Here is a 54821-nt window from a genome sequence, read left to right on the forward strand (position 1 = left end):
CGCTTCAACGCCTTCTACCAGGGCGACGCGGTGCAGACCGCGCCGCACTTCGCGGCCGGCGCCTGAGCATCCACGGAATACCTCGAGATGAGCATCGACTTCACACGCATCAACACCGAACTCGGCCGCAACGCGCAGGGCCTGGTGGACTGGGCGCTCGGCCTGGGCCAGAACGCCATCGTCACCACCAACTTCCGTCCCTTCGAGGCGGTGATCCTGCACATGGTGACGCAGGTGAAGCGCGATGTTCCCGTGGTGTGGATGGACAACGGCTACAACACCGAGGCCACCTACCGCTACGCCGACGAGGTGACGAAGCAGCTGGGCCTGGACCTGCACATCTACCTGCCGCGCCGCTCGCGCGCGCACCGCGAGGCGGTGGAAGGCCCGACGCCGGCGCTGGACGATCCGCGCCACGCCGCCTTCACCGAGGAAGTGAAACTGGAGCCCTTTGCCCGCGCGCTGCGCGAGACGGCGCCCAAGGTGTGGTTCACCGCGCTGCGCGCCACCGACACGGCGGTGCGCGCCCAGATGGACCCGGTCAGCGTCAACCCCGACGGCCTGATCAAGGTGGCGCCGCTGCTGCACTGGTCGTCCAAGGATCTTCACGAGTACTGCGTGAAGCACGGCCTGCCCAACAACTTCGACTACGTGGACCCGACCAAGGGCGAAGACAACCGCGAGTGCGGCCTGCACCTGGCGCACTGAGCACCGACGCCCCACCGATTTCCTGCATTCAGCAAGCACCCCATCCGATGAACGCCCGTACCGAAACCGATCTGCTGCTGCCGCCGGCACACCTGTCCAACACGCACCTCGATGCGCTGGAGGAAGAAACCATCTTCATCCTGCGCGAAGTGGCGGCCGCCTTCGAGCGCCCCACCCTGCTGTTCTCGGGCGGCAAGGACTCGCTGGTGCTGCTGAAGTGCGCGGAAAAGGCTTTCGGCGCGGGCCGCATTCCCTACCCGCTGCTGATGATCGACACCGGCCACAACTTCCCCGAAGTGACGGCCTACCGCGACCAGCGCGCCAAGGAGCTGGGCGCCGAACTCATCGTGCGCAGCGTCGAAGACTCCATGAAGCGCGGCACCGTGCGCCTTGCCCACCCGGGCGAGTCGCGCAACGCGCATCAGTCGGTGACGCTGCTGGAAGCGATTGAAGAATTCCGCTTCGACGCGCTGATCGGCGGCGCCCGCCGCGACGAGGAAAAGGCGCGCGCCAAGGAACGCATTTTTTCGCACCGCGACAGCTTCGGCCAGTGGCAGCCCAAGGACCAGCGCCCCGAACTGTGGACGCTGTTCAACACCCGCCTGGCCCCCGGCGAACACTTCCGCGTGTTCCCCATCTCGAACTGGACCGAACTCGATGTGTGGCAGTACATCGCCCGCGAGGAAGTCGGCCTGCCCTCGATCTACTACACGCACAAGCGCGAAGTGGTGGAGCGCCGCGGCCTGCTGGTGCCGGTGACCGAACTCACCCCGCCGCGCGACGGCGAAACGGTACAGGTGCGCGACGTGCGCTTTCGCACCGTGGGCGACATCACCACCACCTGCCCGGTGGAGAGCCTGGCGGCCGATGCGGCCGACGTGGTGCTCGAGACCCTGTCGGTGGACGTGAGCGAACGCGGCGCGACCCGCATGGACGACATGACGTCCGAAGCTTCGATGGAAAAACGAAAGAAAGACGGTTACTTCTGATGAGCGCGACGACTGCTACCCCTGTGAACAACGACGTCCACGGCGACACCGGCACCGCCCTGCGCTTCATCACCTGCGGCTCGGTAGACGACGGCAAGAGCACGTTGATCGGCCGCCTGCTGGTCGACAGCAAGACCGTGCTGCAAGACCAGCTCGCCGGCGTGCAGCGCGGCGGCGAGACCGACCTCGCGCTGCTGACCGACGGCCTGTCGGCCGAGCGCGAACAGGGCATCACCATCGACGTGGCCTACCGCTACTTCTCGACCGCCAAGCGCAAGTTCATCATCGGCGACGCGCCGGGCCATGAGCAGTACACGCGCAACATGGTCACCGCCGCCTCGGCCGCGGACGCCGCCGTGGTGCTGGTCGATGCCACCAAGCTGGCCTGGGCCGCCGAAGTGGAAGACGGCACCGTGGTCAAGCGCGAGCTGCTGCCGCAGACGCGCCGGCACTCGCTGCTGTGCCACCTGCTGCGCGTGCAGTCGATCGTGTTCGCCGTGAACAAGCTCGACGCCATCGGCGACGCCGGACTGGCCTTCGAACGCATCTCGACCGCGCTGAACGCCTTCGCCGAAGCGGCCGGCGTGAAGGTGGCGGCCATCGTGCCGATCTCCGCGCTCAAGGGCTGGAACGTCGCCACGCGCCACGCCGACTGGGTCGGCTACGAAGGCCCCAGCCTGCTCGAGCTGCTCGAAGAACTGCCCGTGACCGCGCAGGACGAGGCCGTGCCTTTCGCCTTCCCGGTGCAATGGGTCGAGAAGTTCTCTTCTTCCGCCGACACCTCGCAAGGCCGCCGCGTGTTCTGGGGCCGCGTGGCCTCGGGCCATGTGGAGCCGGGCCAGCGCGTGACCGTGCTGCCAAGCAACCAGACCGCCACCGTCGCGCAGGTGCTGAGCCACACGCGCCAGCCGAAGACGGTGCACGCGGGCCACAGCGCCGGCATCGTGCTCGACCGCGAAGTCGACGTGTCGCGCGGCGACTGGCTGCTGGCGCCCGGCGCCTTCGAGCCGGTGCGCGAGATCACCGCCACCGTGGCCTGGCTCGACGACGAGCCGCTGGTCGCGGGCCGCGTGTACTGGGCGCTGCAGGGCCACCGCTGGGTCAAGGCCAAGGTGGCGCGAATCGTCGACCGGGTGAACATCACCACGCTCGAATCCGAGCCCGCAACCCAGCTGGAGGCCAATTCCATCGGCGACGTGGTGCTGGCTTTGCAGCAGCCGCTGGCGGTGCTGCCGTTCACGCAATCGCGGGCGCTCGGCTCGCTGGTGCTGGTCGATACGGCCTCCCACAAGACCGCTGCCGCCGTGCTCGTGCAGCCCTCCGCCGCAAAGGCCTAAAATCTAGGGTTTTTCCCGACCACTTCTGACGCAAAAAGACAAATGACCCACGTCGTCTCCGAAGCCTGCATCCGTTGCAAATACACCGACTGCGTGGACGTTTGCCCCGTCGACTGCTTCCGCGAAGGTCCCAACATGCTGGTGATCGACCCGGACGAATGCATCGACTGCGCGGTCTGCATTCCCGAGTGCCCGGTCAACGCGATCTACGCCGAGGAAGACCTGCCGGCCAACCAGATCGCCTTCATCAAGATCAACGCCGAGCTGGCCCAGGCCGACGGCTGGAAGAGCATCACCAAGCGCAAGCCCGCCCTGCCTGATGCCGAAGAATGGAAAGACAAGACGGACAAGGTCGGGGAGCTGGTGCGCTGAGCACCTTGGCCACCCCCGTCGAAACCGACGCGCTGATCGTCGGCGCCGGCCCCGTGGGGCTGTTCCAGGCCTTCCAGCTGGGCCTGCTTGAAATCTCCTGCCATATCGTCGATGCACTGCCCGCCGCCGGCGGCCAGTGCGTGGCGCTGTATGGCGACAAGCCGATATACGACATTCCCGGCACGCCCATGACCAGCGGGCGCGACTTGGCTCAGTCGTTGCTGCAGCAGGTCGCGCCGTTCAAGCCGCAGTTCCACTTCGGTGAGCAGGTCGCCACGCTGGCCCGGCAACCGGACGACCGGCTGCTGCTGACCACCTCGGCCGGCAAGGCTTTTCTGGCGAAAACCGTGTTCATCGCGGCCGGCGTCGGGGCCTTCGTGCCGAAGCGGATCGCCATCGAGGGCATCGAGCGCTTCGAGGGCACGTCGCTGTTCTATCACCCCGATTCGCTGGACCGCTTCGCGGGGCAGACCGTGGTGGTCAACGGCGGCGACGACATCGCGCTGGAAACCGCCATTGCGCTCACCGGCACGGCAAAGCAGGTCACACTGGTGCACCGCCGCGACGGCTTCCAGGCCGGCGAGGCCACGGTCGCGACCATGCGCAGCCTCGTGGCCGAGGGCAGGCTGGCCTTCAAGGTCGGCCAACCCGGCGCCTTCGACGGCAAGCAACTGCAAATCGTCACGCCCGACGCCACGACGCTCGACCTGCCGCTGGACGCGCTGATCGCCTGCCTGGGCATCTCCCCGCGCCTCGGCCCGATCGCCGACTGGGGCCTGGAGCTGGAGCGCAAACAGGTGCCGGTCGACACCGAGAAGTACGAGACCCGCGAACGCGGCGTGTTCGCGGTGGGCGACATCAACACCTACCCGGGCAAGAAGAAGCTCATCGTCTGCGGCTTCCACGAGGCCACGCTGGCCGCCTGGGGCGCGACGGCCATCGTGTTCCCGGGCAAGGCCGTGCCGCTGCAGTACACGACCACCAGCACGCGGCTGCACGAGTTGCTGGGCGTGAGCAAGGCCTAATCCGCGCCCGCGCGGGGCAGCAGCGCCGCGTATTCGCCGATGAAGCTGCCGATGGCCGCCACGTAGCGGTCGATGTCGGCATCCGCCAGGGGCAGCGACAGCACGACGAAGCCGCGCGGCGAGGTGTAGATGCCCTCGTTCAGCAGATGGAAGAACAGCAATTGCCGCAGCCGGCCGTCGACCGGCGCCAGGTCGTCGGTGCTGCGCACCTCGCCCTGCACGAAATGCGCGTTCATCAGCGAACCGATGCCGGTGAACTGCATCGCGACGCCCTCCTTCGCGCACAGCGCGTTGAGCCGCGCCCGCATCGCCTCGCCCCTGTCGGCCAGCGCGCCGGCCGCCTCGGGCGTGAACAGCTTCGTCAGCCCCGCATGGCCGGCCGCCATCGTCATCACGTTGTTGTTGAAGGTGCCCGAATGGGCCAGCGGCCCGGTGCGCGGGTCGAACAGCGCCATCACGTCGGCGCGTCCGCCGAAGGCGCCGAAAGACATGCCGCCGCCGATGTACTTGCCCAGCGTGGTCATGTCCGAACGGATGCCCAGCTTGTTCGCCAGGCCCTGCGGCGCAAGCCGCGAAGTCATGACCTCGTCGAACACCAGCAGCGCCCCGACGCGCGTGGCCGACTCTCGCAGGGCCTGCAGGAAGTCCGGGCGCCCCGGAATGCAGCCGCTCGCGCCTTGCATGGGCTCGACCAATATGGCGCCGATCTCCGGGCCGTGCTGCTCGATCTGCGCGCGGGCCGTCTCGGCGTCGTTGTAGGGCAGCACGAGGAAGTCGAAGGGCACGGTGGTCGGCGACGGCCTGGCGCCGAAGCCCAGCACCCCGCCGTGGTAGCCGCCCGAGAACACGACGATCTTCTTGCGCCCCGTGAAGTGCAGCGCCGCCGTGAGCGCCATCAGGTTGGCCTCGGTGCCCGAGTTGGTGAAGCGCAGTTGCTCGATTTGCGGAAAGCGCTCGCAGATCAGCCGGGCCAGCCGGCCTTCGAGCAGGTTGTGCCCCGTGAGGTTGATGCCGCCTTGCATGGCCTCGATGACGGCCTCGCGGATTTCCGGCGCGGAGTGGCCATAGACGCCGGCCGTGTACTCGGCGATGAAGTCGGTATAGCGGTGGCCGTCGGCGTCCCACAGCGCGGCACCCTCGCCCCTGGCGATGGTCAATGGGAACGGCGCGTAGAACAGCACGGAGCGGCTGTTCGCGCCCGGCATATAGCGTGCCTGCGCCTCGAACTGGCGCAGGCTGGCCGGGTTGGCGTCGGTGAAGCGCTGGTACGCATCGGCAAGGGCCTGGTCGATGGCGGCATGGGTCATGGCGGAAGTCCTTGGTTTGCAGACAGGAGTTAATTGATCAATGAACAATTAATATTGTTTATACGATCAATTGATCTGCCGCACAATGGCATCGACCATGAAGACGAACTCGCCACCCAAGCCCCGCACCGCCGGCCGCCCCGCCGGCGGCGGCGAACTGAGCAAGCAGCGCATCGCAGAAGTCGCGCTGGCGCTGATCGACGAATTCGGCCTCGGCGCTTTCAGCATGCGCGAGGTGGCGGCGCGGCTCGGCGTTTACCCGGCCACGGTGCACTGGCACGTGAGCACGCGCGAAGCCCTGCTGGCCGAGGTGGCGGCCGCTGTCATGGCCGATGTCGCGCCTCCACCGGGCAAGCTCGAATGGCAGGCCTGGATCGTCGAGCTGTTCCGCCGCTGTCGTGAGGCCGTGCGGCGCCACCCGAACGTGGCGCAACTGCTGGGCGCGCAGCTGGTGTCCAACGGCAGCCTGCCGACGGAGCTGGTCGAAGGGGTGCTGGCCGCTTTGGCCGAGGCCGGCTTCGAGGGCGAGGCGCTGCTGGAGGCCTACAACTGCGTGATCGCGGCGATGCTGGGCTTCCTGACGATGGAGTTCTCGCCCCTGCCCGCCGACAACACCCAGGCCTGGGCCGAGGAGCTGCGCGAGCGCGTGCACACGATCCGCCCGCTCGACCATCCGGTGCTCACGCGCAACTTGCCGCTGCTGGCCAACAGGGCCTTCATCGTGAGATGGGACAACGGCACCACGGTGCCGCTGGACAGCAGCTTCGAGCGCCACATACAAATGACCATCGACGGGCTCGAGGCCTTCGCGCGCAGGGTCAGGCCGGCATAGCCGCCGCGGCGTCGGCCTGGTGGCCGATGCGCAGCAGCGCGTCCTTCAGCCACAGCACGCCGGCGTCGGAATTGGAGCGCCGGTTCCAGCACACCACCGAGCGGTAACCCTGCAGCTCGAACGGCAGCGGATGCACCGCGAGCACGTCGCGAAAGCGCTCGGCCACGCGCAGCGGCATCACCGCGACGTGGTCGGTCTGCGCGAGCAAATCGACGATCTGGCCGAAGCTGGTCATGGCCACGCTCATGGTGCGCGTGCGGCCCAGCCGCGCCAGCACCTGGTCGATCAGGTCGTCGAGCGCCGAGCTGCCGTAGCCCAGGAACACATGCGGCGCGCCGCAGAAGGCGTCGAGCGTCGCCTCGCGCCCCAGGGTCGGGTGGCCTCGGCGAACGGCCACGACATAGCGGTCCTCGTACAGCAGCGCCGATTCGCAATCGCTCGGCGGCTGCAGGCGCGGCAGCACGGCGATGTCGAAGTCGCCCTTGCGCAGGCGCTCGGTCAGCGTGAGGAAAGAACTGGTCTCCCAGTAGATGCGCACGCGCGAGCCGCACGCCACCAGCTCGTTGGCGAGCGTCGGCAGCAGCAGGTGGCTCGCGTAGTCGCCGCCCGAAATGCGAAAGATGCGCTGCGACGCCGCCGGATCGAAGCCCTCGCCGGGCTCCAGCATGGCCGACAGGTCGGCCAGCACGCGCTCCACCTGGCCGGCCAGCGCATGGGCGCGCGCCGTGGGCTCCACGCCGCGCGCGGTGCGGGTGAAGAGCGGATCGCCGAAGGTGTCGCGCAGGCGATTGAGCGAGGCGCTCACGGCCGGCTGGCTCAGGAAAAGGCGAGTCGCCGCGCGCGACACGCTGCGTTCGCGCATCAGCGCATCGAAGGTCCGCAGCATGCCGACGTCGAGGCTGCGGATATCACGTTGGGCCATATCTCATATTCAAAGCTTCGAATTGCCCGTGGGGCGGGCTGTCCGTATCGTCGAGCGCACAAGTACATCACGACTGGAGACACGATGAATCGGTTCAGACCCTCGCCACCGGGCGAGGCCACCCGCCGCCGCGCGCTCGGCACCCTCGGCGCCGGCTTCGCGGCACTCGCCCTGCCCGCCTTCGCGCAGGCCCCGCAATTTCCCAACCGCGTGGTGCGCATCGTCCCGTTCGGCTCCGGCGGCGGCCCGATGGACACCATCGCCCGCGTCTACGCCGAGAAACTCAAGGCCCGCTGGAACCAGCCGGTGATCGTCGAAGCCAGGCCCGGCGCGAGCGGCACCATCGCCGCAGACGCCGTCGCCAAGGCCGCGCCCGACGGCTACACCGTGCTGCTCACGCTGCCGCTCACGCACATCAACAACGTGGTGCTGCAGCCGAAGCTGCCCTACGACCCGGTGAAGGACTTCGAGCCACTGTCGCAGCTGGCCACCGGCGGGCCGATGCTGATCGCCCGCGCCTCGGCGCCGTTCTCGAACGTGCGCGAGTTCGTGGCCTACGCCAAGGCGCATCCCGGCATCTCGTACGGCACCTGGGGCAACGGCTCCAACGCGCACCTCTTCGGCGAGCTGCTGGCGCGCCAGAACAAGCTGGACCTGGTCCACGTGCCCTACAAGGCCGAGGCCGCGGCGCACAACGACATGTTCGGCGAAGCGCTGGGCGTGGCATGGGCGAATCCCGCGACCGCGCGCGGCCTCGCGCAGGCAGGCCGCATCAAGGTGCTTGGCATCACCGGCCGCCAGCGCGTGCGCTCGATGCCCAACGTGCCCACCTTCACCGAACAGGGCTTCCCGGGCTTCGACCTCGACAGCTGGATCGGCGTGTACGCCCCGGCAAAGACACCGCAGCCCGTGCTCGACGAATGGTCGACCGCGCTGCGCGAGATCACGAAGATGCCCGACATCCAGGAGCGCCTGGCCGGCTTCGGATTCGAGCCGCTGGGCAGCACGCCCGCCGAGTTCAAGGCCAGCTACAAGGCCGACTTTCCCCGCGTCGCGGACCTGATCAAGGCCGCTGGAGTCACCCCCGAATGAGCACCGTCGCCCCCACCGTTCCTCCAACTTCCGCCGCCGGCGAATGGCAGCCCATCGCCTTCGACACCGGCACCGCCTACGGCCGCAAGCCGCCGAGCCACAAGCCCGAGCTGACCGAAGTCGGCGCCGGCACGCCGATGGGCGAGCTGCTGCGCCGCTACTGGCACCCCGTCGGCCTGACGGCGGACGCCGGCGACACGCCGCGCCAGGTGCGCGTGCTGGGCGAAGACCTGATCCTGTTTCGCGACAAGAAGGGCCGCCCGGGCCTGGTGCACTGGCGCTGCGCGCACCGCGGCGCGTCGCTCTACTACGGTCGCGTGGAGGAAGAAGGCATCCGCTGCTGCTACCACGGCTGGATGTTCGACGTGCAGGGCCACTGCGTCGACCAGCCCTGCGAGCCCGATGGCGGAGCGCGCACCCGTGGCCGTGTGCGCCAGCCCTGGTATCCGGTGGAAGAGCGCTACGGCCTGATCTGGGCCTACCTCGGCCCGGCCGAGAAGAAGCCGGTACTGCCGCGCTACGACTGCCTGGAAACGCTGGACGAAGGCGAGACGCTGGAGGCCGACGGCAACAGCATCGGCGGCGGCGGGCCGCAGATCATTCCGTGCAACTGGCTGCAGCACTACGAGAACGTGGCCGACCCCTTCCACGTGCCGGTGCTGCACGGCAGCTTCAGCGGCACGCAGTTCGTGGCGCTGATGGGCCAGATGCCCGAAGTGACCTTCGAGAGCACCGAGACCGGCGTGATGATCACCTCGATCCGCAAAACGGAAGACGGCAGCACATTCCGCCGCGTGGCCGGCCCGGTGCTGCCGACCCTGCGCGTGGTGCCGAACCCGCGCGTGGCGGCCTACGGGCGGGTGGAGTCCATCGGCTGGGTGCTGCCCATCGACGACCACAGCTTCCGCATCTACACCGCCGGCCGCGTGAAGACCCCCGGCGACCTCGCCCGCGTGCGCTCGCGCCTGAACGGCAAGCTGTGGGAAGAACTGACCGAGGCCGAGCACCGCGCCTTCCCGGGCGACTACGAGGCGCAGGTGAGCCAGGGCGCGATCACCGCGCATTCCGAAGAGCACCTGGCCTCCTCGGACCGCGGCATCGTGATGCTGCGCCGGCTGCTGCAGCGCCAGCTCGACGCGGTGCGCGAGGGGCGCGACCCGGCCGGCGTGAGCTTCGACCCCGAGGCGCCGCCGGTGCACTTCGAGGCCGGCAATTTCCTCGTGCGCGAATGAGCGCGGCCGCGGCCCCCGCCATTGCGGTGCGCGTGGCGCGCAAGACGGTCGAGGCCGAGGGCGTGGCCGGATTCCGGCTGGTGGCAGCCGACGGCGCGCGCCTGCCGGACTTCGCGCCCGGCGCGCACATCGACGTGAGCCTGCCCGGCGGGCTGGTGCGCCAGTATTCGCTGTGCAACCTGCCGGCGCAGGACGACCACTACGAGATCGGTGTGCTGCGCGACGCCGCCTCGCGCGGCGGCTCGCTCGCAATGCACGACGCGGTGCATGAAGGCGCGGTGCTGAACATCAGCCCGCCGCGCAACCACTTTCCGCTCGACGAGAACGCCACGCACAGCCTGCTGCTGGCCGGCGGCATCGGCGTGACGCCGCTGCTGTCGATGGCCCGGCGGCTGGCGGCGCTGGGCGCCGACTTCGCGCTGCACTGCTGCAGCCGCACCGCCGGGCGCGCGCCCTACCGGCGGCAGCTGGAGGGCAGCGCCTTCGCGGACAAGGTATTCTTCCACCATGACGACGGGCCGCCCGCGCAATGGCTCGATCCAAGCTCGACCATCGGACAGCCCGCGCCCGGCAGGCATCTGTACGTGTGCGGCCCCCAGGGTTTCCTGGATGCGGTGCGCACCACCGCGCGCGCACTGCGCTGGCCGGATGCGCAGGTGCATTTCGAATACTTCGCGGGCGCCGCGCTGCCGGCCGGCGCGCAAGGCGAATTCGAAGTCGAGCTGCGCAGTTCGGGCCGCGTGGTGCGGGTGCCGGCCGCCCTCAGCGTGGTGGATGCGCTGGCCGCCGAAGGCATCGACATTCCGGTGTCGTGCGCCCAAGGCGTGTGCGGCACCTGCCTCACGCGGGTGCTGCAGGGCGAGGTCGAGCACAACGACCTCTACCTCACGCCCGCGGAGCAGGCCGCCAACGACCAGTTCCTGCCCTGCTGCTCGCGGGCCCGCTCACCCCGGCTGGTGCTCGACCTGTAGCAGCTCGTAGAGCACCATGCGCGTCTGCCGGCCGCGCAACTCGGCCAGTTCCTCGATGCGGCGCGTGGCAAGGCGACCATCCAGCCCGTCGAAGGTGTCCTGCGATATCAGCGTGCGCGTGCCCAGTTCCTTGTTGGCGGCCTCGATGCGGCTCGCCGCGTTGATCGTGTCGCCGATGGCGGTGTACGACAGCCGGTTGCTCGAGCCGAGCACGCCGGCGACCACGGGCCCGGTGTGGATGCCGACGCGCGTGCGGAACTCCTGCAGGCCTTCGGCGCGCCACTTGGCGTTGAGCGCGCTCATCTCGGCGTGCAATTCCAGCGCCGCCCGGCAGGCGCGGTACTCCGCGTCTTCCAGGTCGGCCGGCGCGCCCCACAGCACCATGATGCCGTCGCCCATGAACTTGTCGACCACGCCGCCGTGCCGCGTGAAGATGCCGGCCGCCAGGTTGAAGTACTCGGTCAGCTGCCTCACGAGCACATCGGCGGGCATCGATTCCGAGATGGTGGTGAAGCCCTCCACGTCGGTGAACATCACGGTGACGCGGCGCGGCGAGCCGCCGGGCGCCAGGGCGTGGCCCTCGGCCACCAGTTGCCGCAGGATGTCCACAGGCACGAACTTCCTGAAGGCCTGGAGGCTGCGCGCCGATTCGTCCAGCGCCTGGTTGAGATGCTGGATCTCCAGCACCCGGCTCGGCTCGAGCGGCAGGTTGTCCAGCTCCAGCCGCCCGATGCGGCGCGCCACGCGCGAGAGGTTCTCGATCGGCCGGGTCACGAGCTTCGACAGGCGCAGCGAAATGAACAGCGCCACGCCGAGGAAGCTCAGCGTCAGCAACAGCGCCCATATCACCGAGCGATGCAGGCTGCCGAGCAGCAAGTCTTCGGGTTCCCAGCTGATCAGTTGCCAGCGGGTGTGCGGCATGTGCGAGGTCTGCACGAGGTAGTTGCGCCCTTCGTGCTCGATGGCAAAAGCCACGTCCTCGGCGCCGCCCGCCGTGCTGGCCGCGAGCATGTGGCCGTGAATGGCGCCGAGCACGCCGGTGTCGGGCGATTCCAGCTGGCGCACGGGTTCGGGGTGGTCGCTGCGCGCGATCACGTGATGGTCGGCGCTGAGCAAGGCGCTCTCGCCGCTTCCCAGCGCGCCGAAGATGCGCACGAGCCTCGACAGGTGCCCCAGCGACACGTTGGCGTCGACCACCAGCCCGCGCCTGTGACCTTCGTCGTCGATGCGCCCGGAAGGCCGCGCATGGCCGATGGCCAGTTCCTTCGCGTCGCTCATCAGGAAGGGCTCGGTCCACACCGGGCCTTTCGCTTCCACGGCTTCCCGGTACCAGGTGCGCTTCTCGGGGTCGAAGTCGCTGCGATAGGAGGAGATGGACGTCGTCGCGAAGCGCTGCCTGGCGTCGCCGCCTTCGAGGTCGGGCGAACTCTTGTACTGCCAGGTCTCGGTGCTGAAGTCCGGGCCGCGCAGCACCTGGCGGATGGCCGGAACCGGGTAGCGCACCGCCATCAGCACATGGCCGTCGTCGGTGGCCACATTGATGCTGTCGAGCTCCGGCGTCTGCTCCAGCATGGTCCAGAGCATCTCGGCGGTCTGCTCGCCGTCTTCGCCGGTGGCATGCACGCTGGGCGAATCGGCGATGGCGCGGATGACGCCCTCGGTCTTGGCGAGGAAGGCCAGCACGTTGTCCTCGACCCGGTCGTGGTTGATCTTGTGCGCGGTCGTGCCCACCCTGGACACCAGCTTCTCGGCCGCCCAGTAGCCGAACGCCACCAGCAGCAGCGACTGCAGCAACGCGACCGCACAGATGATGGTGCCCACGTCGACCCTGAAGCGCCGCAGGCGGCTGTCCTTGAAATCCTCATCGGCCATGCAAATCCCTCTCCCTTTTTTTCTGCCTGTCTGCTTATCGGCACGCGCGCCCTTTTCTTCTGTTTTCTTCTGTTTTTTCTTCAGGGCGCGGTGATTCTCGCGCGGCGAGAGTGCGATCCGAGGGTTTCCCCTTGCGTGCAAAGGCACGCCTGCCATTGCGGCTTCCCGGCAGCGGATAAACTTCCACCCGCGCCACGGGTTCCCCGGGGCGCACTTGCTAGGGGTGCTGGACGGCTTGCCGTCCGGCTGAGAAAGTCCCTTTGAACCTGATTGAGGTAATCCTCGCGCAGGGAAGCTGGTCCGGTGGCCGCTCACGTTCTCTCGCGTGACGACCGTGTCGCTCGGCCCCCGCCCACCTGCCAAACCTTTTGCACTGGAGCAAACGGATGGCACACGACAACAACAACGATGCAATCGCCTCCAACGAAGCGCTGACGCCGCTGCCCGCTTCGCGCCGCGTCTTCGGCTGGCACGACCATGCCGCGCTGTGGTTCAGCCTGGGCGTCGGCCTGCTGGTGATGCAGATCGGCGCTTACCTGGTGCCCGCCGTGGGCACGCGGGACGCGGCCATTGCCATCGTGCTGGGCTCCTGCCTCGGCGCCGGCCTGCTGGCCTGGACCGCGCGGCTCGGCTGCGAGAGCGGCCTGGCCAGCGCCGGCCTCATGCACGCCACCTACGGCAGCGCCTTCGCGCGACTGCCGGTGCTGCTGAACATCGTGCAACTGGTGGGATGGACCACCTTTGAGCTGGTGGTCATGCGCGAGGGCACACAGGCCATCGGCCAGGCGGCTTTCGGGCCGTCCATCGGCTCGGCCTGGGGCGGCGTGCTGACCACGCTGCTCTGGGGCGCGGTGCTGCTGGCCCTGCTCGCCGGCTCGATGGTCAAGCTGGTGCGCCGCTTCGTCAGCCGCTTCGGGTTGCCGCTGGTGGTGTTGTCGCTGCTGTGGCTCAGCTGGCAGTTCGCAACACGGCTGCATGCCAAGGGTCTCGACGCCTTCTGGGCGCGGCCGGGTGACGGCAGCATGGGCATGTTCGGCGCGCTGGACCTCGTCATCGCCATGCCGGTTTCCTGGCTGCCGCTGGTGGCCGACTATGCGCGGCACGGCAAGCGAAGCACGGGCGGACTGGGCAGCGCCTTCAGCGGCACCTGGCTGGGCTACGCGCTGGCCAACATCTGGTGCTATGCGCTGGGCGTGATGGTGGTCAGCGTGGCCGAGCCGGGCACCGAACTGGTGACGGCGCTGCTGCTCGCGCAGGGCGGCCTGCTGGCGCTGGGCCTGATCCTGATCGACGAGCTCGACAACGCCTATGGCGACGTGTATTCGGGTTCGGTGTCCACGCACAGCCTGCTGCCGCGCTGGAGCGTGAAGCGCTGGGGCCTGCTGCTGGCCGCACTGTGCATCGCCTTCGCGCTGGTGCTGCCGATGCACACGCTGGAGCCCTTCCTGCTGCTGTTGAGCTCGGTGTTCGTGCCGCTGTACGGCGTGATCATCGGCCGGCTGGGCACGGGACAGTCCGTGCCGGCCGGCGGCACGCGGAAGATCGACTTCGGCGCGGCGCTGATCTGGATCGCGGGCATTGCCGCGTACCACGCGTTGGCCAAGTGGGCGCCGCAGTTCGGCTCCGCGCTGCCGACCCTGGCCGCGACCTTCGCGCTCGCGTGGATCAGCCGGCCTTCAGCGCAACGCGGTGCGTCGGCACTGGCGCAAAGCCGTGGTTGAGAGGGCCATGACCCGCGCCGATCTTCACGTTCGCGCCGGCCGCCATCGCGCCGAGGATGTACGCGCGTGCCTTCTCGACCGCCTCCGGCAGCGCCGCGCCCAATGCCAGGTGCGCCGCGATGGCGGACGAGAGCGTGCAGCCGGTGCCATGCAGGTTCGGGCTGTCGATGCGCTTCGAAGCCAGCCGCGTGCGTTCGCCGCCGGACTGCAGCAGCACGTCGACCACGTCATCGCCCGGCAGATGGCCGCCCTTGAGCAGCACGGCCTTCGCGCCGAGCGCGAGCAGTTCGTCGGCCGCGCCGTCGAGCGCGTCCACGCCGCCGATGGCATGGCCGATCAGCAAGGCCGCCTCGTCGAGGTTGGGCGTGACCACCAGCGCGCGCGGAAACAGCTCGCGCACCAGCACCTGCACCGTCTCGGCCGCGATCAGGCGGTCGCCGCTGGTGGCGACCATCACGGGGTCGAGCACCACATTCTTCAGCTGGTAGCGGTCGATGGCCCAGGCCACCACTTCGACCACCTCGGGCGCGTGCAGCATGCCGAGCTTGACGGCATCGACGCCGATGTCTTCCACCACGGCCTGGATCTGCGCCTTGAGAAAGTCTGGCGGCACGCCGTGGATGCCGGAAACGCCGAGCGTGTTCTGCGCGGTGAGCGCGGTGATGGCCGTCATGCCGTAGCAGCCGAGCGCCGCGAAGGTCTTGAGGTCGGCCTGAATGCCGGCGCCGCCGCCGCTGTCGGAGCCGGCGATGGAGAGCACGCGTGCGTAGCGCTGGGTGGGTGCTTGGGTCATGCCGAAAATTATCGGCGACTCTTCTTCTCCCTCCCCTTCCGGGGGAGGGCAAGGGCGGGGGCAAACGGCGCTCATCGTGGGCGCTCTGCCTGCCCCCATCCCAGCCTTCCCCCAGAGGGGGAAGGAGCGAAACCATGAAACTTCCTTTTCAGTCTGTGGCCATCCTCGGCGCTGGCCTCATGGGCCGCCTGATGGCGGTGACGCTCGCGCAGGCGGGCTGCAAGGTCGACCTGTTCGAAGCGGGCAGCCCCGACGCGGAAGGCGCTGCCGCACGCGTGGCCGCCGCCATGCTCGCGCCGCTGGCCGAATCGGCGGTGGCGCCGGTGTCTGTCGTGCGCATGGGGCAGCATGCGCTGTCGCGCTGGCCCGAACTGCTGGCGAAACTGGCGCAGCCGGTGTTCTTCCAGCGCGAAGGCACGCTGGTGCTGTGGCACCGTCAGGATGCCACCGAAGCCGCACGCCTTGCACGCGTGCTTGCCAACACCGGCACGCAGGTGCCCGAGCTCGCGCCGATGCAAACGCTCGACGGCAAGGCGATCGCCGCGCTGGAGCCCTCGCTGGGCCAGCGCTTCGCACAGGGCCTGTTCCTGCCGGGCGAAGGTCAGCTCGACAACCGCGCGCTGCTCGCATCCCTGCTCGTCACCTTGCAGGCAAACCAGAACGTGACGCTGCACTGGCAATCGGCGCGCGCGCCATCGGACTTTTCGCCCGGCACGCCAGGCCAGCCGGACCAGGTGATCGATTGCCGCGGCCTCGGCGCCCGGCCCCAGTGGAACGCACTGCGCGGCGTGCGCGGCGAGGTGATCCGGGTGCACGCCCCTGAAGTGACGCTGCAGCGGCCCACGCGGCTCGTGCATCCGCGCTATCCGCTCTACATCGCGCCCAAGCCGGGCAACCTGTTCGTCATCGGCGCGACCGAGATCGAGTCGGACGACATGTCGCCCGCCAGCGTGCGATCCACGCTGGAACTGCTGAGCGCAGCGTACGCAGTGCACAGCGGCTTCGCCGAGGCGCGCATCGTGGAGATCGCCACGCAGTGCCGCCCCACCCTGCCCGACAACCTGCCCGCCATCGAGCAGCCGCAGCCGCGCGTGCTGCGCATCAACGGGCTCTACCGCCACGGCTTCATGATCGCGCCCGCGCTGCTCGACGCCGCGATGGAACTGCTTGCGCACGGCCGCTCGGCGCTCGCGGCGAGCTTCGGCATGGAGACCTCCCACACATGAACATCCTGATCAACGACAAGCCCTTCACGCTGCCCGACGACGCCCTGCTGACCGATGCGCTGGCCGCGCTGGACGCCACGCCGCCGTTCGCGGTGGCGGTGAACCGCGAGTTCGTGCCGCGCTCCGCATATGCCGGGCGCGCGCTGCAACCCGACGACCGCATCGAAGTGATCCGCCCCGTGACGGGCGGCTGATTGATTGATGGAGACGACACGATGAACACCACGCATGACGACCCGCTGGTTCTCTACGGCGAGACCTTCCAGAGCCGGCTGCTGCTGGGCACAGCACGCTACCCGTCGCCCGACCTGCTGGAAGCCGCGGTGAAGCGCGCGAAACCCGCAATGCTGACCGCCTCGCTGCGCCGCCAGACCGCGAACCAGGGCTCCGGCAACAGCGACCTGGGCAACGGTTTCTGGGAGCTGCTGCGCCGCCTCGAGGTGCCGGTGCTGCCCAACACCGCCGGCTGCCACAGCGTGCAGGAGGTGGTCGCCACCGCGCAGATGGCGCGCGAGCTTTTCGGCACGCCCTGGATCAAGCTCGAACTGATCGGCGACGACTACACGCTGCAACCCGACACGCTCAACCTCGTCGACGCGGCATCGCAGCTGATTCGCGAGGGCTTCAAGGTGCTGCCCTATTGCACCGAAGACCTGGTGCTCTGCCAGCGGCTGGTCGATGTCGGCTGCCAGGCCGTGATGCCGTGGGCCGCGCCCATCGGTACCGGGCGCGGGCCGGTCAACCCCTATGCGCTGCAGGTGCTGCGCGACCGACTGAAGGTGCCGATGCTGGTGGACGCCGGCCTGGGCCTGCCCTCGCATGCGTGCCAGGTGATGGAGTGGGGCTACGACGGCGTGCTGCTCAACACGGCGGTGGCGCTGGCGCAAGACCCGGTGGCTATGGCCGGCGCTTTTTCCGATGCGGTGCAGGCCGGCCGCGCCGCGCACCGAGCCGGCGCCATGGCCTCGCAGGACGCCGCGCAAGCCAGCACGCCGGTGCTCGGCACGCCCTTCTGGCACCACGCGCCATGACAGCGGCGATCAATGACGCCCGCGCCATCGCGCAAGCCATCGTCGCGGCCCACGGGTTGCGCTTCGGTGCCATCACTGCCGCGCCCGTGAGCGCGCCGGTCTTCTCGTCGGACGACCCGGTCTACCGTGGCGCCAAGCAGGCCTGCTCGGCACTCGGCTTCATCGAGATCGATGCCGAATGCCTCGCCCATGCCTGGCGCGCGCAGACGCTGCGCCTGAGCAACTTCGACGCCGCGCTGTGGCCCGACGCGCCCGCCGATTTCGGCATGCGGCCGTTTCCACCGACCGCGCGCGACGATGCGTTTCCGCCTTGCCCCGAGCGCCTCGGCCTCTACGCCGTGCTGCCCGACGCGCAATGGGTCGGCCGCATGGCGCGCGCCGGTGTGCCGACGGTGCAGCTGCGCTTCAAGTCCGAGGACGCGGCGGCCATCGAGCGCGAAGTGCAGGCCGCTGTCGAAGCGGTGCGCGGCACCGCTGCGCTGCTCTTCATCAACGACCACTGGCAGGTCGCGATTGCGGCCGGCGCCTACGGCATCCATCTGGGCCAGGAAGACCTGGACGCACTCTCGCCCGATCAGCTGGCGCAGTTGCGCGCCTCGGGCGCGCGGCTCGGCGTGAGCACGCACGGCTATGCCGAGATGGTGCGCGCCGACAAGGTGAGCCCGAGCTACATCGCGATGGGCGCCGTATACCCGACCACGCTCAAGAAGATGGCGACCGCGCCGCAGGGCGTGGCGCGGCTCGGAGCCTATGCGCGCCTGCTGCGCGGCTATCCGCAGGTGGGCATCGGCGGCATCGACGCGGTGCGCCTGCCCGAAGTGCTGGCCACGGGCGTTGGCTCCGTCGCCGTGGTGCGCGCACTGGTCGCGGCCGAAGACCCCGAGGCCACGGCCGAGCAATGGATGACGGCAATGAACAGCAGCGCCGCCGGCAACTGAACAGAATGAATCTACCCAAGCCCCCTCTTTCTTTTTCCCCCTGGCAGCTCTCGCCCGTTTCACGCGCACTGGCCGTCGTTCTTTTCACCGCCGCATGCGGCGCGCAGGCACAGCAGGCCGCATTGCGCGAAGTCACCGTCAATGAAGGCGCCGCCGCGCCGCAGGCCGACATCAGCGGCTTCGGCGACGTGCCGCTGCGCGAGCTGCCGATTTCCGCCACGGTGATCGACAGCCAGCAACTGCGCGCCAGCGGCGCGCGCCGGCTCGCGGACCTCACGCAGTTCGACGCCTCCGTCACCGACGCCTACAACTCCGCCGGTTACTGGGACTACCTGACGGTGCGCGGCTTCGTGCTGGACAACCGCTTCAACTACCGGCGCGAAGGCCTGCCGATCAGCGCCGAGACCTCGATCCCGCTGGACAACAAGGAGCGCGTGGAGATCCTGCGCGGCACCAGCGGCATCCAGGCCGGCACCAGCGCGCCGGGCGGCCTCGTCAACTACGTCGTCAAGCGGCCGACCGAGCAGGACCTGCGCACGGTGCGCATCGAGACCACCAGCCGCGGCAGCCTGCTGGGCGCCATCGACCTGGGTGGGCGCTTCGGCGAGAACCGCGAGTTCGGCTATCGCATCAACGTGGCGAGCGAAAACCTCAAGCCGATCACGCACGACCTCGACGGCAACCGCAACCTGTTCTCGCTCGCGGCCGACTGGCGCATCACGCGCGACTCGGTGCTGGAGTTCGAGATCGAGCAAAGCCGCAAGACGCAGCCGAGCCAGAACGGCTACAGCCTGCTCGGCAGCGTTCTGCCCAGGCCAGTCGATCCGCGCATCAACCTCAACAACCAGCCGTGGTCGCAGCCCTCGGTGTTCAAGGCGCTGACGGGCACCGTGCGTTTCAGCCAGGCGATCAATACCGACTGGCGCTGGACCGCGCAGATCGGCCAGCAGCGCCTGAAGAGCGACGACCGGCTGGCCTACGCCTTCGGCTGCAGCGCCGAGGGCAACTACGACCGCTACTGCTCCGACGGCACCTTCGATGTCTACGACTTCCGCAGCGACAACGAACGCCGCACGCAGACGGCTGGCAGCCTGAACCTCAAGGGCAACGTGACCACCGGCAGCGTGAAGCACGAACTGGGCTTCGGCCTGCTGCAAAGCCGCGTGCGCAATCGCTTCCAGGACCAGGCCTACAACTACGCGGGCACCGGCAACATCTGGGGCACGGCCATGGTGCCGGCCAACCCCGATGCCACCACGCCGCAGACCAATCGCGACGAGCGCTCGACCGAACTGTCGGTGCAGGACGCCATCCGCTGGAACGACCGCTTCACCACCTGGCTCGGCGTGCGCCACACGCGGCTGGACCGCAGCAGCATCGGCAACGACGGCTCGAACCCGACGAGCTACAAGCAGGACGTGACCACGCCCTGGATCGCGGCGAGCTACGCCATCCAGCCGGGCTTGCTGGCCTATGCAAGCTGGGGCAAGGGCGTGGAGTCGCAGGTCGTGCCGAACAGGATCTCGCAGTACAGCAACGCCGGGCAGGCCCTGCCCGCGCTGACTTCGCGCCAATGGGAGCTGGGCCTGAAGGGCGGCAGCGATGCATTCAACTGGCAGGTCGCATGGTTCGACATTTCGCGGCCGATGACCAATCTCGACCTGTGCAGCGGTTATTGCGAAGTGCGCAACGACGGCCGCGCGGTGCATCGGGGGCTGGAGGCCGGCGCGCAATGGACCCAGGGGCCGTGGCGCCTGGGCGGCAGCGTCGCCGTGATCGACGCCAAGCGGCGCGGCAGCACCGAGAACCCGGCGCTCAACGGGCAGTCGCCGACCAATGTGCCGAAGGAAGTGTTGCGGGCACAGGCCGCGTACCGCGTCGCCTCGGTGCCGGGGCTGGAGATCGCAGGCCAGCTTTCGTACGAAGGCCGACGCAACGTGCTGCCCGACGGGTCGATCACGCTGCCTTCGTGGACCCGCGTCGACGCAGTGCTGCGCTACGACACCAAGCTGCGCGGCGTGAACACGAGCTGGACGCTCGCGGTCGACAACCTGTTCGACCGCCGCTACTGGAAGGAGTCGCCATACCAGTTCAGCCACGTCTACCTGTTTCCGGGTGCGCCGCGCACGCTGCGTCTTGGCGTGAGCATCGCGCTGTGAGTGTGGTGCGCCTCACAAATTTATCGATGAAGACGTGCGCAGTTGAGAAGGCGCAAAAAATCACGCTATAATCTAAGGCTTGTTCCTCGATAGCTCAGTTGGTAGAGCGCCGGACTGTTAATCCGTAGGTCCCTGGTTCGAGCCCAGGTCGAGGAGCCAAAACAAGCCGCAAGGCAACTGGATGCCCTGCTACTCACAAAGTAGCGGGGCATTTTCATTTGCCTTCCATGCGCGACTTGTTTGCGTCGATGCATCGAAGATAAAAAAATCAAGCTGTCACGCTCAAAATCGGCAAATCCATTGCATATAATTTAAGGCTTGTTCCTCGATAGCTCAGTTGGTAGAGCGCCGGACTGTTAATCCGTAGGTCCCTGGTTCGAGCCCAGGTCGAGGAGCCAAATCAAGCCGCAAGGCCTCTGAGAAGCCCGCTGTTTTCACGAGCAGCGGGCTTTTTCTTTTGTGGCGTGCGCCTCACGATCTTCGGCCCACGATTTCCGCAAAGTCCGCTAAGCGCACGCCCCGCAAACGGCGCACACTGGCGCGCATGGAAAGCCGTCGAACCGAGCAGGACTATCGCGCCCGCGTGGCACGCGCGGTCGCGGCCATCGTCGCGGACCCGATGGCCGATCATCGGCTCGAAGACCTCGCGCGGCTCGCGCACTTCTCCCCTTTTCATTTCCATCGCGTCTACGCCAGCGTGGCCGGTGAGACCGTGGCCGCCACGGTGCGCCGCGTGCGGCTCGCGCTCGCGACGCAACTGCTGGAAGCTGGCGACCAGAGCATCACGCAGGTCGCAATGGCGGTGGGCTACGAGAGCCCGCAGGCCTTCACGCGCGCCTTCGGGCAGTTCACCGGACAGTCGCCGCGCGATTTCCAGCGGCAGATGGTCCGCGCGGTGCTCGATGTCGACGCGATGCCGCAGGCCGGCAACGACGGCAGCACTGCGCCCACCGTTCGGATCGTCGAACGCCAGACGCAGCGGCTGCATGCGCTGCGGCACCGGGGATCGTTCGCGACCATCCCCCACACCCACCGACGGTTGCGCCTTCATGCAGGCACGCGAGTGCTGTCGGAGCACTGGGGCGCTTCATTCAGCGACCCGGAGGACACCAGCGGCTTCAGGTACTACGCCGCGACGCCTCGCCCGAGCCCTGGCCGGAAGACGACACGGATGTCGAACTGCTCGACATACCCGGCGGCCGCTATGCCGTGCATCGCCTGGCCGGCCCTTATGCGCGCATCAACGCAGCCGTGCAATCTCTCTATGCGCGATGGCTGCCCGGCAGCGGCTACGAGCCCGACGACCGGCCCACGCTGGAGCACTACCTGAATTCACCGCGCACGGTCTCTCAAGCCGACTTGCGCACCGACCTGCTGATTCCGATTCGCCACGCCAGCAAGCCGTGAGTCTTGCTCCGGCTACCGCGGCTGGAACGCGATGAGCCCCATGCCCGCGAGACACACCGCGACACCGGCCATGTCCCATCCAGTCGGCCGGATGCCGTCGACCGCCCACAACCAGATGATCGCCACGCCGATGTACACGCCGCCGTAGGCCGCATAGACACGGCCCGCCGCCGCTTCATGCAAGGTCAGCAGCCATGCGAAGGCCGCGAGACTGATCGCCGCGGGCACCAGCAGCCAGGCCGTGCGGTCCTGCTTGAGCCACAGGTAAGGCAGATAGCAGCCGATGATTTCCGCGAGAGCCGTCGCAACGAACAGAAGAAAAGTGCGCATCGCGCGATTGTGCATACCAGTGTCCGGCTCTTACCGGCAAGACACGTGAGGCCATTCGCTTGATGCGCACCACCCTGGCACCTAAACTCGACCGAATGGCCCTCCCGTCCACGTTCCGCAAGCACCCTGCACGCGCAGCCCTGCCCCAGGCAGCGGCCGGCCGTGGCGCGGGCGTCGTCGTTGCGGTGGCGATCACGACGGTCTTGCGACGCACCTCCGCACTTTCCTGAGCCCGGCGGTCCGCTACCTTCTTTCTTGTTGCGCGAACCATTGACCGCCGGGCACCACCCCGCGCGGTAGCGACTTCGCCTGCTCTTCCACGGCAACGGGCGGCGTCGCATTCAATTGGAGTGCTTCATGCCTGCAACCATTCTCGGAGAGCGCACGCTCACCGAACTCGACTTCGTCCGCCTCGGCAAACTGGCGGGCGGCGCCATTCCGCCGGCCTTGTCCGACCTGCTCGACGTGGCCGACATCCTGCCCTCGCGCGAGGTGCCCGCGGACATCGTCACGATGAACTCGCAAGTCGAGATCGAAGACCCGGCCACCCGCCAGAAGCAGAAAATCACCCTCTGCTATCCCGACGACGCCCAGCCCGGCGCGGGCTGCGTGTCGGTGCTGTCGCCTGTCGGCATCGGCCTGCTCGGACAGCGTGCCGGCGCGCTTGCGCGCTGGCACATGCCCAACGGCGCGGAAGGCGAGGCGCGCGTGGTCTCGGTGCTGTTCCAGCCCGAAGCCAACGGCAATTACCTGTCCTGAACCGGGCAAATTCATTCATCGCCCGCGCACACCCATGACTTTTGGCACTGGTGCGCCGGTCCGTCGGTCCGTATCGTCCCGCGGTCGCTGGCGCGACGAGTCGGGAGGTCACGACAGGCCATGCGGTCCCATCTTCGGTTGAGACAGGTGGCGCCTCCCCGGGCGCGCCGCTTTGTTTTCACTTGACAGATCGGGACATGGCTTTTTCCAAACTTTCTCTCGCAAGCGCACTCGCCGGCCTGCTGGCCCTTTCGGGTTGCCAGACCATGGACATGCAAATGGGCAGCCAGTCGGCCAAGACCGTGGCCACCGGCAGCGCCGCCGGCGGAGCGACCTCCGGCGAAAGCAGCCAGCTCGAGCGCTGCGACTCCCCGCTGGGCACGGTTTCGCTGATCGAGAACCAGAGCGCCGGCTGGTACACGGTGCTCACCGGCGAATACAAGCTGCCGCCCACCGCCAACCTGCTGCGCCTGCTGGTGCAGCAATCGAACTGCTTCGTCGTGGTCGAGCGCGGCGCCGCCGGCATGAACGCCATGACGCGTGAACGCGCGCTGCAGCAGTCGGGCGAAATGCGCGGCGGCAGCAACTTCGGCCGCGGCCAGATGGTGGCGTCCGATTACGGCCTGTCGCCCGAAATCGTGTTCAGCAACAGCGACGCCGGTGGCCTGGGTGGCGCGCTCGGCGGCCTGGTGGGTGGCGGCCGTGGCCGTGCCATCGCGCAGCTCGGCGCCAGCATGCAGACCAAGGAAGCCAGCGCGCTGCTGACCCTGATCGACAACCGCTCCGGCGTGCAGGTCGCGGCCGCGGAAGGCAGCGCCTCCAAGACCGACTTCGGCGGCTTCGGCAACCTGAGCGGCCTTTCCGCCGCCGGTGGCATCGGCGGCTACACGCGAACGCCCCAAGGCAAGGTGATTGCCGCCGCCTTCATGGACGCCTTCAACCAGATGGTCCGTTCGCTGCGCAACTACAAGGCGCAGACGGTGCGCGGCCAGGGCCTCGGCGGCGGTGGCCGCCTGGGCGTGGACGGCGGCGCCGCGCCGTCGCAGACCTACGTGCCGGCCGAGAAGCCGGCGCCCACGCGACGCCGCAGCAAGTAACGGGTCAGGCGCGCGCGGATTCAGGCACCGCACAACCAGCCGGCAAAAGCCGCGCCGCGCCTCCCCCGTATATAGGATGTGCAGGGGCACACCCGCCCCCTACCCTCGGCGTGATTCGAAAACAGCCTCCGAGGGTTTCTCTTCACCATGCGCATCGCCTTCACGTCCTGCATGAGCGCGTACAGCTTCCCCGACCAACCCGTGTGGGACCAGATTGCACAGGCTCAATGCAACGAGCTGGTGCTGCTGGGCGACTCGGCCTACTACGACGCCGACGGACTGAGCACCGCCGAAGTGCAGGCCATGGACGCCAACACCTTCGCCCTGCATGCGCATGAGCGTCTCTACAAGCAGGTCAGCCACCCCGGCTTCTCCGCGCTCGTGAAGACCCCCACGCTGCGCACGCACGCCATCTGGGACGACCACGACTTTCTCTGGAACGGCTCATGCGGCGCGCAGGTCGAAGGACAGCCGCAGTACAGCCACCTGCTGCCGCCGACGCGCGCGGTGTTCGCGCGCTATCGCAAGGCACTGGCCGCCAGGTTCGCGCCCGGCAGCTTTCCACAGGTACCGCCGCCGTGGGCTGCCAACGTGCCGCCGCCCGGCTACAGCAACGTGCCGCTTGCCGAAAACGTGCTGCTTCACCTCACCGACGGCCGCAGCTTCAAGTCGACGCGCGGCCGCAAGGCGCTGATGGGCAGCAAGCAACTCGACGCCTTCGAGGCGGCCTGCATAGACGCCTCGTCCGACACGGTTCACCTTCTGGCCTCGGGGGTCGTGTTCGAAGCCAACAGCGGCGAAACCTGGCTCGACTGCGCCGCGGAGCACGACCGACTGCTGGCACTGGCGGACGAATACCGCATCCTCATCCTGAGCGGCGACGTCCACCACAACAAGATCACTCAGTACCCTACCGAGCGCGGACGGTTGCTGTTCGAGGCCACAGCGTCCGGCGCGGCAATATGCCCGTTGGTCACGCTGGGCGCGCTGCAATGCAACTGGGGCCTTCTCGACATCGACACCGACCGCATCACCGTGCAAGTTTTCCAGAAGGGCCCGACCCCGAATCCGCAAACCATCGATCGACAGAACTGGCGCTGGGTGACGCAGCAGGCAGGCGCATGACGCCGGCAACGCAGGTTGCCCTGGTCGAAGACGACACCGGCATGCGCCAGCGCATCGCGCGCGTGGTCGACGCGGATCCGTTGCTGAGCCTGGCCTTCAGCGCCTCCAATGCCACCGACATCCTGGCCTGGCTGAACGAGAACCCGGTCGACGTGCTGCTGGTGGACCTGGGCCTGCCCGACCGCCCCGGGCTGCAGGTGATCAGCCAGTGCCGCACCATGCAGCCGGCCTGCGCGGTGATGGTGCTGTCGATCTTCGGCGACGAGGCCAACATGGTCCAGGCCTTCGAGGCCGGCGCCAGCGGCTACCTGCTGAAGGACGGCACCGAGACAGAGCTGGCCACCCACATCCGCCACCTGCGAGCGGGCGGCTCGCCCATGTCGCCGGTGATCGCGCGGCAGCTGCTGCGCCGCTGGCAGGCCCGTGCCGGCACCGCGGCGCCCGCCAAGCCGGCCGCATCGTCGCCCTTCGGCGGCGGCAGCATTCGCCCGGAGCGCCTGTCGCCGCGCGAGTTCGAGGTGCTCGACCTCGTCTCTCGTGGTTTCACCTATGTCGAAGTGGGCACGCAAATGGGAGTCTCGGCCTCGACAGTCCAAACCCATATCCGCAATATCTACGGCAAGCTGGATGTGCACAACAAATCGGAAGCGGTGTTCGAGGCCCGCAACCTCGGCTGGCTTCCCTAGCGTGATTCCCGGGGGGGTGCGCCGCTGGCTGCTGGCGGCGCTGTGGCTGCCGCTGCTCGCGGCAATGGCGCTCCACGCGCATGCCTCCGGCGCCGAGGTACCCGAAACTCCCGGCGTGCTCGACGTGAGTTCCGCCGAAGCCACCCTCGAGCCCGACGGCCTGCCGACGCAGGTGCGCCGCGTCCCCTTGCCCTTTCGCTGGGACCATGAATTTCCCGGCCTCGGCGGCAAGGCCAGCTACCGCATCGAGCTTCCCGCCTCCGCGGTGCCGGCGAACGCCCCGTCGGCGCTGCTGATGTCCGGCGTTGGCAACCAGGTGGCCGTGTCTTTCAACGATGCATTGGTGGCCAGCTACGGCACGTTGGGCGACCCGGGCTACGAGGCCTCCAAGGGCAACCACCTGGTGCATGTCGCGGCCGCGCTGCACCGGGAGGGCCAGCCGCAGGTGCTGGTGGTGCGCACCACCATCCAGCGGCAGCGCGGTGCCGGGCTGGCCAGCGTTCAGTACGGCACCGAGGCCTCGCTCGCGCCCATCTACCGCGCACAGCAGAACTGGCGCAACACCTCGGCCATCGTCTATGCGGTCAGCCTGCTGCTGATGGGCGGCATGGCGGGCGGGCTGTGGCTGCGCCAGCGCGATGCGCTCTACGGCTGCTTCGCGCTCGCCGCGCTCTCGGGCGTGGCGCGCAACCTCGACCGGGTGTGGCCCGAAGTGCCCGTGCCCTGGCCGCTGTGGGGCGCAGTGGTCGCGGTCTGCTATGCCTGCCACATCGGATTCATCGCGCGCTTCGTGCTGCTGGTGCTGGAGCGCAACCCGCCTTGGCTGGTGCGGTCGATCTACGCCGCGCTGGCCACCACCGTCATGCTGGCCTGCGCCTCTTTCGCCTTCGCGCTGCCGAAGCTGTGGACCAGCGGCCTCGTGATCCTGCAGGTGACGAGCATCGTCTGCCTGCCCTATGTGGTTTACGGCGCGCTGGTGGGGCGCCGCCGCATCGCGAAGGTGCTGATGGCGGCGGGCTCGCTCGCCATATTGGCCGGCGCGCACGACCTGCTGCTGGTGCGCATGGGCCTGTTCGGCGGCGCCGAGTACACGCTGACCGCGCATGCCATGTTCATCTTCGTGATGATCCTGGCCGGACTGGTGGTAGAGCGCTACAGCCGCACCGTGGCCGACTACAGGGCGCTCAACGCCAACCTCGCGGCCCGCATCGACGAGCGCGAGGCGCAGTTGCGCGGCGCTTTCGACACAATGCGCCAGCAGCAGCAGGAGCAGGCCGTGCTGCTGGAGCGCCAGCGCATCATGCGGGAGATCCACGACGGGGTCGGCTCGCAACTGGTGGGCCTGCTCAATGTCGTGACGCAGCCCGCGCCCGACCGCAACGTGGTCGAGGAGCACGTGAAGCTCGCGCTCGACGAGATGCGCATGGCCGTCGACTCGCTGCAACCCACCTACGACGACCTGCCGACCGTTCTGGCCACGTTGCGCTACCGCTTGCAGCCGCGCCTGGATGCGGCCGGCATCGAGCTGGTGTGGGACGTGGCCGTGATACCGGCCACCGCGCCCTTTGCCGCTCAGGCGGCCCTGCAGTTGCAGCGCATCCTGCTCGAAGCCTTCACCAACGTGCTCAAGCATGCGTCGGCCACGCGCATCGTGATGCACGCGAGTTGGCACGGCGAAGAGACGCCGCCGCTGGTGCGCATCATGCTCACCGACAACGGCCGGGGCCTGCCTGCCGCGCCCGACGGCAGCCGCCCGCCGGGGCACGGCATAGCCAACATGCGGGCGCGCGCCCAGTCGATCGGCGCCAAGTTGCGGATAGAAACCGCCGACGAACACGCCGGGGGAACGCGGGTGCTGATGGACTGGCCCTGCACCCTGGCCTGAACCGCGTCAGCGCAACGCGAAGGCCAGGGTAACGGCCCCGAGCGCCAGCAGCGCGAGGCCGGCGATGAACACTCCCTCGCCCCAGCTCTCCAGCCGCGCGCCGGAGCGGCGCGAACGCATCGATATGAAAGACAGCAACGCGCTGGTCAGGAAGACCAGCGCGTCCACGGCCAGCAGGCGGTCGATGAGCAGCCGCATGTCGTCGCGCGGTCCGAGATGCCCGATCGACATCACGGTCATGCACACGCCGATCATGGTGGCCGACGTGGGCAGGATGTGCGCCGACAGGCCGCCGCCCGTCGCGCGCCCCTCGCCCGCTTCTCGCGGCGGCTCTGCGGGCGGCGTCATCCGGCCGTCGCCTTCAGGGCCGGTCAGCCGATGCGAACCGGCACGAAGATCTTGTCTTCGCCGCGCTGGATCAAGAGCGCCACCGACTTGTTGGTGGCCTTGGCCACCACCTCGCGCACCTGCTCCACGCTCTGCGCCGGCGTGCCGTTGATGGCCAGCAGCACGTCGCCCGCCTGCACGCCCGCCAGGGCCGAGGGGCCTGCGGCGTCTTCGATCAGCAGGCCGTTGTCGACCGAGGCTTCGCGCTTTTCCTGCGGCTGCAGCGGACGCAGCGCCAGCCCCAGCTTGCCCTGCCCCACGTCGGCATCGGCCTTGGCGACCTTCGCCGGCTTGTCGCTCGCGTCGCCGAGCTTGGCCTGCAGTTCCTGGCGTTCGCCCTGGCGCCACACCTCGAGCGTGACCTGCTTGCCCGGGGCCTGCTGGCCGATCACCGCGGGCAGGTCGCCCGAGGAAATGATCGGCTGGCCGTTGACCTTGCGGATCACGTCGCCGGCCTTCAGGCCGGCCTTGTCGCCGGGGCCGCCCTTCTCGATGTTCGAGACCAGCGCGCCTTCGGGCTTGTCGAGCTTGAACGAATCGGCAAAGGCCTGGTTCACTTCCTGCACCGCCACGCCGAGCCGGCCGTGCGTGGCCTTGCCGGTCGCGACGATCTGGTCCTTCACCTGGATCGCCACGTCGATGGGAATGGCGAACGACAGGCCCTGGTAGCCGCCGCTGCGGCTGTATATCTGCGAGTTGATGCCGACCACCTCGCCGCGCGTGTTGAGCAGCGGGCCGCCGGAGTTGCCGGGGTTCACCGCCACGTCGGTCTGGATGAACGGCACGTAGCTGTCGTCGGGCAGCGAGCGGCCCTTGGCGCTCACCACGCCGGCCGTCACCGTGTTCTCGAAGCCGAAGGGCGAGCCGATGGCCAGCACCCATTCGCCGACCTTCAGGTCCTTGGTGTTGCCCAGTGCGAGCACCGGCAGGTTCTTGGCGTCGATCTTCAGCACCGCGATGTCGGTCTTGGCGTCGGCGCCCAGCACCTTGGCGCGGAACTCGCGGCGGTCGGTCAGCTTGACGGTGACTTCCTTCGCGTCCTTCACCACGTGGGCGTTGGTGATGATGATGCCGCTGGGGTCGACGATGAAGCCCGAACCCTGCGCGCGCACCGGCACGTCGCGTTGCTGCTGCTGGCCGCGCGGGTTCATCTGGCCCTGGAAGCGGCGGAAGAACTGGAACATCGGGTCATCGGGGTCGATGCCCTGGATCTCGGCCGCGGCCTCGTCGTCCGACGCCTTCATGGTGCCGGTCACGCTGATGTTGACCACGGCCGGGCCATCGCGCGAGGTGATGGTCGAGAAGTCGGGCAGCGTGACCATGGCCGCGGGCGCCGTGGCGACTGCGTTGGTGGTGGCCGGCGCGCCCACGGCGCGAGCGCTGGTGTAGGCACCGGCACCGACGGCACCGATCACACCCGCGGTCGCCAAGGCAATCACCAGGGCGCGGGGCGAAGTCAGACGGGAGTTCATTTGTCGGTTCCTTTCAAGGCGTATGCACGCAACACGATGAAAGGAATGTCGCCGCACTGACTTAAGCGCCGCTTAAACGACGCCCCACCCGAAAAAGGGCTCAGGCGTGGGCCGGAAAGCGCACCAGCACCCGCAGGCCGCCCAGGCTCGGCGAGGCGTCGAGCGCCACGGTCGCGCCGTGCAACTCGGCAATCGATTTGACGATGGCCAGGCCCAGCCCGCTGCCGGGCGCCTGGGTTTCGCCCGAGCGGTAGAAGCGGTCGAGCACGCGTTCGCGCTCGGCCTCGGGCAGCCCGGGGCCGCTGTCGTCGACGCTGAGTTCGACCGCGTCGTCGCGCCTGGCGATGGCGATGTCGACCCGGCCTTCGACGGGTGTGTACTTCACGGCGTTTTCCAGCAGGTTGCGCAGCAGCATGCGCAGCGCCTCGGACTGGCCGCTGACGACGGCAGCATCGGCATGGGTGATGCCGATGTCGATGCCCCGCGCCTGCGCCGCGGCCACCGCGTCGGACACCGCGAGCCGCGCCACCTCGGAAAGATCGACCGGCTCGGGCGTGGCGCCGGACGCCATGCTGGCCTCGTGGCGGGCCAGCGCAAGCATCTGCTCGACGAGGCGCGTGGCACGGTCGATGCCCGCCACCAGCCGGCTCACGGCCAGGTCGCGCGACGCGCCGTCGGGGGCGCGCTGCAGCCCCTGCACCTGCAGCTTCAACGCGGCCAGCGGCGAGCGCAGTTCATGCGCGGCATCGGCGACGAAGTGCTTCTGCGCATCGAAGGCATGCCGCACCCGGCCGAACAGCAGGTTCAGTTCCTGCACGAGCGGGCGCACTTCTTCCGGCAGGTCTTCCTCGCTCACCGGCGACAGGTCGTCTGCCTGACGCGACGCCACCTGTTTGCGCACCCGCGCCACCGGCGCGAGCGAGCGGCTCACCACCCACCACACGACCAGCATCAGCAGCGGTGCCATCAGCGCCACCGGCGCGATGGTCCGCAATGCGAGCGAGCCGGCCATGTGCCGCCGCGCGGCCATGTCCTGCGCCACCTGGATCACCAGCCCGCGCGTCTGCATCGAGAACACGCGGTACGTGGTGCCGCGCGCATGCACGTCGGCAAAGCCCAGCACCGCGAGCTGCGGCAGCGCCGCCTCTTCGGCGGATTCGAAAATGCGCACGCCGTCGGCGGTCCACACCTGCACGACGAAATCGAAGTTCTGCTCGCCCGTGCCGATACCGCCGACCGCGGCGCTCGGCGGCAGGCCGGCACGCAGCGACAGCGCCATCTGCTGCATGTGGTAGTCGAAGATGTCGTCGGCTTCGGCAAGCACCGTGCGGTACGCCACCAGCGCCTGCGCGCTGGCCGCCAGCACGATGGCCGCCAGCAGGAACCACAACAGCCGCGCGCGCAGGGAACCGGTCAGCCTGCGCCTCATACCTTCGGCACCATGTAGCCGACGCCGCGCACGTTGCGGATCAGCTCGGCACCGAGCTTCTTGCGCAGGCCGTGCACGTACACCTCCACCGCGTTGCTGCTGATCTCGTCCTTCCAGCTGTAGAGCTTTTCCTCGAGCTGGGCGCGCGACAGCACCATGCCGGGCCGTGCGAGCAGCGGCTCCAGAACGGCCCATTCGCGGGCCGACAGCACCACCGGCTGGCCGGCCACCGAGACCTCGCGCGTGGCCGGGTTGATGCTCACGCCCATGTGCTCGTACACCGGCTCGGCACGGCCCGCCGCGCGACGCAGCAAGGCGCGGATGCGGGCCAGGAGTTCTTCGAGGTCGTAGGGCTTGAGCACGTAGTCGTCAGCGCCGGCGTCGAGCCCTTCTATGCGCTGCTGCACCGAGTCGCGCGCGGTGGCGATGAGCACCGGCATGCGCTGCTTGCGCGCGCGCAGGTTGCGCAGCACTTCGAGCCCGTCGCGTCGCGGCACGCCCAGGTCGAGCATCACCAGGTCGTACTGCTGGGTGCGCAGCGCCGACTCCGCGGCTTCGCCGTCTTTCACCCAATCCACCGCGTACTGCTCGGCACGCAACAGGTCGAGCACGGCTTCGCCGATCATCACATCGTCTTCTAGGAGGAGGAGTCGCATGGTTGTGTCCGTTTCGGGGATTCGAGGCTTGGGCCTTCGCTAAAGTTCAGATCGAAGGACGCGTCAGAGCAACGAACGCACTTCCCGCGCGGCTTCGAACAATAGCGGCAGCATGTCGCGCTGCAGGGCCTCTTCCTGGTAGCGCGTGCCCGACAGCACCACGTTCAACGCCGCCACCGTGTGGCCCTGCATGTCGCGCAGCGGCACCGCCAGCGCCTGCACACCCAGCTCGTGTTCCTCGCTGGCAAAACAATAGTCGTCCTTGCGGGCGCGGGCAACCAGCTGGCGCAGGCCGCGCGCCTGGGTCACGGTCTGGGGCGTGAGGCGCGCCAGATGACGACCCTTGAGCCATTGCGTGAACACGGTCGGCGCCATCGCAGCCAGCAGCACGCGGCCGGTCGAGGTGGCATGGGCCGGCAGCCGTGCGCCCAGGTGCAGGCCGTAGGCCAGCACGCGCGTCGGCGTGCCGTAATTGCCGCTGCGCGCGACGATGACCACCTCTTCGCCGTCGAGCACCACCGCCGAGAAAGACTCGCCCGTCTGCGCCGCCAGCCGGTTCAGCGTGGGCTGCAGGGCGCGCGGCAGGCGCGACGACGCGAGATAGCTGCCGGAGAAGCGCAGCACCTTCGGCGCCATCCAGAAATAGCTGCCGTCGGTTTCCAGGTAGCCCAGGTGTGCCAGCGTCAGCAGATGGCGGCGAGCCGCGGCGCGCGTGAGGCCGGCGCGCTCTGCGGCCAGCGTGGCGTTGAGCCGCTGGCGCTCCGTGTCGAAGCTCTCGAGCACCGCCATTCCCTTGGCGATGCCCTCGATGAAGTCGGCTCTGGCGATGGTCATTCGTCGTCGGTTCGTCGTTTGCTCGAAGTGTTGCGCGATCATCGCGCACGCGTTCGCATGATCGCACAGAGCATCGCGCGCCGCCGCCACAGAGGGGCGGCCGCGCCCTACGCTCCGTGAAACCCTCTCGGAGACACGAACATGCGCACCCAGGTCGCGATCATCGGCGCCGGCCCCGCCGGACTTCTGCTCGGTCAGCTTCTGCACAAGGCAGGCATCGACAACGTCATCGTCGAACGCCAGAGCGGCGACTACGTGCTCGGGCGCATCCGCGCCGGCGTGCTCGAACAGGTCACCATGGACCTGCTGGCACGCGCCGGCGTCGACGCGCGGGCCAAGGCCGAAGGCCTGCCGCACGAAGGCATCGAGCTGCTCTTCAAGGGCGCGCGCCATCGCATCGACATGCACGGCTTCACGGGCGGCAAGCAGGTCACGGTGTACGGCCAGACCGAAGTGACGCGCGACCTGATGGAAGCGCGCGAGGCCGAAGGCCTGACCACCGTCTACAGCGCGGCCAACGTCAGCCTGCACGACTTCGATTCGAGCAAGCCGCGCGTGCGCTACGAAAAGGACGGCCAGACGCACGAGATCGAGTGCGACTTCATCGCCGGCTGCGACGGCTACCATGGCGTGAGCCGCGCGAGCGTGCCGGCCGATGCGATCCAGACCTACGAAAAGATCTACCCCTTCGGCTGGCTCGGCGTGCTGGCCGACGTGCCGCCGGTGTCGCACGAACTCATCTACGCGAACACCGAGCGCGGCTTCGCGCTGTGCAGCATGCGCAGCGCCACGCGCAGCCGCTACTACGTGCAGGTGCCGACCGAGGAGCGCGTGGAAAACTGGAGCGACGAGGCCTTCTGGAACGAACTGCGCGCACGCCTGGACCCCGAGGCGCGCGAGCGGCTGGTGACCGGCCCGTCGATCGAGAAAAGCATCGCGCCGCTGCGCAGCTTCGTCGCCGAGCCGATGCGTTTCGGCTCGCTGTTCCTGGCGGGCGACGCGGCGCACATCGTGCCGCCGACCGGTGCCAAGGGGCTGAATCTCGCGACCGCCGACGTGGGCTATCTCTCGCGTGCGCTGGAAATCTTCTATCGCGAGAAATCGGCTTCTGCACTCGACCGTTATTCGAACCTGTGCCTGCGCCGCGTGTGGAAGGCCGAGCGCTTCTCGTGGTGGTTCACTTCGCTGATGCACCGCTTTCCGGAAACAGGCGCCTTCGGCCAGAAGATCCAGGAGGCGGAACTCGACTACCTCGTGCATTCGCACGCGGCCTCCACCTCGCTGGCCGAGAACTACGTCGGCCTGCCGCTCGAAGACTTCTAGGCGGCCTGCGCTTCGAGCGCCGCCTTCATCGCGGCGGCGCCTTGCGCCATCATCGGCTCGATGTACGCGGCCATCGCATCGGGCAGCACGTCGGTGATCCAGACGAAGCGAGAGCGCCCTGGGCCTTCCGCGAACACCTGCGCCGATGCGTGGTGATGGCTGGCCTTGCCACCGGCGACGGTGTAGGCCAGCCGCCGATGCGCTTCATCGATGCCGACGAGCACCTCGCGCGCCACGAGGCCGTTGGCGAAGGTGAGCACGCGGGCGCCTTCGGCGTCGATCGTGCAACCCGCGAGAAAGCCCGGCGCGAGCCGCACGTGCACCGCCTTGAAGTCGCGCAACGCATCCCAGACCTGGGCGGCGTCCGCTTCGACGATGAATTCCTTGCAGATGGTGGCCATGTTCTGCCTCGCTTCAGAGTGATGCGACCCGGCCCGATGGCTGGATCAGGCGTTCATCATCGAGAAGCGCCGCGATGCGGTCTTGGAAAATCTTGCGATCTCCCCGCGCCGCCTTGCGAAAGCCGCTGGGCGACACGCCAGCCGCGCGGTGGAAGGTGCGCACGAAATTGCTGAGATCGGCAAAGCCCACGTCGAGCGAGATCTCGGTCACGGGGCGGGCGTCGTCCTCGGCCAACAGGCGTGCGGCACGGCGAAGGCGCGAGCGCACGAGGTACTGATGCGGCGTGACGCCCAGCACCTGCGAGAACAGGCGCAGGAAGTGGAAGGAACTCAGCCCAGCCTCGGCCGCCGCGCCGTCGAGGTCGATGTCATGCGGCGAATTGGCGTCGATCCACATGGCTGCATCGACCGCCCGGCGACGGTCTCGCGCCGCCGCGGTGGACGGCGGCACCGACTTCCGGCGGCCGGACACGACTTCGACGAAGCGGCTCGCGAACCACATGCCGAGTTCGTCCAGGCCCGCGTCGCCCTGCCCTTCGGCTGCGGCCTGGGCGAGTTCGCCGATCACCACCAGTTGGGCCAGTGGCGGCAGGCCGCCGACGCGCCAGGTCTTCGAGTCACCGCCGATCAGGTCGACGAAACCGGGGGACAGATGAAACGCGAGGCACTCGTCGCCGCACACGTGGTTGTCGTGCGTGCAGACGTACTCGTCCCCGGGGCGCCCGACCAGCACCGAGCCGGTCACCAGTTCGTAGGCATGGCCGCGCGTGCGGTAGCCGAAGCTGCCCTTGCGCACGTAAGAGACCGAGTAGCCCTCGTGCAGTTCGGTGAAGGGCCGTGCCTCGGGCCCCGCGTCGCAGCGGTAGCTGGAGACGCTGATCGCATCGGTCTTTGCTTCAGTGGTGACAAGCACGGCAGGCGCCTTTCTGCCCCACGAAAACGATTGCTCAATCGACCGTCTGCATCGCCTGCCAGACACGCGCCGGACTCAGCGGCATGTGCAGCCGAGGCGCGCGGGTGGCGAGCCCGTTGCGCGCGAAGGCGTCGGCCACTGCGTTCACGATGGCCGGCGTGGCGCCGATGGTGCCCAGTTCGCCCACGCCCTTCACGCCCAGCGGGTTGTTCTTGCAAGGCGTGGATTCGTCCATTTCCATGTTGAACATGGTGTCGACGATGTCGGCGCGCGGCGCTGCGTAGTCCATCAGGCTGCCGGTAACGGGCTGGCCGGTTTCGTGGTCGTACACCACCTGCTCGTAGAGCGCCTGCCCGATGCCCTGCACCGCGCCGCCCTCGAGCTGGCCGCGCACGATCATCGGATTGATGACGCGGCCCACGTCGTTGACCGAGCTGTAGGCCACCACGCTGATTTCGCCGGTGGGCGGATCGATCTCGATCTCGCAGATGTGGCAGCCGTTGGGCCAGGTCGGGCCGGCCACGGTGCTGGTGGAGTCGACGAAGATTTCGCGGTCCGGCTGCTTGCCGGCGAGCGTGAACAGGTCGAGCTCCAGGTCGGTGCCGGCCACCATGAAGACGCCGCGCGTGTAGGTGATGTCGTCGACGGCCGCCTCGAACTCCTGCGCCGCGAGTTCGCGCGCCTTGTCGATGGTGCGTTCCGCGCCGATGCGCACGGCCGATCCGCCGGTGAAGAGCGAACGCGAACCGGCGCTCCCGAAGCCGTCGCCGCGATCGGTGTCGCCGAGCACCACGCGCACCTTGTCGATGGGCACGCCGAAGGCGTCCACGGCCAGTTGCGCGAGCGAGGTGGCAATTCCCTGCCCCATCGCGTTGACGGCCGAGAACACCTCGATCACGCCCTCGGCCTGCACCGAGACGGTCACGCGCTCCTCGAACACGTTGCCGCCGGTCCATTCGAGGAAGGTTGCAATGCCCAGGCCGCGGTGCTTGCCCTGGCTGGCGGACGCGGCGGCGCGGCCCTCGAAGCCCTGCCAGTCGGCCAGCATCAGCGCCTGGTCCATCACCGACTCGAAGTTGCCGGTGTCGTAGGTCTGTGCCATCGGGTTCTTGTACGGCATCTGCTCGGGGCGGATGAAGTTGCGCCGGCGTAGCGCGATGCGGTCGATGCCGGTCTGGCGCGCGGCCTCGTCCATCAGCCGCTCGATGGTGAAGATGGCCTCAGGGCGGCCCGCGCCGCGGTAGGCGCCGGTGGGCGCGGTGTTGGTGAGCACCGCCTTGAAATGGAAGTCGATGGTCTGGATGTCGTAGACGCTGGTCTGCACCCAGGGGCCGATGAGCAGCTGGATGGCCACGCCGGTGCCGGTGGCATAGGCGCCCACGTTGGCGAGCGTCTTGATGCGCAACGCCAGGATCTTGCCGTTGGCATCCAGCGCCATCTCGGCGCGGGCCTCTATGTCGCGGCCGTGCGCGCTCGACAGGAATTCTTCGCTGCGGTCGGCCACCCATTTCACCGGGCGATGGACCTGCAGCGCGGCAAACGCCACCGCGATGTCTTCAGGGTAGGCGCCGGTTTTCATGCCGAAGCCGCCGCCCACGTCGCCCACGACCACGCGCACCTTTTCCTTGGGCAGGCCGATGGCCGCGCACAGCGAATCGCGAACGCCGGAGGGCATCTGCGTGCTCATGCGGATCGTGAGGCGGCCGGTTTCGTTGTCTTGCGCCGCGAGCACGGAACGCGGCTCGATGGTGAGCGCGACCACGCGCTGGTTGTTCACATCGAGCGCCACCACATGGCTGGCCTTGGCAAAGGCGGCGGTGGCAGCCTCGCTGCTGCCGTGGCGCATTTCGGCGGCGACGTTGCCGGAAGCCTCTTCGCACAACTGCGGCGCGCCTTCGGCGGTGGCGCTGGCCAGGTCGACCACCATCGGCAGGTCTTCGTAGTCGACCATGATGGCTTCGCAGGCGTCGCGCGCCTGCTGCACGGTGTCGGCCACCACGAGCGCCACGGCCTCGCCGACGAAGCGGGTGCGTTCATGCGCCATTGCGTGGCGCGGCGGGCTGGCGCTGTCGCTGCCGTCCGCGCGCTTGAAGCCGGCGGCGCCGGGCATCGGCTTGACGCCGGCCTGCGCCATGTCGGCCCCGGTGATCACGCACAGCACGCCGGGCATGGCGGCCGCGGCGCTGGTGTCCATGGCGCGGATGCGCGCGTGGGGATAGGAAGACCGCAGGAAGACAAGGTGCGCCTGGTCTGGCAACGTGACGTCGTCGGTGTAGCGTCCGGCGCCGGCCAACAGGCTTTCGTCCTCGAGTCTGCGCACCGCTTGGCCGCTGCCGAAGCGTGTGGGATTGGGTTCAGTGGTCAACGTGGTCCTCTTGTGCTGATCCCGGCGCGAAACAGATGCCAGCCGGATCCGCCGCGGGTACCTGGGAGTACGGCGGCGAATTCAAGCTGTGCACTATATAGTCTTCGACGGGTCTTGTGGGTGTGTCGTGCCAGCGGTCGCTACGCCCAGGCCGCTGCCTGCTGGGCAGACCTGGGGCGTACGCAATTTTCCCTCAACTGGATTCAGTTTTCGATAAGCCGTGTATACCTACGAACATGCAACAACTGCCTTGGCTTGAACCCGGAGACGCGCTGCCCGATCCCGCATCGGCATGGGGCATTGCCGACCCGGTGCCCGGCCTGCTCGCGGCCGGAGGGGCTCTGGATGTCGATACTTTGATGCAGGCCTATGGCAACTGCGTCTTTCCGTGGTTCAGCGAAGACCAGCCGATCCTCTGGTGGAGCCCCGATCCGCGCATGGTGCTCCAGGTGGCCGACTTCAGGCTGCACCGCTCGCTGAGGAAAACCCTGGCGCGCTTCGCGGACACGCCGGGCTGCGAGGTGCGCATCGACCATGACTTCGGGGCCGTCATCGAGGCCTGCTCGCGCTCGCCGCGCACGGGCCAGTCGGGCACCTGGATCGTTCCGGACATGGTGCGGGCCTATACGGATTTGCACCGCGCCGGCCATGCCCACAGCGTCGAGACCTGGATCGACGGCAAGCTGGCGGGCGGCCTCTACTGCGTGGCGCTGGGCCGTGCGGTTTTCGGCGAATCGATGTTCACCCGCCGGCCCGACGCCTCGAAGATCGCGCTGGCGGCGCTGGTGTCGCTTTGCAGGCGCTTCGGCGTGCAAATGATCGATTGCCAGCAGAACACGGCCCACCTTGCGAGCCTGGGCGCCCGCGAAATGCCGCGCAGGCGCTTCGTCGCCCATGTGGCCCACGCGCGGCGGGAGGACGGGCCACAGTGGCGTTTCGACCCCGTATACTGGACCGAAATCCTTTCCGCGCGACCTCCTTCTTTCGATGTGACGACGTGACGCACCTCAAGGACCTTCCGCTTCACACCCTGCAGTTCTACGCGACGGCGCCCTATCCTTGCAGTTACCTGCCGGATCGCCAGGCCCGCTCGCAGGTGGCCACGCCCAGCCACCTGATCCACAACGACGCCTACTCCGACCTGGTGCTCAGCGGCTTCCGGCGCAGCGGCATGTTCACCTATCGGCCCTACTGCGACGGCTGCCGCGCGTGCATTCCGCTGCGGGTGCTGGCGAACAGCTTCCACCCCACGCGCAGCCAGCGACGCGCGGTGAAGCAGCATGCCGACCTCCAGGCGCGGGTGCTCAAGCTCTGTTTCGTGCCCGAGCACTACCAGCTCTACCTTCGCTACCAGAACGGCCGCCATGCGGGCGGCGGCATGGACCACGACAGCATCGACCAGTACACCCAGTTCCTCCTGCAGAGCCGGGTCAACTCGCGGCTGGTGGAGTTCCGCGAAACGCTGCCCGACGGCAGCGCCGGTGCGCTCAAGATGGTGTCGATCCTCGACGTGCTGAACGACGGCATTTCCGCCGTTTACACCTTCTATGAGCCCGACACCAGCGCCGGCTACGGCACCTACAGCGTGCTCTGGCAGATCGAGCAGGCGCGCAAGCTGGGCCTGCCGCACGTCTACCTGGGCTACTGGATCGAGCACAGCCCGAAGATGAACTACAAGGCGCGCTTTTCCCCGCACGAAGTACTGGTGGATGGCCGCTGGCAAGCGCCTGGCGATTTCACAAGGTAAAATGGCGCTCGGTCATCACCGCTAAGCGCCATGAGAAAAAACCAATCAGACATTCCCGCCGTTCCCGTGATCCAGGTGATCGAGCGCATGTTCGCGCTGATCGATGTCCTGGCATCGCGCGAAGAGGCGATTTCGCTGAAGGAGATCAGCGAAAAGACCGGTCTTCACCCGTCGACCACGCACCGCATCCTCAACGACCTGGCGGTCGGCCGCTTCGTCGACCGGCCCGAGGCGGGCAGCTACCGCCTCGGCATGCGCCTGCTGGAGCTGGGCAACCTGGTCAAGGGCCGGCTCAACGTGCGCGACGCCGCGCTGGGGCCCATGCGCGAGCTGCACAAGCTCACGCAGCAGCCGGTCAACCTGAGCATGCGCCAGGGCGATGAGATCGTGTACATCGAGCGCTCGTACAGCGAGCGCTCGGGCATGCAGGTGGTGCGCGCCATCGGCGGCCGCGCCGCCCTGCACCTCACCTCGACCGGCAAGCTGTTCCTGGCCGCGGACGATCCGCAGCGGGTGCGCAGCTACGCCACCCGCACCGGGCTGGCCGGGCACACGCGCAACAGCATCACCCAACTGCCCGCGCTCGAGCGCGAGCTGTCGAAAGCGCGCCAGTACGGCATCGCACGTGACAACGAAGAGCTGGAATTGGGCGTGCGCTGCATGGCAGCAGGCATCTACGACGACCAGGGCAAGCTGGTGGCGGGCCTGTCCATTTCCGCTCCGGCCGATCGGCTGGACGAAGGCTGGCTGCCCAAGCTTCAGGCCACGGCCAATGAAATCTCGGGCGCCCTGGGGTTCAAGGACGGGGTGGCGGCGACACCGGCGAACGGCGCCCCTTCTGTCGGCGCCTGATCCAAGGCGAAGCCCGAAAAGCAAACAGGCCCTGCGAAGGGCCTGTTTTCATTGGAGCGGCAAGGTTGCCCGGTATCAGCCAGCGACCTGGTAGCCCACATTGCGCGAAGAAGCCGCAGGCGTACCAGAGATCGAGTGCGTGGCCTCGACCCAGCGGCGAACGCGCTCGGCATCGGCGATACGGCTGAACTTGCCGGCCGAATCCAGGAACACCATGATCAGCTTGCGGCCGGCCACCTTGGCCTGCATCACGAGGCATTGACCGGCTTCGGAGATGTAGCCCGTCTTCTGCACGCCGATTTCCCAATCCGGGCTCTTCACGAGGCGGTTGGTGGTGTTGAACTGCAGCATCCGGTTGCCCACTTCGACCTGGTATTCAGGCGAAGTCGACAGCGAGCGCACCGTGGCATCGGAATAGGCAGCGTTGACCAGCAGCGCCAGGTCTTGCGCGCTCGACTGGTTGCGGCTCGACAGGCCAGTGGGCTCGACGTAGCGCGTGTCCTTCATGCCGAGCATCTTGGCCTTGGCGTTCATGATGCTCACGAAAGTCGACAGGCCACCAGGATAGGTACGGCCCAGCGCGTGCGCCGCGCGGTTTTCGCTCGACATCAGCGCCAGGTGCAGCAGTTCACCGCGCGACAGCGTCGTACCGACCGTCAGGCGCGAGCTGCTGCGCTTTTCGGTATCGACATCATCCTGAGTGATGGTGATGAGCTCTTCATTCGGCAGATGCGCCTCGCTGATAAGCAGGCCAGTCATCAGCTTGGTGAGCGAGGCGATCGGCAGCACGGCGTGGTCGTTCTTGCTGAACAGCACTTCGTGGGTGTCCTGGTCGATCACCAGTGCGACGCTCGACTTCAGGTCGAGCGAGTCTTCGGTGCCGTGCAGGCCGGCCATCTGGCCGAAGGACTGGCGCGCCGGTTGTTCAACACGAACCACCGAGCGGCGCTGGACGGCCACCACGGTCTTGCCGTTCTTCTTGTGGATGGTGGCAACCACGTTGCGGCCACCACGAACGACCTTTTCTACTTTTTCGTTCTTCTCGGCCCGGCCGCGGCTGGCGACGGCGCCGCGAGCCGTCTTGGACGACGCGGTGCGCTTGACCTCGACCGGCACAACGCCCTTCTTGGCGGCAGCGGTCTTGGAGGCGGCGGGCTTTTCTTTTTTAGCGGCCTGGGCGCCAGGCAGCAAAAACGCCGTGGCGCAGAACGCAACGGCGATGAACTTGAGTGCGGGTAGAAACCGCTGGCTGGAAACTCGGCGGAGACGGGCTTCAGGCATTAATAAATCTCCAGCGGCGACAAACGAGGACCGCAGTGTATCGAAATCAAAAAAGGCACGCAATATCAGTTACTTGCATCCTCTTCTTCAATCGAATACCAAGGATCGCCTGAAAACCTAACCTTGTGCCGCAACTCTCTCAGCTTGGCTCTGTAACTTGTTGAGCGCACTCAAATAAGCCTTTGCCGAAGCAACCACGATGTCCGGGTCTGCACCCACACCGTTCACCACCCGCCCTGCGTTTTGTAACCGGACTGTAACTTCCCCCTGGCTTTCCGTCGAGCCACTGATGGCGTTTACAGAGTAAAGAACCATCTCGGCACCACTCTTGACGTGGGACTCGATCGCCTTCAGGGAAGCATCAACCGGGCCATTTCCATCGGACTCCCCGGTCACTTCCTTGCCCTGGACGGTGAAAACGACCTTGGCCTGGGGGCGCTCGCCGGTTTCGCTGTGCTGGGAGAGAGAAACGAAAGCAAACCGCTCACCAACGTTCGACACCTCCTCCGCGCTGACGAGCGCGAGGATGTCTTCGTCGAAAATTTCGGATTTACGGTCGGCCAGCTCCTTGAAGCGCAGGAAGGCGGCGTTGATCTCGCCTTCGCTGTCCATGGCCACCCCCAACTCCTGCAGGCGCTGCTTGAAGGCATTGCGGCCGCTGAGCTTGCCCAGCACGATCTTGTTGGCGGCCCAGCCCACGTCTTCGGCACGCATGATTTCGTAGGTGTCGCGGGCCTTGAGCACGCCATCCTGGTGAATGCCCGAGGCATGCGCAAAGGCATTGGCGCCCACCACCGCCTTGTTGGGCTGCACCACGAAGCCGGTGGTCTGGCTCACCATGCGGCTCGCAGCCACGATGTGCTGGGTGTCGATGCGCAGATCGAGCCCGAAATAGTCCTTGCGGGTCTTGACCGCCATGACCACTTCCTCGAGCGAGCAGTTGCCCGCGCGCTCGCCCAGCCCGTTGATGGTGCATTCAACCTGGCGCGCGCCGCCGATCTTCACGCCGGCCAGCGAGTTGGCCACGGCCATGCCGAGGTCGTTGTGGCAATGCACCGACCAGATGGCCTTGTCGCTGTTGGGCACGCGCTCGCGCAGCATCTTGATGAAGTTGCCGTAGAGCTCGGGAATCGCGTAGCCGACGGTGTCGGGCACGTTGATGGTGGTGGCGCCCTCGGCGATGACGGTCTCGAGCACGCGGCACAGGAAGTCCGGGTCGCTGCGGTAGCCGTCTTCGGGGCTGAATTCGACGTCGCCGATCTGGTTGCGGGCGAAGCGCACGGCCAGCCTGGCCTGCTCGTGCACCTCGTCGGGAGTCATGCGCAGCTTCTTTTCCATGTGAAGCGGCGAAGTCGCGATGAAAGTGTGGATGCGCCCGCGGGCCGCGCCCTTGAGGGCCTCGGCGGCGCGTGCGATGTCGCGGTCATTGGCGCGCGAGAGGCCGCACACCGTCGAATCCTTGATTGCATTGGCAATCGCTTTCACCGCCTCGAAATCGCCGTTCGAGCTGGCGGGAAAGCCGGCCTCGATGACGTCGACCTTCAGCCGCTCCAGCAGCTTGGCAATGCGCATCTTCTCGTCGCGCGTCATCGAGGCGCCCGGCGATTGCTCGCCGTCGCGCAAGGTGGTGTCGAAAATTATGAGTTGCTCGGTCATCGTGGTTCTCCTTTGGTCGTTCCCACCTGCCGAGCCCGGCGCGGATCTTTCCGTGCGGCAACGTCAGGCGATTTCGACCACCGATTGTGCGCTGTGCGCGCCCCGGGCCCGCGAACGCTGTACGCCCGAAACAATCGCTTTCAGCGACGCGGAGATCACGTTCGCGTCGATGCCCACGCCGAACAGCGTCTGGCTTTCATCCACGCGCAGTTCCAGGTAGGCCACCGACTTCGCATCGGCACCGGCGCCGATCGCATGCTGGTGGTAGTCCATCACGCGCACGGTGTGGCCGGTGGCCTTGCTCAGCGCCTGAGTGAAGGCGTCGATCGGGCCGTTGCCCCGGCCCTCGATGGCATGCACTTCGCCGTCCCACGGCAGGTCGCCACGCAGGACCACGGAAGCGCTGGCGCCCTCGCCTTCTTCCTCGATCACGCGGTGCTGCAGCGATTGCGCGGTCTCGATGCCGTACTCGCGCACGAACAGGTCCCAGAGGTCGGCGGCGGTGAGCTCCTTGCCGGCCACGTCCATCACGCGCTGCACGACCTGCATGAATTCCATCTGCAGGCGGCGCGGCATCTCGATGCCGTATTCGCTTTCGAGCAGGTAGGCCATGCCGCCCTTGCCGGACTGGCTGTTCACGCGGATCACGGCTTCGTAGCTGCGGCCCACGTCCTTCGGGTCGATGGGGAGGTAGGGCATGTCCCAGATGTCGCCGTCCTTGCGCGCGGCGAAGGCCTTCTTGATCGCGTCCTGGTGCGAGCCCGAGAACGAGGTGTAGACCAGATCGCCGACGTACGGGTGGCGCGGGTGCACCGGAATCTGATTGCAATGCTCGACCGTGGCGCGAATCTCGTCGATGTTGGAGAAATCGAGCTCGGGCGAAACGCCTTGCGTGTAGAGGTTGAGCGCGACGTTCACCAAGTCGAGGTTGCCGGTGCGCTCGCCGTTGCCGAAGAGACAGCCTTCGATCCGCTCCGCACCGGCCATGAGAGCCAGTTCGCCGGCCGCGGTGCCTGTGCCGCGGTCGTTATGCGGATGCACGCACAGCACGATGGAGTCGCGGCGCTCGAGGTTGCGGTGCATCCACTCGATCATGTCCGCGAAGATATTCGGCGTCGAATGCTCCACGGTCGTCGGCAGGTTGACGATGCACTTGCGCTGCGGCGTCGGCGCCCACACCTCCGTCACCGCATCGACTACGCGCTTGGAGAACGCCACGTCGGTGCCCGAGAACATTTCAGGCGAGTACTGGAAGGTCCATTGCGTGTTCGGCTGCTTCGCTGCGAACTCGTTGAACATGCGTGCGTGGGTAGTCGCGAGCTCGACGATCTGGTCTTCGTTCATGCCGAGCACCACGCGGCGCATCACTGGCGCCACGGCGTTGTAGAGGTGCACGATGGCGCGCGGCGCGCCTTGCAGCGATTCGAAGGTGCGCGCAATGAGGTGGTCGCGTGCCTGCGTCAGCACCTGGATCGTCACGTCTTCGGGGATGCGGTCTTCCTCGATGAGCTTGCGCACGAAGTCGAATTCGATCTGCGACGCCGAGGGGAAGCCGACTTCGATTTCCTTGAAGCCGATGGCCACGAGGGTTTCGAACATGCGCATCTTGCGCGCGATGTCCATGGGCTCGACCAGCGCCTGGTTGCCATCACGCAGGTCGGTCGACAGCCAGATGGGCGCCTTGGTCAGCACGGCATCGGGCCAGGTACGGTCCTTGAGGCCGATCGGGGCGAATGCGCGGTATTTGCTTTGAGGTTGCTTGAGCATGTCGATTTCTCTGTAATGGTTAGTAATCGACCAGCAACCCCAAAAACAAACGGCCCGTTGCTGGTGCGAACGGGCCGTGGTGAGGGATTTGCGCGTGCGCTACCGTCTCCGCCCGTGAGGGAGGGCTAGTAGGGCCAGCAGCGAAATCTTGGTCATGAGGGTTTCGAATGTAGCACAGCCTGCGCGGGCCTGGGAAGGCCTGCACGAGCCTCAGTTGTGCAGTCCCCGCTCGTCGGGCTCTTCCGTCGAGGTACTGATCACGCTCGCCGGCTGGCCCTTGGCCTTGCGCCATGCGTAGACCACGTAGCCGCTCAGGCCGTAGGCGACGAACAGGCCGAAGAGCACCGTCGGCGGATTGATGTTGATGACCGCAATGCCCAGCGCGATGAGAACGATCACCACGAAGGGCACGCTCTTCTTCATCTGGATGTCCTTGAAGCTGTAGAACGGCGCGTTCGTGACCATCGTGAGGCCCGCGTACAGCGTGAACGCGAACGTGACCCAGGTGATCTGCGTCCACGAGAGATACAGCACGTCGCCGCCACGCTTGCCCCATTCGTTCACCACCCAGATGAAGCCGGCCACAAGAGCAGCTGCGGCCGGAGACGGCAGCCCCTGAAACCAGCGCTTGTCGACCACGCCTGTGTTCACGTTGAAGCGAGCCAGCCGCAGCGCCGCGCAGGCGCAGTAAACGAAGGCAGCGATCCAGCCCCAACGCCCCAGCCCCTTGAGTGACCATTCGTAGGCAATGAGCGCAGGCGCCGCGCCGAACGACACCATGTCGGACAGCGAATCCATCTGCTCGCCGAACGCGCTTTGCGTGTTGGTCATGCGGGCCACGCGCCCGTCAAGGCTGTCAAGCACCATCGCGGCGAACACGCCGAGTGCCGCGAGGTCGAAGCGCGCGTTCATGGCCATCACGACCGAATAGAAACCGCCGAACAACGCCGCCAGCGTGAACAGGTTCGGCAGGATGTAGATGCCCTTGCGACGTTTGCGCGGCTGCACGTCGTCGGGAACCGTATCGTCATGCATTGAAATTGCCTCCGTCCCTCATGGGCACAGCACGTACAGCTATCCAATCGATAGCTTCTTGATCTGTGAATCGCATGGCTCGCAGTGTAGTTCAGGGGACCTCTTCGACCCCCTTCAAACAAAAGGGCCACCGCGACGGGTGGCCCTCGGGAAAAGGCGCCGAAGCGCCTCTTAGCCGGAAGATCAGTTGCGGGTCTGGTCGACCAGCTTGTTCTTCTTGATCCAGGGCATCATCGCACGCAGCTTTTCGCCGACGACTTCGATCTGATGCTCGGAATTCAGGCGGCGGCGGCTGATCAGCGTGGGAGCGCCGGCGGCGTTTTCCAGCACGAAGCTCTTGGCGTATTCGCCGGTCTGGATGTCCTTGAGCACTTGCTTCATGACCTTCTTGGTCTCTTCGGTCACGACGCGCGGGCCGGTGACGTACTCGCCGTATTCGGCGTTGTTCGAGATCGAGTAGTTCATGTTGGCGATGCCGCCTTCATAGATCAGGTCGACGATCAGCTTCAGCTCGTGCAGGCATTCGAAGTACGCCATTTCGGGCGCGTAGCCGGCTTCCACCAGCGTTTCGAAACCGGCCTTGATCAGCTCGACCGTACCGCCGCACAGAACCGCTTGTTCGCCGAACAGGTCGGTCTCGGTTTCTTCGCGGAAGTTGGTCTCGATGATGCCGGCCTTGCCGCCGCCGTTGGCGGTGGCGTAGCTCAGCGCGAGGTCACGTGCCTTGCCGGTCTTGTCCTGGTGCACGGCCACGAGGTGGGGCACGCCGCCGCCTTGGGCGTACGTGCTGCGCACGGTGTGGCCCGGGGCCTTGGGAGCGACCATCCACACGTCGAGGTCGGCGCGCGGCTGCACGAAGCCGTAGTGCACGTTGAAGCCGTGCGCGAAGACCAGCGAAGCGCCTTCCTTGATGTTCGGAGCCACGTCGTTCTTGTAGACGTTGGCGATCTGCTCGTCGGGCAGCAGGATCATGACGACGTCGGCGGCCTTCACGGCGTCGGCGACTTCAGCGACCTTCAGGCCGGCCTTTTCGACCTTTGGCCACGAGGCGCCGCCCTTGCGCAGGCCGACCACGACCTTGACGCCGCTGTCGTTCAGGTTCTGCGCGTGCGCATGACCTTGCGAGCCGTAACCGATGATGGCGACCGTCTTGCCCTTGATGAGGCTGAGGTCCGCGTCCTTGTCGTAATAAACCTTCATATGCGTCTTTCCTATTTAATCTCGGGCATCCCCAAGGGCGGGGATGCGTTCACTCACAGTGGGCCGGAAGAATTCCGGGCCTTCATTTGCTGATTGATGGACACGAGGTTGTCGTGAATGCGGAACAGCAGGATCAGCAATTCGCTGTAGACGCGAACGATGATCGCGCCGAAAACCAGGACCCCGATGGCGACCAGGATGCGTCCCTGGAACAGCGCCGTCGCGGTCATTGCGAGCACAGCCAGCAATCCAAGGAAATACAGTATCCGGATGATGATGGGCGTCACCATCTTGTCGAATCCCAGCAAGTCTTGCATCACGTTCTCCTCATGTGTCGATGAAACGATGAAACTGAGGGGATCTGCACCCCCTACACGCGCAGGATGCGCTCACCGCGCCCGATGCCGCTGGCACCGGTGCGGACAGTTTCGAGGATAGCGCTACGCTCGATCGCTTCGAGGAAAGCGTCGTTCTTGCCGTGGTCGCCGGTGAGTTCGATGGTGTAGCTCTTGTCGGTCACATCGATGATGCGGCCGCGGAAGATTTCCGCCATGCGCATCATTTCCTCGCGCTCCTTGCCGACCGCGCGCACCTTCACCATCATGAGCTCGCGCTCGGTGTAGGCGCCTTCGGTCAGGTCGACGACCTTCACCACTTCGATCAGGCGGTTCAGGTGCTTGGTGATCTGCTCGATCACGTCGTCGGAACCGGTCGTGACGATGGTCATGCGCGAGAGGCTCGAGTCCTCGGTCGGCGCGACGGTCAGCGATTCGATGTTGTAGCCACGGGCCGAGAACAGGCCCACCACGCGGGAAAGAGCACCCGGCTCGTTTTCCAGCAGCACTGCAATGATGTGTTTCATGTTTGCGTGACTCCTCTTTTCGCCGCCCTCCCCCGTGCACGGTAATGCGCGGGCTCGGCGGGCAATAGATTCGTCAGTAAAGAGTTGAGCGAATGTTCCGCGGATCAGAGATCTTCGGAACCCAACAGCATTTCGGTGATGCCCATGCCGGCCTTCACCATCGGGAACACGTTTTCAGTGGGGTCGGTGCGGAAGTCCATGAACACCGTGCGGTCCTTGAGCTTGCGTGCTTCGCGCAGCGCGGGCTCCACGTCTTGTGGACGCTCGATCAGCATGCCGACGTGGCCGTAGGCCTCGGCGAGCTTCACGAAGTTCGGCAGTGCATCCATGTAGCTGTGGCTGTAGCGGCCGGAGTATTCGATCTCCTGCCACTGGCGCACCATGCCCAGGTAGCGGTTGTTGAGCGAGCAGATCTTGATCGGCGTGTTGTACTGCAGGCAGGTGGAGAGTTCCTGGATGCACATCTGCACCGAGCCTTCGCCGGTGATGGTGAACACTTCCGAATCGGGCTTGGCGAGCTTGATGCCCATGGCGTAGGGAATGCCCACGCCCATGGTGCCCAGGCCGCCGGAGTTGATCCAGCGGCGCGGCTCGTCGAAGCGGTAGTACTGGGCGGCCCACATCTGGTGCTGGCCCACGTCCGACGTGATGTACGCGTCGGCGTCCTTGGTCATGTTCCAGAGGGTCTCGACCACGTACTGCGGCTTGATCACGTCCTTGTTGCCGCGGTCGTACTTGAGGCAGTCGCGCGAGCGCCAGGCCTCGATGGTCTTCCACCAGTCGGCCAGCGCGCCGGCGTCGGGCTTGGCGGTGCTCTCGCGGATCATCGAGATCAGCTCGGTGAGCACGTCCTTCACGTCGCCGACGATCGGGATGTCGACCTTCACGCGCTTCGAGATGCTCGAAGGGTCGATGTCGATATGGATGATCTTGCGCTCGTTCTGCGCGAAGTGCTTGGGGTTGCCGATGACGCGGTCGTCGAAACGAGCGCCCACCGCCAGCAGCACGTCGCAGTTCTGCATCGCGTTGTTGGCTTCGATGGTGCCGTGCATGCCCAGCATGCCCAGGAACTTGCGGTCGCTGGCCGGATAGGCGCCCAGGCCCATCAGCGTGTTCGTGACCGGGTAGCCGAGCATGTCGACGAGCGTGCGCAGTTCGTTCGTGGCATTGCCCAGCAGCACGCCGCCGCCGGTGTAGATGTAGGGGCGCTTGGCCGCCAGCAGCAGTTGCAGCGCCTTGCGGATCTGTCCGCCGTGGCCCTTGCGCACCGGGTTGTACGAGCGCATCTCGACCTTGTCGGGATAGCCTGCGTAAGGAACCTTCTTGAAGGAAACGTCCTTCGGCACGTCCACCACCACAGGGCCGGGGCGGCCACTGCGCGCGATGTGGAAGGCCTTTTTCATCGTCATGGCCAGATCCTTGGGATCCTTGACGAGGAAGTTGTGCTTGACGATGGGGCGGGTGATGCCGACCGTGTCGCATTCCTGGAAGGCGTCGAGGCCGATGGCGGCCGTCGGCACCTGACCCGAGATGATCACCATCGGGATGGAATCCATGTACGCCGTCGCGATGCCGGTGACCGCGTTGGTCAGGCCGGGACCGGAAGTGACCAGCGCCACGCCGACTTCGCCGGTCGCGCGCGCATAGCCATCGGCCGCGTGCACGGCTGCCTGCTCGTGCCGCACCAGCACGTGCTGGATGGTGTCCTGCTTGTAGAACGCGTCGTAGATGTAGAGAACGGCGCCACCAGGGTAGCCCCAGACGTACTGAACGCCTTCGGCCTGCAGTGCCTTGACCAGCACCTCAGCGCCCATGAGTTCTTGCGTGGCGTTGCCGGCGCTCGAGGACGCGGCGGCTGCGGAGATGATTTCCGCCTTGGAGATTTCCATGATCAACCTTTGTTTATTTCGGGAACGAAATACCTTGGGTGCCCCTTGCCAACCCTTGTGAGGTCGCGCCAGGACTTGAGGCCAAAGCCATGAGCGGACTGATGTTCCGCCGGACCGTGACCCGTTTGCCTTTTGACTTGCAGGCCGGATTATGGCATTTCCGGACGTTCAGATTCGCTTCAGCACTTGTGTAAAGCGACAAAGGCATAATCCGCGGCGGTAAACATACGCGATCGCTAGACCCCCATTTCCCACGCGGCGCGACCTGCGCCCCCTCTCGCTTGGCCACTGAACTAGAACTCTCCGACTTCCTGAAAAGCGTCGAACGACGCGCTTTCAAGCGCTCGGTCTACCACGTGCGGGATGAAGAAGCGGCGCTCGATATCGTGCAGGACAGCATGATGAAGCTGGCCCAGCATTACGGCGACAAGCCGGCCAACGAGCTGCCGATGCTGTTCCAGCGCATCCTGTCGAATTGCACCCTCGACTGGTTCCGCCGCCAGAAGACCCGCCGCGCCCTGTTCTCCAACCTCAGCGACTTCGATTCTGTCGACGACGACGGCGATTTCGATCTGCTGGAGAACTTCGTCTCGCCGACCGACTCTAGGGAATCGGAGAGCGCCGAAGACACCACCCGCCGCGCCCAGGTCTTCCACGAAATCGAGGAACAGATCGCAGCACTGCCGGGCCGTCAACGCGAGGCTTTCCTGATGCGTTACTGGGAGGAAATGGACGTCGCGGAGACGGCCGCAGCGATGGGCTGTTCCGAAGGCAGCGTCAAAACCCATTGCTCGCGAGCCGTTCACGCTCTGAGCAAGGCGCTCAAAGCCAAGGGAATATCGCTATGAATACTAAGGTTCCACCCTCCTCATTCACCGCCGAAGACGAGTTTGGCCAACGACTTGCTGCCCGCCTCTCGGCCGGCAACAAGGAGCTGTCGCACGACATCGGCGAACGGCTCCGCGTGGCACGCGCACAGGCCGTGGCGGCGCGCAAGCTGCCCCCGCAATTGCGAACCGCACCCGTGGTGGTGCAGTCGGGCCACACGGCGATGCTCGGTGGCAGCTGGTGGACCCGCATCGGCTCGGTGGTGCCGCTCATCGCGCTCGTGGCCGGCCTCATCACCATCAGCGTAATGCAGGACGACGACCGCGCCAGCGAACTGGCCGAAGTGGATTCCGCGCTCCTTACCGGCGATCTCCCGCCCGCCGCCTATACCGACCCCGGTTTTGCTCAATTCCTGAAGGCCGACAGCGCCTCCGACTGAACTTTTCACTGACCGAATGCGACGCCGCCCCTCTCCCAGCGCGAATACCTCCCGCCCCCTGCGCCCGCTCCAGGCGGGCGCAGTCGCTTGGGCGAGCGCGCTTGCGGTCGCTGCCTTCGGCCTGTCGGCCGCTGGCGCGCAGCCCCGCGCCGAAAACGCCGCAAACACCGCGGGCACCAGCAGCCCCAAGGCCGTCTCGACGACCAAGCCGCTCTGGAGCGAGCTCACGCCTGGGCAGCAGCAAGCTCTCACGCCACTGAGCCCCCACTGGAACACCCTGAACGCCGGGCAAAAACGCAAGTGGCTGGCGCTGTCGCACAACTACGCGGAAATGTCGGCCGAGGACAAGACGACCCTGCACAGCCGCATGATCGAGTGGGCCGCACTGAGCAACCAGCAACGCACTCAGGCTCGCCTGAACTTTGCCGAAGTCAAGCGCATTCCAGCTGACGAGCGCAAGGCCAAGTGGGAGCAATACCAGGCGTTGAGCGAAGAACAGAAGCGCAAGCTGGCCGAGCGTGCGCCCCCCAAGCCGCGTGGGGCTGCGATTCCGATTCGGCCAGTCTCCGCCCAAAAGCTCGTGCCGGTGCCTGCGGTCACGCCCGGTGCGCAGCACACCCCCAGGATCCTGCTGACACCGCCGCCTGCTCCGGCTTCGCCTCCCGCTACCCTGATGGTCGCCACTCCGCCAGAGCGCGCGCCTTCGACAACGCCGGCTGTCGTGGTCACCCCCGCTGCACCGCCGCCGCCCGCCAGTGTCTCGGCTCCGCCGGTCCCGGCCGAGGCGCAAGTACCGCCCCCCTCGTCGGTCTCGGCCGAACCGGCGACCACCTCTCCCTGACCACAAGGGCCTCGATGGTTTCCAGCTCTCCCGAAGTTTCGGGATCCGATCACCCGGCCTCGCCCGTCCCCACCGCAAGCAGCGCTCCCGTCTCGACAGTGCCCGGCCTGTGGCGCCGGATGGCCTGCTGGCTCTATGAAGGCATGCTGCTGTTCGCGGTCGTGTTCGTCTCGGGCTGGCTCTTCAGCACGCTGGGGCAGATGCGCGACGCCATGGATTCGCGGCGCCACCTGTTCCAGGCTTTCCTCTTCGTAGTTTTTGGCGTGTACTTCGTCTGGTTCTGGACCAAGGGCCAGACGCTTGCCATGAAAACCTGGAATATCCGTATCGTCGACCTGCACGGCCAGCCCATCAGCCAACGCCGCGCTCTCGCGCGCTACCTGCTGAGCTGGATCTGGTTCCTGCCGCCGCTGGCTACCCTCGCCCCCTTCAAGCTCTCGGGCGGCGAATCGACCCTCCTGATCTTCGGCTGGGTCGCCATCTGGGCCCTGCTTGCACGCTTTCACCCCGACCGCCAGTTTTGGCACGACGCCTGGGCCGGTACGCGGCTCATCACCTCCAAGCCGATGAGCCGCCGATGAGTGCCTTGCCCAATCTTCCCGATCCCGCCGTCAATCCGCAAAAGGCCCGCAAGGGCTTCGAGCGCGTCTGGCACGCCACGCTGATTTCGCTGCACGGCCTTCGCGCCGGCTGGAGCGAGCCCGCTTTCCGCCAGGAAGCCATCCTGTCGATCTTCATGATCCCGGCGTCGTTCTGGCTCGGCAGCAGCTGGGTCGAAGTGGCCCTGCTCGCGGGCAGCGCGCTCCTGGTGATGATCGTGGAACTGCTCAACACCGCCGTCGAAGCCGCCATCGACCGCATCGGGCCCGAGTGGCACGACCTCTCCAAGCGTGCCAAGGACATGGGCAGCGCGGCCGTGCTGCTGTCGCTCACACTGTGCGGCGGCATCTGGGCCGCGGCGCTCTGGCAACGCTTCCTGTCATGAGCGGGCATGCCGGCTGCGGCATGATGGCAGGATGAATCCTGAATTTTCGATCTGTGTGTATTGCGGCTCGCGCCCCGGCGAGCGCCCCGAGTTTTCCCAGGCCGCGCAAGCGGTCGGCCAGTGGATCGGCAAGCACGGCGGCCAATTGGTCTACGGTGGCGGCCGTACCGGCTTGATGGGCACCGTGGCCGAGGCCACCCGCCTCGCCGGAGGGCGCGTGGTCGGCATCATTCCCAAGGCGCTTGTCGACAAGGAACTGGCCAACTCGCTCTGCGACGAACTTCACGTGGTCGACACCATGCACGAGCGCAAGGCAATGATGGGCGAACGAGCCGACGCCTTCGTCGCCCTTCCGGGCGGCATCGGCACTTTCGAGGAACTCTTCGAGATCTGGACCTGGCGCCAGCTCGGCTACCACGACAAGCCGACCGGCATCCTGAACACCGCCGGCTACTACGACGGCCTGCTGGGCTTCCTGGCCCACAGCGTGCGTGAAGGCTTCATGGGCGAATGGCAGATGGAGCTGATTCGCACCGGCACCGAGGTGCCCGAGCTTCTGGCAGCGTTGCGCGCCGAAGTGCCGCTCCATCCGCGGGAAGACAGGCTGTCGGAAAACCTCTGACGCCCGCCTGCCCGGAAAAAGCCTCCGTTACCGGAGGCTTTTTTGCTTCAGACCGCGTTTTCGTTTTCTTCGCCAGTGCGGATGCGCACGATGCGCTCCACCTCGGTCACGAAGATCTTGCCGTCGCCGATCTTCCCGGTGCGCGCGGAATTAACGATGGCCTCGATGCAGCGCTCCACGTCGCCCTCGTTGACGACGACTTCGACCTTCATCTTGGGCAGGAAGTCGACCACGTACTCGGCGCCGCGGTACAGCTCGGTGTGCCCCTTCTGGCGGCCGAAGCCCTTGACCTCGGTCACGGTCAGGCCGGTAACGCCCACTTCGGCCAAGGCCTCGCGCACGTCCTCGAGCTTGAAGGGTTTGACGATGGCGGTGATCTGCTTCATGGTTTTTGCGCTCCGGCGGTTTCGTTGAATTTGCTGGTGATAGGGTAACGCCAATCCTTGCCGAAGCTTCGATGGGTGACCCGGATGCCTACCGGCGCCTGGCGCCGCTTGTATTCGTTGATCCTGATGAGCCGCGCAACCCGCTCGACCACCGCGCGTTCGTAGCCCGCGGCGATGATCTCGTCGATGCCTTCATCGTCCTGCATGTAGCGTGCCAGGATTCCGTCGAGGATGTCGTAGGGCGGGAGGCTGTCCTGGTCGGTCTGGTCGGGCCGCAGTTCGGCGCTGGGCGGGCGCGTGATGATCCGCTCGGGAATGGGCTCTGCGCCCATGCCGTAGGGGTCGTGGGCGTTGCGCCAGCGCGCCAGTGCGAACACCGTGGTCTTCAGCAGATCCTTGATGACCGCGAAACCGCCCGCCATGTCGCCGTAGAGCGTGCAGTAGCCGGTGGCCATTTCGCTCTTGTTGCCAGTGGTGAGCACGATGGAGCCGAACTTGTTCGACAGCCCCATCAGCAGCGTGCCGCGAATGCGTGCCTGAATGTTCTCTTCGGCCGTGTCCTCGGGCCGGCCCTTGAACTCTTCGGCCAGCGCACCCTTGAACGACTCGAAGGTGTGACGGATCGAGATCTCGTCGTAGCGCACGCCCAGCCGGCCCGCCATGTCGCGCGCGTCGATCCAGCTGATGTCGGCCGTGTAGGGCGAAGGCATCATCACCGCGCGAACCTTGTCCTTGCCCAATGCGTCGACCGCGATGGCGAGCACCAGGGCGGAATCGATGCCGCCCGAAAGCCCGAGGATAGCGCCCGGAAAACCGTTCTTGCCGATGTAGTCGC

General features: G+C 67.0%; 56 protein-coding genes, 2 tRNA genes, 1 pseudogene and 1 riboswitch (2 of these 60 running past the window's edge). Of the genes and pseudogenes, 36 read left to right on the forward strand and 23 right to left on the reverse strand.

Going from position 1 to position 54821, the window contains the following annotated elements:
* The 6 genes in view from L3V85_RS19990 to L3V85_RS20015 are tightly spaced (at most 47 nt apart) and all read left to right on the forward strand, a layout consistent with a single transcriptional unit that may run on beyond the window.
* On the forward strand, nucleotides 1-66 hold the 3' end of the coding sequence (locus L3V85_RS19990; RefSeq protein ID WP_237674471.1) for a DUF934 domain-containing protein. The gene continues 330 nt to the left of window position 1, outside the view; only the last 66 of its 396 coding nucleotides appear in the window; the start codon falls outside the window, past its left edge; it ends in the stop codon at nucleotides 64-66.
* Nucleotides 67-87: 21 nt separating this feature from the next.
* Nucleotides 88-708 (forward strand): phosphoadenosine phosphosulfate reductase family protein, encoded by a 621-nt coding sequence (locus tag L3V85_RS19995; protein ID WP_237674472.1) that lies wholly within the window; start codon nucleotides 88-90, stop codon nucleotides 706-708.
* A gap of 47 nt (nucleotides 709-755) precedes the next feature.
* Nucleotides 756-1697, forward strand: coding sequence for a sulfate adenylyltransferase subunit CysD (cysD, locus tag L3V85_RS20000; RefSeq protein WP_130424373.1), 942 nt, complete (start codon nucleotides 756-758; stop codon nucleotides 1695-1697).
* Nucleotides 1697-3034, forward strand: coding sequence for a sulfate adenylyltransferase subunit 1 (locus tag L3V85_RS20005; protein WP_237674473.1), 1338 nt, complete (start codon nucleotides 1697-1699; stop codon nucleotides 3032-3034). The genes cysD and L3V85_RS20005 overlap by 1 nt, the downstream gene beginning before the upstream one ends.
* Before the next feature lie 42 nt (nucleotides 3035-3076).
* Complete coding sequence (fdxA, locus tag L3V85_RS20010) at nucleotides 3077-3406, forward strand: ferredoxin FdxA (RefSeq protein WP_093195456.1); 330 nt, start codon at nucleotides 3077-3079, stop codon at nucleotides 3404-3406.
* Entirely contained in the window at nucleotides 3364-4431 is a 1068-nt protein-coding gene (locus L3V85_RS20015) for an NAD(P)/FAD-dependent oxidoreductase (protein WP_237674474.1), read from the forward strand. The genes fdxA and L3V85_RS20015 overlap by 43 nt, the downstream gene beginning before the upstream one ends.
* Here L3V85_RS20015 and L3V85_RS20020 read toward each other — a convergent pair.
* Nucleotides 4428-5738, reverse strand: coding sequence for an aspartate aminotransferase family protein (locus L3V85_RS20020; RefSeq protein WP_237674475.1), 1311 nt, complete (start codon nucleotides 5736-5738; stop codon nucleotides 4428-4430). The two genes, L3V85_RS20015 and L3V85_RS20020, sit on opposite strands and share 4 nt — an antisense overlap.
* Nucleotides 5739-5835: 97 nt before the next feature.
* Between L3V85_RS20020 and L3V85_RS20025 the strand changes: the two genes are divergently transcribed.
* Nucleotides 5836-6570, forward strand: coding sequence for a TetR/AcrR family transcriptional regulator (locus L3V85_RS20025; protein WP_237674476.1), 735 nt, complete (start codon nucleotides 5836-5838; stop codon nucleotides 6568-6570).
* Here L3V85_RS20025 and L3V85_RS20030 read toward each other — a convergent pair.
* On the reverse strand, nucleotides 6557-7492 hold the full coding sequence (locus L3V85_RS20030) for a LysR family transcriptional regulator (protein WP_237674477.1): 936 nt from the start codon (nucleotides 7490-7492) through the stop codon (nucleotides 6557-6559). The genes L3V85_RS20025 and L3V85_RS20030 overlap by 14 nt on opposite strands.
* Before the next feature lie 84 nt (nucleotides 7493-7576).
* On the opposite strand from L3V85_RS20030, the gene L3V85_RS20035 reads away from it, so the two are divergent.
* Genes L3V85_RS20035 through L3V85_RS20045 form a run of 3 tightly spaced genes read left to right on the forward strand, consistent with a single transcriptional unit; the run spans nucleotide 7577 to nucleotide 10787 of the window.
* Nucleotides 7577-8584, forward strand: coding sequence for a Bug family tripartite tricarboxylate transporter substrate binding protein (locus L3V85_RS20035; RefSeq protein WP_237674478.1), 1008 nt, complete (start codon nucleotides 7577-7579; stop codon nucleotides 8582-8584).
* Nucleotides 8581-9816: an aromatic ring-hydroxylating dioxygenase subunit alpha gene (locus tag L3V85_RS20040; protein ID WP_237674479.1), complete on the forward strand. Its 1236-nt coding sequence runs from the start codon at nucleotides 8581-8583 to the stop codon at nucleotides 9814-9816. Before L3V85_RS20035 ends, L3V85_RS20040 begins: the two co-directional genes overlap by 4 nt.
* The gene (locus L3V85_RS20045; protein ID WP_237674480.1) at nucleotides 9813-10787 is read left to right on the forward strand and encodes a PDR/VanB family oxidoreductase; all 975 of its coding nucleotides are present in this window, start codon (nucleotides 9813-9815) and stop codon (nucleotides 10785-10787) included. The genes L3V85_RS20040 and L3V85_RS20045 overlap by 4 nt, the downstream gene beginning before the upstream one ends.
* Here L3V85_RS20045 and L3V85_RS20050 read toward each other — a convergent pair.
* Nucleotides 10761-12659, reverse strand: coding sequence for an adenylate/guanylate cyclase domain-containing protein (locus tag L3V85_RS20050; protein ID WP_237674481.1), 1899 nt, complete (start codon nucleotides 12657-12659; stop codon nucleotides 10761-10763). The genes L3V85_RS20045 and L3V85_RS20050 overlap by 27 nt on opposite strands.
* 209 nt (nucleotides 12660-12868) lie before the next feature.
* Nucleotides 12869-12969: riboswitch (TPP riboswitch) on the forward strand.
* Nucleotides 12970-13045: 76 nt separating this feature from the next.
* On the opposite strand from L3V85_RS20050, the gene L3V85_RS20055 reads away from it, so the two are divergent.
* Nucleotides 13046-14380 carry a purine-cytosine permease family protein gene (locus L3V85_RS20055; RefSeq protein WP_237674482.1) on the forward strand — a complete coding sequence of 445 codons (1335 nt, stop codon included), beginning with the start codon at nucleotides 13046-13048 and terminating at the stop codon, nucleotides 14378-14380.
* Here the strand turns inward: L3V85_RS20055 and thiD are convergent.
* Nucleotides 14325-15173 (reverse strand): bifunctional hydroxymethylpyrimidine kinase/phosphomethylpyrimidine kinase, encoded by an 849-nt coding sequence (gene thiD, locus L3V85_RS20060; RefSeq protein ID WP_237674483.1) that lies wholly within the window; start codon nucleotides 15171-15173, stop codon nucleotides 14325-14327. The two genes, L3V85_RS20055 and thiD, sit on opposite strands and share 56 nt — an antisense overlap.
* A gap of 134 nt (nucleotides 15174-15307) precedes the next feature.
* Here thiD and L3V85_RS20065 point away from each other — a divergent pair, with 134 nt between their 5' ends.
* From L3V85_RS20065 to L3V85_RS20105, 9 genes and pseudogenes are all read left to right on the forward strand, one after another.
* Entirely contained in the window at nucleotides 15308-16399 is a 1092-nt protein-coding gene (locus tag L3V85_RS20065; protein WP_237674484.1) for an FAD-dependent oxidoreductase, read from the forward strand.
* Entirely contained in the window at nucleotides 16396-16593 is a 198-nt protein-coding gene (gene thiS / locus L3V85_RS20070; RefSeq protein ID WP_237674485.1) for a sulfur carrier protein ThiS, read from the forward strand. Before L3V85_RS20065 ends, thiS begins: the two co-directional genes overlap by 4 nt.
* A 21-nt stretch (nucleotides 16594-16614) precedes the next feature.
* A complete protein-coding gene (locus tag L3V85_RS20075; protein ID WP_237674486.1) occupies nucleotides 16615-17430 on the forward strand; it encodes a thiazole synthase in 816 nt (271 codons plus the stop codon).
* Entirely contained in the window at nucleotides 17427-18368 is a 942-nt protein-coding gene (thiE, locus tag L3V85_RS20080) for a thiamine phosphate synthase (protein ID WP_237674487.1), read from the forward strand. Before L3V85_RS20075 ends, thiE begins: the two co-directional genes overlap by 4 nt.
* A gap of 5 nt (nucleotides 18369-18373) precedes the next feature.
* A complete protein-coding gene (locus L3V85_RS20085) occupies nucleotides 18374-20527 on the forward strand; it encodes a TonB-dependent siderophore receptor (protein ID WP_237674488.1) in 2154 nt (717 codons plus the stop codon).
* Between the two features lie 83 nt (nucleotides 20528-20610).
* A tRNA-Asn gene (locus L3V85_RS20090) sits at nucleotides 20611-20686 on the forward strand.
* 163 nt (nucleotides 20687-20849) lie between these two features.
* Nucleotides 20850-20925: transfer RNA gene (locus L3V85_RS20095), tRNA-Asn, on the forward strand.
* 221 nt (nucleotides 20926-21146) lie between these two features.
* Nucleotides 21147-21350: pseudogene (locus L3V85_RS20100) on the forward strand (helix-turn-helix transcriptional regulator); the annotation flags it as partial.
* Nucleotides 21351-21736: 386 nt separating this feature from the next.
* Complete coding sequence (locus L3V85_RS20105; protein WP_337250090.1) at nucleotides 21737-21934, forward strand: GyrI-like domain-containing protein; 198 nt, start codon at nucleotides 21737-21739, stop codon at nucleotides 21932-21934.
* A 12-nt stretch (nucleotides 21935-21946) separates the two neighbouring features.
* On the opposite strand, the gene L3V85_RS20110 is transcribed toward L3V85_RS20105, so the two are convergent.
* A complete protein-coding gene (locus L3V85_RS20110) occupies nucleotides 21947-22264 on the reverse strand; it encodes a YnfA family protein (protein WP_237674489.1) in 318 nt (105 codons plus the stop codon).
* Between the two features lie 357 nt (nucleotides 22265-22621).
* Between L3V85_RS20110 and L3V85_RS20115 the strand changes: the two genes are divergently transcribed.
* From L3V85_RS20115 to L3V85_RS20135, 5 genes are all read left to right on the forward strand, one after another.
* Nucleotides 22622-23023, forward strand: coding sequence for a GreA/GreB family elongation factor (locus tag L3V85_RS20115; protein WP_237674490.1), 402 nt, complete (start codon nucleotides 22622-22624; stop codon nucleotides 23021-23023).
* 197 nt (nucleotides 23024-23220) lie between these two features.
* The gene (locus tag L3V85_RS20120) at nucleotides 23221-24120 is read left to right on the forward strand and encodes a CsgG/HfaB family protein (protein WP_237674491.1); all 900 of its coding nucleotides are present in this window, start codon (nucleotides 23221-23223) and stop codon (nucleotides 24118-24120) included.
* A gap of 147 nt (nucleotides 24121-24267) precedes the next feature.
* Complete coding sequence (locus tag L3V85_RS20125; protein WP_237674492.1) at nucleotides 24268-25245, forward strand: hypothetical protein; 978 nt, start codon at nucleotides 24268-24270, stop codon at nucleotides 25243-25245.
* Entirely contained in the window at nucleotides 25242-25931 is a 690-nt protein-coding gene (locus tag L3V85_RS20130; protein ID WP_237674493.1) for a response regulator transcription factor, read from the forward strand. Before L3V85_RS20125 ends, L3V85_RS20130 begins: the two co-directional genes overlap by 4 nt.
* Nucleotide 25932: 1 nt before the next feature.
* On the forward strand, nucleotides 25933-27816 hold the full coding sequence (locus L3V85_RS20135) for a sensor histidine kinase (protein ID WP_237674494.1): 1884 nt from the start codon (nucleotides 25933-25935) through the stop codon (nucleotides 27814-27816).
* Nucleotides 27817-27822: 6 nt separating this feature from the next.
* Here the strand turns inward: L3V85_RS20135 and L3V85_RS20140 are convergent, their stop codons facing one another.
* The 5 genes from L3V85_RS20140 to L3V85_RS20160 form a co-directional block, all read right to left on the reverse strand.
* Nucleotides 27823-28164 (reverse strand): hypothetical protein, encoded by a 342-nt coding sequence (locus L3V85_RS20140; protein WP_237674495.1) that lies wholly within the window; start codon nucleotides 28162-28164, stop codon nucleotides 27823-27825.
* A gap of 23 nt (nucleotides 28165-28187) precedes the next feature.
* A complete protein-coding gene (locus tag L3V85_RS20145) occupies nucleotides 28188-29675 on the reverse strand; it encodes a DegQ family serine endoprotease (protein ID WP_237674496.1) in 1488 nt (495 codons plus the stop codon).
* A gap of 100 nt (nucleotides 29676-29775) precedes the next feature.
* Complete coding sequence (locus L3V85_RS20150) at nucleotides 29776-31104, reverse strand: ATP-binding protein (RefSeq protein ID WP_237674497.1); 1329 nt, start codon at nucleotides 31102-31104, stop codon at nucleotides 29776-29778.
* On the reverse strand, nucleotides 31101-31760 hold the full coding sequence (locus tag L3V85_RS20155) for a response regulator (RefSeq protein ID WP_237674498.1): 660 nt from the start codon (nucleotides 31758-31760) through the stop codon (nucleotides 31101-31103). Before L3V85_RS20155 ends, L3V85_RS20150 begins: the two co-directional genes overlap by 4 nt.
* A gap of 63 nt (nucleotides 31761-31823) precedes the next feature.
* Nucleotides 31824-32594 carry an IclR family transcriptional regulator domain-containing protein gene (locus tag L3V85_RS20160; RefSeq protein WP_237674499.1) on the reverse strand — a complete coding sequence of 257 codons (771 nt, stop codon included), beginning with the start codon at nucleotides 32592-32594 and terminating at the stop codon, nucleotides 31824-31826.
* A 141-nt stretch (nucleotides 32595-32735) separates the two neighbouring features.
* Between L3V85_RS20160 and pobA the strand changes: the two genes are divergently transcribed.
* Complete coding sequence (pobA, locus tag L3V85_RS20165) at nucleotides 32736-33917, forward strand: 4-hydroxybenzoate 3-monooxygenase (RefSeq protein ID WP_237674500.1); 1182 nt, start codon at nucleotides 32736-32738, stop codon at nucleotides 33915-33917.
* Here pobA and L3V85_RS20170 read toward each other — a convergent pair.
* From L3V85_RS20170 to L3V85_RS20180, 3 genes are read right to left on the reverse strand one after another with little or no spacing between them, the layout of a single operon-like run.
* Nucleotides 33914-34318, reverse strand: coding sequence for an SRPBCC family protein (locus L3V85_RS20170; protein ID WP_237674501.1), 405 nt, complete (start codon nucleotides 34316-34318; stop codon nucleotides 33914-33916). The genes pobA and L3V85_RS20170 overlap by 4 nt on opposite strands.
* A gap of 13 nt (nucleotides 34319-34331) precedes the next feature.
* Nucleotides 34332-35231, reverse strand: coding sequence for a helix-turn-helix domain-containing protein (locus L3V85_RS20175; RefSeq protein ID WP_237674502.1), 900 nt, complete (start codon nucleotides 35229-35231; stop codon nucleotides 34332-34334).
* Nucleotides 35232-35265: 34 nt separating this feature from the next.
* Nucleotides 35266-37596 (reverse strand): xanthine dehydrogenase family protein molybdopterin-binding subunit, encoded by a 2331-nt coding sequence (locus L3V85_RS20180; RefSeq protein ID WP_237674503.1) that lies wholly within the window; start codon nucleotides 37594-37596, stop codon nucleotides 35266-35268.
* A 236-nt stretch (nucleotides 37597-37832) separates the two neighbouring features.
* Here L3V85_RS20180 and aat point away from each other — a divergent pair, with 236 nt between their 5' ends.
* The 3 genes from aat to L3V85_RS20195 are packed head-to-tail and all read left to right on the forward strand — an operon-like array spanning nucleotide 37833 to nucleotide 40195.
* Entirely contained in the window at nucleotides 37833-38597 is a 765-nt protein-coding gene (gene aat / locus L3V85_RS20185) for a leucyl/phenylalanyl-tRNA--protein transferase (protein ID WP_237674504.1), read from the forward strand.
* Entirely contained in the window at nucleotides 38594-39343 is a 750-nt protein-coding gene (locus tag L3V85_RS20190; protein WP_237674505.1) for an arginyltransferase, read from the forward strand. The genes aat and L3V85_RS20190 overlap by 4 nt, the downstream gene beginning before the upstream one ends.
* Before the next feature lie 30 nt (nucleotides 39344-39373).
* Nucleotides 39374-40195 (forward strand): IclR family transcriptional regulator, encoded by an 822-nt coding sequence (locus L3V85_RS20195; RefSeq protein ID WP_237674506.1) that lies wholly within the window; start codon nucleotides 39374-39376, stop codon nucleotides 40193-40195.
* Between the two features lie 75 nt (nucleotides 40196-40270).
* Here L3V85_RS20195 and L3V85_RS20200 read toward each other — a convergent pair whose 3' ends face one another.
* Complete coding sequence (locus tag L3V85_RS20200) at nucleotides 40271-41311, reverse strand: serine hydrolase (RefSeq protein WP_237674507.1); 1041 nt, start codon at nucleotides 41309-41311, stop codon at nucleotides 40271-40273.
* Between L3V85_RS20200 and L3V85_RS20205 the strand changes: the two genes are divergently transcribed.
* Nucleotides 41295-41597, forward strand: a complete 303-nt coding sequence (locus L3V85_RS20205) for a hypothetical protein (RefSeq protein ID WP_237674508.1) — start codon at nucleotides 41295-41297, stop codon at nucleotides 41595-41597. The genes L3V85_RS20200 and L3V85_RS20205 overlap by 17 nt on opposite strands.
* Here the strand turns inward: L3V85_RS20205 and L3V85_RS20210 are convergent.
* From L3V85_RS20210 to L3V85_RS20240, 7 genes are all read right to left on the reverse strand, one after another.
* Nucleotides 41594-43132 (reverse strand): 2-isopropylmalate synthase, encoded by a 1539-nt coding sequence (locus tag L3V85_RS20210; RefSeq protein ID WP_237674509.1) that lies wholly within the window; start codon nucleotides 43130-43132, stop codon nucleotides 41594-41596. The genes L3V85_RS20205 and L3V85_RS20210 overlap by 4 nt on opposite strands.
* Before the next feature lie 63 nt (nucleotides 43133-43195).
* Nucleotides 43196-44899, reverse strand: coding sequence for a 2-isopropylmalate synthase (gene leuA / locus L3V85_RS20215; protein WP_237674510.1), 1704 nt, complete (start codon nucleotides 44897-44899; stop codon nucleotides 43196-43198).
* Between the two features lie 210 nt (nucleotides 44900-45109).
* Complete coding sequence (gene pssA / locus L3V85_RS20220) at nucleotides 45110-45934, reverse strand: CDP-diacylglycerol--serine O-phosphatidyltransferase (RefSeq protein WP_237674511.1); 825 nt, start codon at nucleotides 45932-45934, stop codon at nucleotides 45110-45112.
* A gap of 183 nt (nucleotides 45935-46117) precedes the next feature.
* Nucleotides 46118-47134: a ketol-acid reductoisomerase gene (gene ilvC / locus L3V85_RS20225; protein WP_237674512.1), complete on the reverse strand. Its 1017-nt coding sequence runs from the start codon at nucleotides 47132-47134 to the stop codon at nucleotides 46118-46120.
* A gap of 53 nt (nucleotides 47135-47187) precedes the next feature.
* Nucleotides 47188-47451 carry a DUF4282 domain-containing protein gene (locus tag L3V85_RS20230; RefSeq protein ID WP_198083982.1) on the reverse strand — a complete coding sequence of 88 codons (264 nt, stop codon included), beginning with the start codon at nucleotides 47449-47451 and terminating at the stop codon, nucleotides 47188-47190.
* Nucleotides 47452-47504: 53 nt separating this feature from the next.
* A complete protein-coding gene (ilvN, locus tag L3V85_RS20235) occupies nucleotides 47505-47996 on the reverse strand; it encodes an acetolactate synthase small subunit (protein ID WP_081266310.1) in 492 nt (163 codons plus the stop codon).
* A gap of 104 nt (nucleotides 47997-48100) precedes the next feature.
* Nucleotides 48101-49885 (reverse strand): acetolactate synthase 3 catalytic subunit, encoded by a 1785-nt coding sequence (locus L3V85_RS20240; RefSeq protein WP_237674513.1) that lies wholly within the window; start codon nucleotides 49883-49885, stop codon nucleotides 48101-48103.
* Between the two features lie 281 nt (nucleotides 49886-50166).
* Here L3V85_RS20240 and L3V85_RS20245 point away from each other — a divergent pair, with 281 nt between their 5' ends.
* From L3V85_RS20245 to L3V85_RS20270, 6 genes are read left to right on the forward strand one after another with little or no spacing between them, the layout of a single operon-like run.
* Entirely contained in the window at nucleotides 50167-50733 is a 567-nt protein-coding gene (locus tag L3V85_RS20245) for an RNA polymerase sigma factor (RefSeq protein ID WP_237674514.1), read from the forward strand.
* Entirely contained in the window at nucleotides 50730-51152 is a 423-nt protein-coding gene (locus L3V85_RS20250; protein WP_237674515.1) for a DUF3619 family protein, read from the forward strand. The genes L3V85_RS20245 and L3V85_RS20250 overlap by 4 nt, the downstream gene beginning before the upstream one ends.
* Nucleotides 51153-51168: 16 nt before the next feature.
* On the forward strand, nucleotides 51169-51993 hold the full coding sequence (locus L3V85_RS20255; RefSeq protein WP_237674516.1) for a DUF3106 domain-containing protein: 825 nt from the start codon (nucleotides 51169-51171) through the stop codon (nucleotides 51991-51993).
* A gap of 14 nt (nucleotides 51994-52007) precedes the next feature.
* Nucleotides 52008-52574 (forward strand): RDD family protein, encoded by a 567-nt coding sequence (locus tag L3V85_RS20260; protein WP_237674517.1) that lies wholly within the window; start codon nucleotides 52008-52010, stop codon nucleotides 52572-52574.
* Nucleotides 52571-52978, forward strand: coding sequence for a diacylglycerol kinase (locus L3V85_RS20265; protein WP_237674518.1), 408 nt, complete (start codon nucleotides 52571-52573; stop codon nucleotides 52976-52978). The genes L3V85_RS20260 and L3V85_RS20265 overlap by 4 nt, the downstream gene beginning before the upstream one ends.
* Nucleotides 52979-53009: 31 nt before the next feature.
* Complete coding sequence (locus tag L3V85_RS20270) at nucleotides 53010-53600, forward strand: TIGR00730 family Rossman fold protein (protein ID WP_237674519.1); 591 nt, start codon at nucleotides 53010-53012, stop codon at nucleotides 53598-53600.
* 47 nt (nucleotides 53601-53647) lie between these two features.
* Here L3V85_RS20270 and L3V85_RS20275 read toward each other — a convergent pair whose 3' ends face one another.
* Nucleotides 53648-53986: a P-II family nitrogen regulator gene (locus tag L3V85_RS20275; protein ID WP_126746480.1), complete on the reverse strand. Its 339-nt coding sequence runs from the start codon at nucleotides 53984-53986 to the stop codon at nucleotides 53648-53650.
* Nucleotides 53983-54821: the end of an NAD+ synthase gene (locus L3V85_RS20280; protein WP_237674520.1), read on the reverse strand. It continues 859 nt past the right edge of the window; 839 of the gene's 1698 nt are visible here — the last part of the coding sequence; its start codon lies beyond the right edge, outside the window — the gene reads right to left on this strand; the stop codon is at nucleotides 53983-53985. The genes L3V85_RS20275 and L3V85_RS20280 overlap by 4 nt, the downstream gene beginning before the upstream one ends.

Source organism: Variovorax paradoxus (genome assembly GCF_022009635.1).
GTDB lineage: Bacteria > Pseudomonadota > Gammaproteobacteria > Burkholderiales > Burkholderiaceae_C > Variovorax.

Excerpts from the sequence above, each read along its gene's own strand:
- L3V85_RS19995 (WP_237674472.1), top strand. The coding sequence starts at position 88 with ATGAGCATCGACTTCACACGCATCAACACCGAACTCGGCCGCAACGCG.
- cysD (WP_130424373.1), top strand. The coding sequence starts at position 756 with ATGAACGCCCGTACCGAAACCGATCTGCTGCTGCCGCCGGCACACCTG.
- L3V85_RS20005 (WP_237674473.1), top strand. The coding sequence starts at position 1,697 with ATGAGCGCGACGACTGCTACCCCTGTGAACAACGACGTCCACGGCGAC.
- fdxA (WP_093195456.1), top strand. The coding sequence starts at position 3,077 with ATGACCCACGTCGTCTCCGAAGCCTGCATCCGTTGCAAATACACCGAC.
- L3V85_RS20015 (WP_237674474.1), top strand. The coding sequence starts at position 3,364 with ATGGAAAGACAAGACGGACAAGGTCGGGGAGCTGGTGCGCTGAGCACC.
- L3V85_RS20020 (WP_237674475.1), bottom strand. The coding sequence starts at position 5,738 with ATGACCCATGCCGCCATCGACCAGGCCCTTGCCGATGCGTACCAGCGC.
- L3V85_RS20025 (WP_237674476.1), top strand. The coding sequence starts at position 5,836 with ATGAAGACGAACTCGCCACCCAAGCCCCGCACCGCCGGCCGCCCCGCC.
- L3V85_RS20030 (WP_237674477.1), bottom strand. The coding sequence starts at position 7,492 with ATGGCCCAACGTGATATCCGCAGCCTCGACGTCGGCATGCTGCGGACC.
- L3V85_RS20035 (WP_237674478.1), top strand. The coding sequence starts at position 7,577 with ATGAATCGGTTCAGACCCTCGCCACCGGGCGAGGCCACCCGCCGCCGC.
- L3V85_RS20040 (WP_237674479.1), top strand. The coding sequence starts at position 8,581 with ATGAGCACCGTCGCCCCCACCGTTCCTCCAACTTCCGCCGCCGGCGAA.
- L3V85_RS20045 (WP_237674480.1), top strand. The coding sequence starts at position 9,813 with ATGAGCGCGGCCGCGGCCCCCGCCATTGCGGTGCGCGTGGCGCGCAAG.
- L3V85_RS20050 (WP_237674481.1), bottom strand. The coding sequence starts at position 12,659 with ATGGCCGATGAGGATTTCAAGGACAGCCGCCTGCGGCGCTTCAGGGTC.
- L3V85_RS20055 (WP_237674482.1), top strand. The coding sequence starts at position 13,046 with ATGGCACACGACAACAACAACGATGCAATCGCCTCCAACGAAGCGCTG.
- thiD (WP_237674483.1), bottom strand. The coding sequence starts at position 15,173 with ATGACCCAAGCACCCACCCAGCGCTACGCACGCGTGCTCTCCATCGCC.
- L3V85_RS20065 (WP_237674484.1), top strand. The coding sequence starts at position 15,308 with ATGAAACTTCCTTTTCAGTCTGTGGCCATCCTCGGCGCTGGCCTCATG.
- thiS (WP_237674485.1), top strand. The coding sequence starts at position 16,396 with ATGAACATCCTGATCAACGACAAGCCCTTCACGCTGCCCGACGACGCC.
- L3V85_RS20075 (WP_237674486.1), top strand. The coding sequence starts at position 16,615 with ATGAACACCACGCATGACGACCCGCTGGTTCTCTACGGCGAGACCTTC.
- thiE (WP_237674487.1), top strand. The coding sequence starts at position 17,427 with ATGACAGCGGCGATCAATGACGCCCGCGCCATCGCGCAAGCCATCGTC.
- L3V85_RS20085 (WP_237674488.1), top strand. The coding sequence starts at position 18,374 with ATGAATCTACCCAAGCCCCCTCTTTCTTTTTCCCCCTGGCAGCTCTCG.
- L3V85_RS20110 (WP_237674489.1), bottom strand. The coding sequence starts at position 22,264 with ATGCGCACTTTTCTTCTGTTCGTTGCGACGGCTCTCGCGGAAATCATC.
- L3V85_RS20115 (WP_237674490.1), top strand. The coding sequence starts at position 22,622 with ATGCCTGCAACCATTCTCGGAGAGCGCACGCTCACCGAACTCGACTTC.
- L3V85_RS20120 (WP_237674491.1), top strand. The coding sequence starts at position 23,221 with ATGGCTTTTTCCAAACTTTCTCTCGCAAGCGCACTCGCCGGCCTGCTG.
- L3V85_RS20125 (WP_237674492.1), top strand. The coding sequence starts at position 24,268 with ATGCGCATCGCCTTCACGTCCTGCATGAGCGCGTACAGCTTCCCCGAC.
- L3V85_RS20130 (WP_237674493.1), top strand. The coding sequence starts at position 25,242 with ATGACGCCGGCAACGCAGGTTGCCCTGGTCGAAGACGACACCGGCATG.
- L3V85_RS20140 (WP_237674495.1), bottom strand. The coding sequence starts at position 28,164 with ATGACGCCGCCCGCAGAGCCGCCGCGAGAAGCGGGCGAGGGGCGCGCG.
- L3V85_RS20145 (WP_237674496.1), bottom strand. The coding sequence starts at position 29,675 with ATGAACTCCCGTCTGACTTCGCCCCGCGCCCTGGTGATTGCCTTGGCG.
- L3V85_RS20150 (WP_237674497.1), bottom strand. The coding sequence starts at position 31,104 with ATGAGGCGCAGGCTGACCGGTTCCCTGCGCGCGCGGCTGTTGTGGTTC.
- L3V85_RS20155 (WP_237674498.1), bottom strand. The coding sequence starts at position 31,760 with ATGCGACTCCTCCTCCTAGAAGACGATGTGATGATCGGCGAAGCCGTG.
- L3V85_RS20160 (WP_237674499.1), bottom strand. The coding sequence starts at position 32,594 with ATGACCATCGCCAGAGCCGACTTCATCGAGGGCATCGCCAAGGGAATG.
- pobA (WP_237674500.1), top strand. The coding sequence starts at position 32,736 with ATGCGCACCCAGGTCGCGATCATCGGCGCCGGCCCCGCCGGACTTCTG.
- L3V85_RS20170 (WP_237674501.1), bottom strand. The coding sequence starts at position 34,318 with ATGGCCACCATCTGCAAGGAATTCATCGTCGAAGCGGACGCCGCCCAG.
- aat (WP_237674504.1), top strand. The coding sequence starts at position 37,833 with ATGCAACAACTGCCTTGGCTTGAACCCGGAGACGCGCTGCCCGATCCC.
- L3V85_RS20195 (WP_237674506.1), top strand. The coding sequence starts at position 39,374 with ATGAGAAAAAACCAATCAGACATTCCCGCCGTTCCCGTGATCCAGGTG.
- L3V85_RS20210 (WP_237674509.1), bottom strand. The coding sequence starts at position 43,132 with ATGACCGAGCAACTCATAATTTTCGACACCACCTTGCGCGACGGCGAG.
- leuA (WP_237674510.1), bottom strand. The coding sequence starts at position 44,899 with ATGCTCAAGCAACCTCAAAGCAAATACCGCGCATTCGCCCCGATCGGC.
- pssA (WP_237674511.1), bottom strand. The coding sequence starts at position 45,934 with ATGCATGACGATACGGTTCCCGACGACGTGCAGCCGCGCAAACGTCGC.
- ilvC (WP_237674512.1), bottom strand. The coding sequence starts at position 47,134 with ATGAAGGTTTATTACGACAAGGACGCGGACCTCAGCCTCATCAAGGGC.
- L3V85_RS20230 (WP_198083982.1), bottom strand. The coding sequence starts at position 47,451 with ATGCAAGACTTGCTGGGATTCGACAAGATGGTGACGCCCATCATCATC.
- ilvN (WP_081266310.1), bottom strand. The coding sequence starts at position 47,996 with ATGAAACACATCATTGCAGTGCTGCTGGAAAACGAGCCGGGTGCTCTT.
- L3V85_RS20240 (WP_237674513.1), bottom strand. The coding sequence starts at position 49,885 with ATGGAAATCTCCAAGGCGGAAATCATCTCCGCAGCCGCCGCGTCCTCG.
- L3V85_RS20250 (WP_237674515.1), top strand. The coding sequence starts at position 50,730 with ATGAATACTAAGGTTCCACCCTCCTCATTCACCGCCGAAGACGAGTTT.
- L3V85_RS20255 (WP_237674516.1), top strand. The coding sequence starts at position 51,169 with ATGCGACGCCGCCCCTCTCCCAGCGCGAATACCTCCCGCCCCCTGCGC.
- L3V85_RS20260 (WP_237674517.1), top strand. The coding sequence starts at position 52,008 with ATGGTTTCCAGCTCTCCCGAAGTTTCGGGATCCGATCACCCGGCCTCG.
- L3V85_RS20265 (WP_237674518.1), top strand. The coding sequence starts at position 52,571 with ATGAGTGCCTTGCCCAATCTTCCCGATCCCGCCGTCAATCCGCAAAAG.
- L3V85_RS20270 (WP_237674519.1), top strand. The coding sequence starts at position 53,010 with ATGAATCCTGAATTTTCGATCTGTGTGTATTGCGGCTCGCGCCCCGGC.
- L3V85_RS20275 (WP_126746480.1), bottom strand. The coding sequence starts at position 53,986 with ATGAAGCAGATCACCGCCATCGTCAAACCCTTCAAGCTCGAGGACGTG.